General features: G+C 61.2%; 53 protein-coding genes (2 of these 53 running past the window's edge). 29 read left to right on the forward strand and 24 right to left on the reverse strand.

What is annotated here, in order from left to right:
• The 13 genes from AC5ZG5_RS04700 to AC5ZG5_RS04760 form a co-directional block, all read right to left on the reverse strand.
• Positions 1-3,511: the beginning of a filamentous hemagglutinin family protein gene (locus AC5ZG5_RS04700; protein WP_456641208.1), read on the reverse strand. The gene continues 7,553 nt to the left of window position 1, outside the view; 3,511 of the gene's 11,064 nt are visible here — the first part of the coding sequence; it begins with the start codon at positions 3,509-3,511; the stop codon falls past the left edge of the window.
• Between the two features lie 162 nt (positions 3,512-3,673).
• The gene (locus AC5ZG5_RS04705) at positions 3,674-4,642 is read right to left on the reverse strand and encodes a FecR family protein (protein ID WP_456641209.1); all 969 of its coding nucleotides are present in this window, start codon (positions 4,640-4,642) and stop codon (positions 3,674-3,676) included.
• The gene (locus AC5ZG5_RS04710) at positions 4,632-5,222 is read right to left on the reverse strand and encodes an RNA polymerase sigma factor (protein ID WP_456641210.1); all 591 of its coding nucleotides are present in this window, start codon (positions 5,220-5,222) and stop codon (positions 4,632-4,634) included. The genes AC5ZG5_RS04705 and AC5ZG5_RS04710 overlap by 11 nt, the downstream gene beginning before the upstream one ends.
• 69 nt (positions 5,223-5,291) lie before the next feature.
• Positions 5,292-6,020: an STN domain-containing protein gene (locus AC5ZG5_RS04715; RefSeq protein WP_456641211.1), complete on the reverse strand. Its 729-nt coding sequence runs from the start codon at positions 6,018-6,020 to the stop codon at positions 5,292-5,294.
• A gap of 746 nt (positions 6,021-6,766) precedes the next feature.
• Positions 6,767-7,459, reverse strand: coding sequence for a response regulator transcription factor (locus tag AC5ZG5_RS04720; protein WP_130222713.1), 693 nt, complete (start codon positions 7,457-7,459; stop codon positions 6,767-6,769).
• Between the two features lie 382 nt (positions 7,460-7,841).
• A complete protein-coding gene (locus tag AC5ZG5_RS04725; RefSeq protein ID WP_456641212.1) occupies positions 7,842-9,707 on the reverse strand; it encodes a tetratricopeptide repeat protein in 1,866 nt (621 codons plus the stop codon).
• Positions 9,704-11,110, reverse strand: a complete 1,407-nt coding sequence (locus tag AC5ZG5_RS04730; protein WP_456641213.1) for an HlyD family type I secretion periplasmic adaptor subunit — start codon at positions 11,108-11,110, stop codon at positions 9,704-9,706. The genes AC5ZG5_RS04725 and AC5ZG5_RS04730 overlap by 4 nt, the downstream gene beginning before the upstream one ends.
• On the reverse strand, positions 11,073-13,388 hold the full coding sequence (locus AC5ZG5_RS04735; RefSeq protein WP_456641214.1) for a peptidase domain-containing ABC transporter: 2,316 nt from the start codon (positions 13,386-13,388) through the stop codon (positions 11,073-11,075). Before AC5ZG5_RS04735 ends, AC5ZG5_RS04730 begins: the two co-directional genes overlap by 38 nt.
• Before the next feature lie 166 nt (positions 13,389-13,554).
• Positions 13,555-14,670, reverse strand: coding sequence for a TIGR03118 family protein (locus tag AC5ZG5_RS04740; protein ID WP_456641215.1), 1,116 nt, complete (start codon positions 14,668-14,670; stop codon positions 13,555-13,557).
• Between the two features lie 327 nt (positions 14,671-14,997).
• Positions 14,998-15,390: a RidA family protein gene (locus tag AC5ZG5_RS04745; protein WP_456641216.1), complete on the reverse strand. Its 393-nt coding sequence runs from the start codon at positions 15,388-15,390 to the stop codon at positions 14,998-15,000.
• A 136-nt stretch (positions 15,391-15,526) separates the two neighbouring features.
• Positions 15,527-15,763, reverse strand: a complete 237-nt coding sequence (locus tag AC5ZG5_RS04750) for a hypothetical protein (protein ID WP_456641217.1) — start codon at positions 15,761-15,763, stop codon at positions 15,527-15,529.
• A complete protein-coding gene (locus AC5ZG5_RS04755) occupies positions 15,754-16,368 on the reverse strand; it encodes an NAD(P)/FAD-dependent oxidoreductase (RefSeq protein WP_456641218.1) in 615 nt (204 codons plus the stop codon). Before AC5ZG5_RS04755 ends, AC5ZG5_RS04750 begins: the two co-directional genes overlap by 10 nt.
• A gap of 396 nt (positions 16,369-16,764) precedes the next feature.
• Positions 16,765-16,983: a hypothetical protein gene (locus AC5ZG5_RS04760; RefSeq protein WP_456641219.1), complete on the reverse strand. Its 219-nt coding sequence runs from the start codon at positions 16,981-16,983 to the stop codon at positions 16,765-16,767.
• A 206-nt stretch (positions 16,984-17,189) separates the two neighbouring features.
• Between AC5ZG5_RS04760 and AC5ZG5_RS04765 the strand changes: the two genes are divergently transcribed.
• Both AC5ZG5_RS04765 and AC5ZG5_RS04770 read left to right on the forward strand, forming a co-directional pair.
• Positions 17,190-17,855: a sensor histidine kinase gene (locus AC5ZG5_RS04765; RefSeq protein WP_456641220.1), complete on the forward strand. Its 666-nt coding sequence runs from the start codon at positions 17,190-17,192 to the stop codon at positions 17,853-17,855.
• Positions 17,837-18,613 carry a Crp/Fnr family transcriptional regulator gene (locus AC5ZG5_RS04770; protein ID WP_456641221.1) on the forward strand — a complete coding sequence of 259 codons (777 nt, stop codon included), beginning with the start codon at positions 17,837-17,839 and terminating at the stop codon, positions 18,611-18,613. Before AC5ZG5_RS04765 ends, AC5ZG5_RS04770 begins: the two co-directional genes overlap by 19 nt.
• A 540-nt stretch (positions 18,614-19,153) precedes the next feature.
• Here the strand turns inward: AC5ZG5_RS04770 and AC5ZG5_RS04775 are convergent.
• Together AC5ZG5_RS04775 and AC5ZG5_RS04780 are read right to left on the reverse strand one after the other, a co-directional pair.
• Complete coding sequence (locus AC5ZG5_RS04775) at positions 19,154-20,011, reverse strand: SDR family oxidoreductase (RefSeq protein ID WP_130222697.1); 858 nt, start codon at positions 20,009-20,011, stop codon at positions 19,154-19,156.
• Positions 20,012-20,107: 96 nt separating this feature from the next.
• Entirely contained in the window at positions 20,108-20,890 is a 783-nt protein-coding gene (locus AC5ZG5_RS04780) for an SDR family NAD(P)-dependent oxidoreductase (RefSeq protein ID WP_456641222.1), read from the reverse strand.
• Positions 20,891-21,056: 166 nt separating this feature from the next.
• On the opposite strand from AC5ZG5_RS04780, the gene AC5ZG5_RS04785 reads away from it, so the two are divergent.
• Genes AC5ZG5_RS04785 through AC5ZG5_RS04795 form a run of 3 tightly spaced genes read left to right on the forward strand, consistent with a single transcriptional unit; the run spans position 21,057 to position 23,574 of the window.
• Positions 21,057-22,232: a zinc-dependent alcohol dehydrogenase gene (locus AC5ZG5_RS04785; protein WP_456641223.1), complete on the forward strand. Its 1,176-nt coding sequence runs from the start codon at positions 21,057-21,059 to the stop codon at positions 22,230-22,232.
• Positions 22,233-22,250: 18 nt separating this feature from the next.
• Positions 22,251-22,793 (forward strand): hypothetical protein, encoded by a 543-nt coding sequence (locus AC5ZG5_RS04790; protein ID WP_456641224.1) that lies wholly within the window; start codon positions 22,251-22,253, stop codon positions 22,791-22,793.
• Positions 22,794-22,812: 19 nt separating this feature from the next.
• Positions 22,813-23,574 (forward strand): DUF305 domain-containing protein, encoded by a 762-nt coding sequence (locus AC5ZG5_RS04795; protein WP_456641225.1) that lies wholly within the window; start codon positions 22,813-22,815, stop codon positions 23,572-23,574.
• 43 nt (positions 23,575-23,617) lie between these two features.
• Here the strand turns inward: AC5ZG5_RS04795 and AC5ZG5_RS04800 are convergent, their stop codons facing one another.
• Positions 23,618-23,827 (reverse strand): hypothetical protein, encoded by a 210-nt coding sequence (locus tag AC5ZG5_RS04800; RefSeq protein WP_456641226.1) that lies wholly within the window; start codon positions 23,825-23,827, stop codon positions 23,618-23,620.
• An 11-nt stretch (positions 23,828-23,838) separates the two neighbouring features.
• Entirely contained in the window at positions 23,839-26,148 is a 2,310-nt protein-coding gene (locus AC5ZG5_RS04805; protein ID WP_456641227.1) for an FdhF/YdeP family oxidoreductase, read from the reverse strand.
• Between the two features lie 173 nt (positions 26,149-26,321).
• On the opposite strand from AC5ZG5_RS04805, the gene AC5ZG5_RS04810 reads away from it, so the two are divergent.
• The 6 genes from AC5ZG5_RS04810 (at position 26,322) to AC5ZG5_RS04835 (ending at position 32,017) form a co-directional block, all read left to right on the forward strand.
• Positions 26,322-26,885: a c-type cytochrome gene (locus AC5ZG5_RS04810; protein ID WP_028161940.1), complete on the forward strand. Its 564-nt coding sequence runs from the start codon at positions 26,322-26,324 to the stop codon at positions 26,883-26,885.
• Positions 26,882-27,895: a cytochrome c oxidase subunit II gene (coxB, locus tag AC5ZG5_RS04815; protein WP_456641228.1), complete on the forward strand. Its 1,014-nt coding sequence runs from the start codon at positions 26,882-26,884 to the stop codon at positions 27,893-27,895. Before AC5ZG5_RS04810 ends, coxB begins: the two co-directional genes overlap by 4 nt.
• On the forward strand, positions 27,892-29,805 hold the full coding sequence (gene ctaD, locus AC5ZG5_RS04820) for a cytochrome c oxidase subunit I (RefSeq protein WP_456641229.1): 1,914 nt from the start codon (positions 27,892-27,894) through the stop codon (positions 29,803-29,805). The genes coxB and ctaD overlap by 4 nt, the downstream gene beginning before the upstream one ends.
• The gene (locus AC5ZG5_RS04825) at positions 29,802-30,404 is read left to right on the forward strand and encodes a cytochrome c oxidase subunit 3 (RefSeq protein ID WP_456641230.1); all 603 of its coding nucleotides are present in this window, start codon (positions 29,802-29,804) and stop codon (positions 30,402-30,404) included. The genes ctaD and AC5ZG5_RS04825 overlap by 4 nt, the downstream gene beginning before the upstream one ends.
• 328 nt (positions 30,405-30,732) lie before the next feature.
• Positions 30,733-31,626, forward strand: coding sequence for a cytochrome c oxidase assembly protein (locus AC5ZG5_RS04830; protein WP_456641323.1), 894 nt, complete (start codon positions 30,733-30,735; stop codon positions 31,624-31,626).
• The gene (locus tag AC5ZG5_RS04835) at positions 31,610-32,017 is read left to right on the forward strand and encodes a c-type cytochrome (protein ID WP_456641231.1); all 408 of its coding nucleotides are present in this window, start codon (positions 31,610-31,612) and stop codon (positions 32,015-32,017) included. The genes AC5ZG5_RS04830 and AC5ZG5_RS04835 overlap by 17 nt, the downstream gene beginning before the upstream one ends.
• Before the next feature lie 14 nt (positions 32,018-32,031).
• Here AC5ZG5_RS04835 and AC5ZG5_RS04840 read toward each other — a convergent pair whose 3' ends face one another.
• Positions 32,032-32,949, reverse strand: a complete 918-nt coding sequence (locus AC5ZG5_RS04840; RefSeq protein WP_456641232.1) for a c-type cytochrome — start codon at positions 32,947-32,949, stop codon at positions 32,032-32,034.
• Between the two features lie 262 nt (positions 32,950-33,211).
• On the opposite strand from AC5ZG5_RS04840, the gene AC5ZG5_RS04845 reads away from it, so the two are divergent.
• Positions 33,212-33,544, forward strand: coding sequence for a DUF6894 family protein (locus AC5ZG5_RS04845; protein ID WP_456641233.1), 333 nt, complete (start codon positions 33,212-33,214; stop codon positions 33,542-33,544).
• Here AC5ZG5_RS04845 and AC5ZG5_RS04850 read toward each other — a convergent pair.
• Complete coding sequence (locus AC5ZG5_RS04850) at positions 33,541-34,269, reverse strand: Crp/Fnr family transcriptional regulator (protein ID WP_456641234.1); 729 nt, start codon at positions 34,267-34,269, stop codon at positions 33,541-33,543. The two genes, AC5ZG5_RS04845 and AC5ZG5_RS04850, sit on opposite strands and share 4 nt — an antisense overlap.
• Positions 34,270-34,549: 280 nt before the next feature.
• Positions 34,550-34,927: an NUDIX hydrolase gene (locus tag AC5ZG5_RS04855; protein WP_130222670.1), complete on the reverse strand. Its 378-nt coding sequence runs from the start codon at positions 34,925-34,927 to the stop codon at positions 34,550-34,552.
• Between the two features lie 788 nt (positions 34,928-35,715).
• Between AC5ZG5_RS04855 and AC5ZG5_RS04860 the strand changes: the two genes are divergently transcribed.
• Positions 35,716-36,612 (forward strand): Crp/Fnr family transcriptional regulator, encoded by an 897-nt coding sequence (locus AC5ZG5_RS04860; RefSeq protein WP_456641235.1) that lies wholly within the window; start codon positions 35,716-35,718, stop codon positions 36,610-36,612.
• Here the strand turns inward: AC5ZG5_RS04860 and AC5ZG5_RS04865 are convergent.
• Both AC5ZG5_RS04865 and AC5ZG5_RS04870 read right to left on the reverse strand, forming a co-directional pair.
• Entirely contained in the window at positions 36,609-37,532 is a 924-nt protein-coding gene (locus AC5ZG5_RS04865) for a hypothetical protein (RefSeq protein ID WP_456641236.1), read from the reverse strand. The two genes, AC5ZG5_RS04860 and AC5ZG5_RS04865, sit on opposite strands and share 4 nt — an antisense overlap.
• A gap of 77 nt (positions 37,533-37,609) precedes the next feature.
• The gene (locus tag AC5ZG5_RS04870) at positions 37,610-37,918 is read right to left on the reverse strand and encodes a hypothetical protein (protein WP_130222668.1); all 309 of its coding nucleotides are present in this window, start codon (positions 37,916-37,918) and stop codon (positions 37,610-37,612) included.
• 340 nt (positions 37,919-38,258) lie between these two features.
• Between AC5ZG5_RS04870 and AC5ZG5_RS04875 the strand changes: the two genes are divergently transcribed.
• The 16 genes from AC5ZG5_RS04875 (at position 38,259) to AC5ZG5_RS04950 (ending at position 55,180) form a co-directional block, all read left to right on the forward strand.
• Positions 38,259-39,353, forward strand: a complete 1,095-nt coding sequence (locus tag AC5ZG5_RS04875) for an inositol-3-phosphate synthase (protein ID WP_456641237.1) — start codon at positions 38,259-38,261, stop codon at positions 39,351-39,353.
• A 4-nt stretch (positions 39,354-39,357) separates the two neighbouring features.
• Positions 39,358-39,954 carry a histidine phosphatase family protein gene (locus AC5ZG5_RS04880; protein WP_456641238.1) on the forward strand — a complete coding sequence of 199 codons (597 nt, stop codon included), beginning with the start codon at positions 39,358-39,360 and terminating at the stop codon, positions 39,952-39,954.
• The gene (locus AC5ZG5_RS04885) at positions 39,951-41,054 is read left to right on the forward strand and encodes a CgeB family protein (RefSeq protein WP_456641239.1); all 1,104 of its coding nucleotides are present in this window, start codon (positions 39,951-39,953) and stop codon (positions 41,052-41,054) included. Before AC5ZG5_RS04880 ends, AC5ZG5_RS04885 begins: the two co-directional genes overlap by 4 nt.
• A 1-nt stretch (position 41,055) precedes the next feature.
• Positions 41,056-41,865 (forward strand): nucleotidyltransferase family protein, encoded by an 810-nt coding sequence (locus tag AC5ZG5_RS04890; protein ID WP_456641240.1) that lies wholly within the window; start codon positions 41,056-41,058, stop codon positions 41,863-41,865.
• Entirely contained in the window at positions 41,862-42,629 is a 768-nt protein-coding gene (locus tag AC5ZG5_RS04895; RefSeq protein ID WP_208819416.1) for a TIGR04290 family methyltransferase, read from the forward strand. The genes AC5ZG5_RS04890 and AC5ZG5_RS04895 overlap by 4 nt, the downstream gene beginning before the upstream one ends.
• Positions 42,626-43,585 carry a glycoside hydrolase 5 family protein gene (locus AC5ZG5_RS04900; protein ID WP_456641241.1) on the forward strand — a complete coding sequence of 320 codons (960 nt, stop codon included), beginning with the start codon at positions 42,626-42,628 and terminating at the stop codon, positions 43,583-43,585. Before AC5ZG5_RS04895 ends, AC5ZG5_RS04900 begins: the two co-directional genes overlap by 4 nt.
• On the forward strand, positions 43,573-44,781 hold the full coding sequence (locus tag AC5ZG5_RS04905) for a phosphopentomutase (protein WP_456641242.1): 1,209 nt from the start codon (positions 43,573-43,575) through the stop codon (positions 44,779-44,781). The genes AC5ZG5_RS04900 and AC5ZG5_RS04905 overlap by 13 nt, the downstream gene beginning before the upstream one ends.
• Positions 44,782-44,990: 209 nt before the next feature.
• Entirely contained in the window at positions 44,991-46,106 is a 1,116-nt protein-coding gene (locus AC5ZG5_RS04910; protein ID WP_456641243.1) for an NAD-dependent epimerase/dehydratase family protein, read from the forward strand.
• Complete coding sequence (locus tag AC5ZG5_RS04915; protein ID WP_456641244.1) at positions 46,103-47,167, forward strand: NAD-dependent epimerase/dehydratase family protein; 1,065 nt, start codon at positions 46,103-46,105, stop codon at positions 47,165-47,167. Before AC5ZG5_RS04910 ends, AC5ZG5_RS04915 begins: the two co-directional genes overlap by 4 nt.
• Positions 47,164-48,450 carry a TIGR04295 family B12-binding domain-containing radical SAM protein gene (locus AC5ZG5_RS04920; protein WP_456641245.1) on the forward strand — a complete coding sequence of 429 codons (1,287 nt, stop codon included), beginning with the start codon at positions 47,164-47,166 and terminating at the stop codon, positions 48,448-48,450. The genes AC5ZG5_RS04915 and AC5ZG5_RS04920 overlap by 4 nt, the downstream gene beginning before the upstream one ends.
• A 26-nt stretch (positions 48,451-48,476) precedes the next feature.
• Positions 48,477-49,559, forward strand: coding sequence for a glycosyltransferase family 4 protein (locus AC5ZG5_RS04925; protein ID WP_456641324.1), 1,083 nt, complete (start codon positions 48,477-48,479; stop codon positions 49,557-49,559).
• Positions 49,556-50,686, forward strand: a complete 1,131-nt coding sequence (locus AC5ZG5_RS04930; RefSeq protein ID WP_456641246.1) for a CgeB family protein — start codon at positions 49,556-49,558, stop codon at positions 50,684-50,686. Before AC5ZG5_RS04925 ends, AC5ZG5_RS04930 begins: the two co-directional genes overlap by 4 nt.
• On the forward strand, positions 50,683-51,771 hold the full coding sequence (locus tag AC5ZG5_RS04935) for a CgeB family protein (protein WP_456641247.1): 1,089 nt from the start codon (positions 50,683-50,685) through the stop codon (positions 51,769-51,771). The genes AC5ZG5_RS04930 and AC5ZG5_RS04935 overlap by 4 nt, the downstream gene beginning before the upstream one ends.
• Entirely contained in the window at positions 51,768-52,892 is a 1,125-nt protein-coding gene (locus AC5ZG5_RS04940; RefSeq protein WP_456641248.1) for a CgeB family protein, read from the forward strand. The genes AC5ZG5_RS04935 and AC5ZG5_RS04940 overlap by 4 nt, the downstream gene beginning before the upstream one ends.
• A 13-nt stretch (positions 52,893-52,905) precedes the next feature.
• Positions 52,906-53,970: a UDP-glucuronic acid decarboxylase family protein gene (locus AC5ZG5_RS04945; RefSeq protein ID WP_130222643.1), complete on the forward strand. Its 1,065-nt coding sequence runs from the start codon at positions 52,906-52,908 to the stop codon at positions 53,968-53,970.
• Between the two features lie 172 nt (positions 53,971-54,142).
• Positions 54,143-55,180 (forward strand): YihY/virulence factor BrkB family protein, encoded by a 1,038-nt coding sequence (locus tag AC5ZG5_RS04950; protein WP_456641249.1) that lies wholly within the window; start codon positions 54,143-54,145, stop codon positions 55,178-55,180.
• A gap of 157 nt (positions 55,181-55,337) precedes the next feature.
• Here the strand turns inward: AC5ZG5_RS04950 and AC5ZG5_RS04955 are convergent, their stop codons facing one another.
• Both AC5ZG5_RS04955 and AC5ZG5_RS04960 read right to left on the reverse strand, forming a co-directional pair.
• Positions 55,338-56,057, reverse strand: coding sequence for a hypothetical protein (locus AC5ZG5_RS04955; protein WP_456641250.1), 720 nt, complete (start codon positions 56,055-56,057; stop codon positions 55,338-55,340).
• Positions 56,054-56,261, reverse strand: partial view of a phage holin family protein gene (locus AC5ZG5_RS04960; protein WP_456641251.1) — the 3' portion only. 185 nt of this gene lie beyond the right edge of the window; 208 of the gene's 393 nt are visible here — the last part of the coding sequence; the start codon falls outside the window, past its right edge — the gene reads right to left on this strand; the stop codon is at positions 56,054-56,056. The genes AC5ZG5_RS04955 and AC5ZG5_RS04960 overlap by 4 nt, the downstream gene beginning before the upstream one ends.

The following is a 56,261-nucleotide window of genomic DNA, read 5'->3' on the forward strand; positions in this document are numbered from 1 at the left end:
CGCCACGCACGATCACGTCGCCGGGGATGGTGGTATCGGTAGCGGGATCCTTATGACCGATGGCAGTCAGCGTGACGGAGCCGCGGACATCGGTCCGCACCACGGAGCCGGCGCCGACCGCGACGCTGTCGCCGATCACTGACAGAGAAGTTGCCTTACGATCCAGCCGGTCCGCCGTCGGGAGCAACGCGAGCTTGCCAATTGCAGTAATCGGCGTGCCCGATGCAAAGGCGGAAACATCGACGCCGGCGAGATCGACATTCAACGGAAGCTGCGAGATCGTGGCGCCGTCCGCGACGGTAATGTTTCCCGTACTCGTCAACGACAAGGCGCGGAAGCCACGTTCGCTGTAGAGCGTCTCCGACAGCCGCAACACGGCGGGATCCGCCGGAGCGGTGCCGCCTACCTGGACCGATCCTGACGTAATAATCGTGAGTGAGCCACCCGAACCTGCCGCGTAGCCGCGCAGATCGAGTTCCGACAACTGATTGGCATCCGTGACCGACAGCGTGATGGCGCCGGCATCGCCGAGTTTCAACTTCTGCTTGGCGCCGCTCGTGTCGTACCAGCCGCCGCCGGACACGTCCAGCGTGATGCCCGGCGCGAAGTCGCCGGTGAGCTGGATCGTGCCGCCCTTGATCACGGGAAGCCGCGCGCCACCTGGGCCATTGATCCATTCACCACTGACATCGATCGCGGCGCCGCGACCGAAGGTCGCCGTCTCCGCGCCGGCAAACCAGACATTGCCGCCAGCAATGCGAATGCTGCCGTCAACTTGAAAGTTGGCCGGATTTACAGTGCCAACATTGGCAATCACGTTGAACGTCGTGCCCGGCGCGAGCTCGAGTTTCTCGTCCTTGTCCAGCGTGAAACTGTTGGCGACATAGAAGGCAAGCTTCGACATGCCGGCTTCGGCCAGCACATCGGAATCGAGGTAGGTTGTCTTATCGCGAACCGATGTATCTCTATCCTGGGTGCCGTGGTACCATTTCGCATCCAACGGGCTGCTCGCGGTAAAGTTGGCAGGCAGCGTCTCTGGCTCGGCAGCGATGATGAGATTGCCCAGCAGCCACTGGCGATGCTCGTCGGCGTTGCCCCCAATCGTGAACGTGCCGGCGGTGGCGAGCTGGCCGGACGCCGCCTGCCGTTCCCCCGTGATGACCCCGCCCCAGTAGCTACCCTCGAGCACCATGGCTTCCGCAGCGAAGAACTGGATCGAACCGGCATCGCGGCCTTCGGTATAGCCCCGTTCGAACCGCGTGCCGTTGCTGCGGTCCAACGGGTTGCGCCAGGTCTCGGTGATGCCGGCACGCTCATGCCTGCGAGTGAAGCCACCCGCGAGACCGACATAGAGACGATCGGGCGTCGCCGCACCGATATCGTAGACTCGACCGTCCGCCCCCAGAATCTTGGTCGTGGTGATCCAGCCGTCCGCATAGCGCACCGAGCCGCCAGAGACGTCGAGCAATGAACCTTCGCGGGTTATGATCGAGCCACTCGACTTGATGAAGATCGAACCTGCCTTGGTGGACAGCTCACCCAGCGTTGTCTTGCCAACCCCGATCCAGCCGGAGAAATCGCCTAGCGGCGTGCCAACCCATTTGCCGGGCGAACCTGCGATCCAGTTGACGTCGGCCATAGGCCCGTCCCCGAACAAGCCGCTGACGCGCTTGTCGACGCTGACTGTCAGTCCGCGCAGCCACGAGTCACGATACAAAGGCGAATCGCGCAGTTCGTTGATACGAAATTCACCGGTGACGACGTTGCTCTCCATGGTGAGCAAGACGTCCTGCAGACCCGCGACGCTGAGGTAGGCATCTTCGCCGATATACACGCGGCTGCCGTCGCGCTTCACCGGCTCCCCTGTGATAGGAACATCGCCAGACAGGGGCGATGTGCTGGCAACGATGCTGATGGTGCCGGCCGGCACGATGACGCTGGCCCGGGCCTCGATATCGATGAATTTTCCGCGCATCTCGATGCGACCGGGACTGTAACGCGTCGCCAGCGACGTCAGCTCGATGTCACTGGTATCAGTGAGGTCCGGCATGGCCGTGGTGACGCTGCCTGATCCCAGAATTAACGTACCAGTCGACCAGTAGCGCAGTGGCGATCCAACAGGCATCGAGCTGCCGTAGGACGTCATGCCCTCGCCCCAGGCGCGCAGCCGGATGGAGCCTTCGCGGTTGTTCAACGCGGTCGAGGCCTCGAGCGCGCCGTTCTGCACGATCTCGCGGGACATCAGGGTGATGTTGCCGTGGTCGGCCCGCACCATGCCATTATTGACGACGTTGTAACCGACAGAAGCGCCACGCGCCGCCATCTCCGGGAACACGATGTTCTTCAGGCCCAGCGTGTAGTCGTTGTCGCCGACCCAGTTTCCCTGACCGGTCACTGTCGCCATATGGTAGTAGTCGAACATCCAGCGCATCGGCGCCGAGACGGAGACGTCAAGACCGCGAACGCCAGACTGATCGGTCGTGAGGTAGATCTGTTCGCCCGCCGCCATGATGACCTGGCCGTCGGGCGCCGAGATGCGGCCGGAGTTGAGGACATGCGGCGCAAAGATCAGGGCCTTGCCGCCGCTCGCCATTGTGATCTGCGCACCGGCCTCGATCCGCACATCGCCTGGAGCGTCGCCGATGATCGCGCCTGCGACCTGGCTGGGATCGTTGAGCCCGACAAATTGGTTCGGGTTTTGTTGTCCGAGATAGCCGAACTGCGGCTTAGCAATACTGCTGCCCGATGGATCGTCGAAGACCATGAGCTGTTTGTTGATGCCGGCGCGGAACTGTTCATCCGACAGGCCCAACGATGAGGCCACGAAAGTGTTGACGTTGATCTGGCTCGATCCGCCGAAGATGATGCCGTTTTTGTTGATGACGTAGACTTGTCCTTCGGCCTTGATCGTGCCGAGGATCCGGCTTGGAGCCAGCGTCGGATCGGTGACACGATTGAGCGCAATCCAGTTGGCTGCGTCAGCACGACCGGCGGTCTGGTTGAAATACAGATCGGTCTCGCGGCCGACATTGAAGCTGGACCAGTTCAGGATTGCTTTTTGCTCGGTCTGCCTGACGGTCACCGTGGTGCGGCCTCCGCTCTGCGACTGCGTCGGCAGATCGGCGCCGGTCCAGACGCCCGGGACGGCTCCGGCCCCCGGCGCGGTCACCAGTCCTCCGGGCGTCAGTCCGTTCGGGACCGTGCTTTGTGCCGCCAGCGCCGCCGCACGCGCGGCGGCCTGACTGTCGCGCAGTGCCTGCAATGAAGCCGCCGCGCGCGCCATCGACGCCAGCGCCTGCTTGGCCGCGAGCGACGACTGCTGAGCGGCCAACTGCGCGGCCGTAGCAGTGGCTGCCGTAGCCGAACTCGAACCCGCGCTTGTGCTCCCCAGGCTGCGCGCCTGCGCCCCCGCAATGCTGCCGAGCAGCAGCGCAGCGGCACTAACCCCAACGAGCAAGTTGTTCTTGAGGGTAGCGCGGCGGGATCGGTCGGCGGCAGGCTGGACGGACATGGCTTGATCTCTCGGCAAAGACTTTGACGTGAAGCTGATTTCACGTGGATGACGTCACTCGAAGCGACGCTTTTCCTCTGCGTAGAGACATGCCGAAGCGCGGCACCGAAAAAAAATTAAGAAGTAGTTCGAGCTCAGGAATTCCCAAGCAATCGACGGCGTTTAGCTCAGCAGGACGATGCCGCCCGGCAAGGATGTGACGGTCGCACCAAACAGTTTCTCGACTTGCTCGAGGACCGCATCGACGTTGCGAACCCGGAAATTGGCGCTGAACAGCCGCGCGCCGAGCGCAGAATTCACGACGATGATTTTTCCGGAACGATAACGATTGATTTCGGTGATAACTTCACGTAGCGGCTTGGAGTGGAAGATCAACAGATCGTCTTGCCAGGCGGTCACGATCGCTGCATCGACGAACGCGGGCTTGCCCAAGCCTGATCGATCATAGGTGATCTGCTCGCGGGCGCGCAACGACGCTGTCGCCGCGCCGTACGAGACCTGAACGTTCCCCTCGACACAGGTCACGCAAACCGCGTGCCCATCATTTCGTATGTTGAATTTCGCTCCAATTCCGCTGGTTTGGCCTTGACTGGACGTCACGACAAAGGCCGGCCCCGCGCCGGATGGCGTCGCGACCAGCGCCTCGCCCGAGATCAGCTCGATCCCCGCGGCCTCCTTCGCAACCTGTCGCAGCGCAATGCTGGTTTGGGTATTCATCTCGACGAAGGTCGTGTCGGCCACCACAATACGCCGCCGCTCGCCGGTGTGCGTCCGATAGTCGGCCGCCAATTCCGACCAGGATGGCCAGAGGCCGAGCGGCGGCTGCACGACGAGATATGCTGCGCTCGCGGCGATGGCGGCGGCCCCGCCGCCGAGCACGGCACGACGTGACATCGAGATAGAGGAGAACGTCCGCGCGGCCGGGCGTTTCCCCTCAAACGCCTCTGGCCCCAAGGCCTCCCACATCCGCGCGGCCTTCATAAACGCGGTGCGATGCGCCGGATCACACTCGATCCACACCTTGCCGTCCCGCACGTCAGCAGGTCCTGCCTCCCCCGAGGTGAAACGGACCAGCCAATCGTGCGCTTCGCGCTCGATCCGCTCCAACTTTTCGCGTGGGCTATCGGTCATCCCTGTCATCAATACGCTTGCCGGCCCCCTGTCCATGCGATTGCTGAACGGGCTGAGGGCCGAATCTTTGCACGAGTTGCCGATCCAGACGAAGCGCGCAATGGGCTAACGCATGCTTCAACTCGATCTCAACCAGTCTTTGTGATATCTCCAACTGTACTGCAATTGCGTGCAGGGTTTTTCCTTCAACGCGCGCTGCATGCAGGATAGCGCGCCGTCGCGGGGTTAATTCCCGGATCGCCTGTTGAAAGGCTTCGAGCTCGATCTTCGCTTCCAGGCTTCGTTGGGGACCGGGCGTTTCATCGGCTATGTCGAAGGCAACCTTCGCGTCATCGAGCGAAACCGTGTATTTTTCCGAGCTCAGCTTCCTCAGGGCGATATTTTTGGCCATGCGCAACAAGTAAGAGCGCGGCCGCTGCACCGGCGGCAGATCCGCGCCCCGGCAAAGCTCCATATACGTGTCCTGCAAGGCGTCACCTGCAAGCTCCACCGAATTCAATCGACGGGCCAACCTGGCTCGCAAATCATCATAGCAGAGTGTCAAAAAACGGCGCAATTCGGCGCGGCTGCTGTGGGTCATGCGGGATCGCGACGCTGGACCCTTGTCCCGCAAGCGTCGTACGCGCCCCCTGCCTCGCGCACCGACATGCTAGCGCCCGGCCTTCTGGTCGACGGGTGATGCGCAGAGCCTCGCATCGGCCGCTGCTCCCGGCAGCGCAACCATGGTGATCGGCTGCGGCATCTGCGCCGGTGGCGGTTCGGTCATGCGTGACTTGCCAAGCGTCGCCAACAGCATCCGGTGACTTGCCTGTTCGCCGGCCGATCCGTCGAGCTCTGCGTGCTGCACCAATCCCGACGAACTGATCCACAGCTTGATCACCAGCCGATAACTCACGGGACGCGTGTCGGGATACCGGCACAGAATGCGCAGGATGTCGTCTTGCACCACGGCGAAATAGCGCTGATATTGGCCATCCCGGGCGATCCGTGCCGTGGCGAACGCATGCGCCGTATCGTCGCCGGGATGAATCAGCAGGTAGCTGTTTTCGCGCGCGCGCAGTGGGACGAGTTCTGTCCCTGCGAGCAGGTCTCTGAGAGCATCGTCACGCGTAAGGGCGCCGGTGACCGCAGAGGATCGCTGTCCGATGGCCGCTGCGCCGTCGTAATATACCTCGGTCCCGGTCGCCGCGCAGAACGCGTCTATGGCAGACGCCAGAGGTTGCGCGGGGATGTCGAAGGAAGTCGCTCCCGCCGGCGATGCATGCGACAGAGCCAGAACCATCATCAAATGCGCGACAACAACGGCAAGATCCCGTGTGATCACGCACTTCCACCTGCTGACGATGTTGATGAAATGCTGGTTCACCTTGGCAAACACGAGACTCACGGATGGCTGCGGATCGGTCCGTTACGAATTGAACCAGAGGCCGGTCAATCAGAAACTCTCCCCAACTTACGACGCTGCGCAAGACGGTATTGTGACACGCTTAGACTACGGACCTAGTGTCACCCAATGCGCCGTCGTTAACTCGAAAGGCGTCGTCTCATCCCGAACTAATCATCGATTTGGATGCTCGATGCGCGACGCAGTATCAGGCCTTGCAGCGGTAGATTTGCACCTCTTGTGCGAGATGTGCTGACATGATGCCGCCCGCAACGGGCCTCACTGACCCCTACATGGGGCGATTGTTTGGAGCACCTGAACGACATGGCGCTGTCGTCGAGGTCTTGAAGGTCGAGAGCTTCCGGCGGTACGGCGGAGGCGATCGGCGAGACTCACGAAGTCAAGTGTGATCCGGCCGCGCGGATCATCAGCCGCGCGAGGCTGTCGAAAGTTGAAAGAGGAAAGCCGAACTATTCCGATCGCGGGCAAGATTGCTCGCGGGCTCGGGCTAAGCCTTTCTTTGATCGTTGGAGGCGCTGAAGCATCCGGTGGCGCGATCCGGGTAGTGCCATCCAGCGCTCGATTGACGTTCGTAGACAAAGCAAACGGCTTTGAGCACGAGTTGCCTTCACCGCCTTCAGATATTCCAGGTATCGAGGTGCTGCGCCACGGGATCGCGCGTGAAAAGGCTGGTGTAGGTCGTACACCTCGACCTCGGTCCGAGACCCAACTGTGAAGTCTCAAGCAGAGGGCCGGACACAGAATCCCACACCGCGAACTGTATGAATGATTGGATAGGCTTGTTCGCTGTCGATCTTTCTTCGCAGACGTCCGACGTAGACATCAATAAGATTCGTCGCAGGATCGAAATGCAGACCCCAGACGTGCTGCAGCAGCAGACTTCGAGTGATGACTTCGCCGGTGTGGCGAGCAAGATACTCCAGGAGTCTGAATTCCCGGGGCCTTAGCCCGATCTGTCGGCCGGCCCGGGACGCGGTTCGAGCCACGAGATCCATCTCCAGATCGCCGACCCGCAGTACGGTTTCCTGGTGAACAGAAGTGCCACGCCGCGACAGCGCATCAACACGAGCAAGCATTTCTGCGCAGGCGAACGGCTTCACGAGGTAGTCGTCGGCGCCTGCACGCAGACCGTCCACGCGATCAGCAACTGCACCGAGCACACTGATGATCAATACGGGAGTCCCGATTCCGTCTTGCCTGAGACGGCGGATGACTTCGATCCCGTCGATGCCCGGCAAAATGCGATCGACGGTCATCACGACATATTCGGCGGCGCGACCAAAGCTTAGCCCCTTCTCGCCGTCGGACGCGATCGTGACGTCATAGCCAGCGGCACCCAGGCAGCTACCAAGCTCCCTGGCGGTCCACCAATCATCCTCGATGACGAGAACACGACGCGCGCAGTTCGGCATGACATCACCTCCACCGCGGGTTGCGGGCTTCGGGATTGTGTCGGTCGCATTGAGACGTCAATGCACTAACACCGCCGCTGGTGGACAATTCCGCAAGCACTTGGGAGACGACCAATCATTTAGGACATTGGTGGGATCGAGTGGGTACGAAGCCTGACCATTCGCAGTAGCCGCGGTTCGATTCACGCGTTCAGCCTTACAATTGGATCGAGTGTGCCGGCGTGGCTTTGCTCGATAGGCGAACTGCTAGTGCTAGACGCTTGGCCGGCCGCTCAGTCGATCAGTGGTGGCGCGGTGCACTCGGTGAATTGCCGCGGCAATGGTATAATAATACCTACAATACGTATAGCGATTTTTCACGCGCAGACTGTTTAAGGCTGCATCAGTGATCCGCGAGATCCGTGACATGACGTGCCCGTTCGCATGGTTGCGTCGGCAGCATGGGGCGAATGGATGCGAGATCGAGCTCTGCGTCCGCCAGCCCCTGAGCTGCCGCACGCCCTAGCCATAGACGTGCCGCTTCCGGATCGCGCTCGCCGGCCAGCCCGCGCGCTAAATATCGACCCAGCATTTTCTGAGCTTCCGCATGCCCCCGCTCAGCGGCCGCTCGGAACCAGTGCTGCGCGACCGTACGGTCGGTCGGCACGTCATATCCACCGCCATTCAGCAAGCCTAGCGCGAACATGGCGCCAACATGACCCTTGCCGGCAGCCTTCTCGAACAACACCGTTGCCGCGAGAGGATCGCGCGGTCCACCCCGGCCGTTCACCATCATTTCCGCCAGGGCCGCTTCGGCGTCGGCGATGCCGACCGCGGCGGCGCGCGAAATCCAGGCGCGGCCCGCTTCGGCGTTTGCCTCGATGCCACGTCCATCGACAAGCATGCGGCCATACCAGTACTGCGCGTTCGCGACTTCGTCAGCCGCTCGGCGCAGATACTGCGTCGCCTGCCACTCGTCGCGCTCAACGCCAACGCCATCCGCCAGACAGAGCCCGTAGTTGAGTGCCGCCACCAGATCGCCGGCCGCGGCTGCCTGCTCGAGCCAATGGCGCGCCTTAGCCAGATCTTCGGGGTTCCCATCAGCGACACCTCGCAGAAGAAGGTTCGCGAGATCCACCCGGGCCTGCAGATCGCCGGCGTCAGCGGACATCCGGAGCCAGCTCGCCGCCTCTCTCGGATCGCGCGCCACCCCGGCGCCGGTCAGATAAAGCAAGCCAAGCGCCCGCGCCGCCGTGTGGTGGCCGGCCTCTGCCGCACGGCGGAACCAGATCGCCGCCTCTGCGTAGTTGGGCGGCAGCGAGCCGCCCCTGACGTATAAGTCGCCGACAAGCGCCGCCGCATCCGGATCACCAGCTAACGCCGCCCTGCGCAGCCACGACTCGCCTTCTGCCGCGTTTGGCTTGACTCCAAGCCCGCACATCAGTGCGCGTCCCCAGCTTGCCTGGCCGGAGCGATGGCCCTTGACGGCCGCCTGCCGGTAGAGCTCGGCCGCGACCGCGAGGTCGCGTTCCGTTCCGACCCCGCGTTCGGTCATCACACCAAGCAGATAAATCGCCGGTAGCAACCCTGCCTGTGCCGCACGCCGGAGATTTTCGACTACCTTGCGCCGCCCTTCGTCATCGGTGACCGACCGCGCCAGCGACTGTGCGTATCCCAGCGCGCCCTGAGGACAACCGGCTTCGGCAGCGCGCTGATACCACCCGCGCGCCTCCTCCAGGTTGCGCATCGATTCCGGGCCGGAGCTCAAAACGTAAGCAAGCACAGCCTGTCCGTCTGCGGAGCCATGCTCGGCTGCCCGCCGCGCCCATTTTTCCGCCGCCACAAAGTCGGGTTCTAGCGCCACCTCGCCTGAGAACAGGCCTGCTACGGAGGAGCTGCCTGCAACGGCTTGCCGGTTCGCTGCGGTGCCAGAGCCGTGGATGTGCAGCACGGCGAGCAACCACTCGGCCTCAACATGATCCTGAGCCGCGGCGCGCGCGAGCCAGCGCACGCTCTCCGTGACGCTGGCCGGGACGCCCGAACCGTCCAGATAGCAGCGGCCGATCCGGTATTCGGCCTCTGCGCTGCCAGCGACGGCGGCACGGGCGAACAGCATGAAGGCCCGCGTCATGCGGGACTGTTGGTTCAGGTGAATTGCGCGCCGCACTGCCGCCGATGACGACAGCAGGCTGATGACACGATCGAGAACACTCAACCGCGTTGTACGCGCGTTCTTGCGTCTCGTGGCGTCTTTGTCGGCGCGTCTCATGGCTCGCGCATCCCCTCCGACATCACTGGTAGAATTCGGCCAAGGAGGTAAGCCATGACGGTGCGCTTGCCGACCTTGATGTCGGCGGCAACCGGCATGCCCGGCATAATGTGAAAGCCAGCCGGCAAGTCGTGAAGCATCAACCGGTCGAGGGTGATGCGCGAACGGTAGAAGGGCTCGGTGTTGGCAGGGTTCACAGGAACCGAGCCAGAGCGAGCCTTCGTGTTGTCTTGCGTGGTAAAACTGTCGGCGCTGATAGTGCGAACCGTTCCATACGCCAAGCCGTACTGTGTCGACGGAAGGGTGTCGAATTTGACCGCTACCGCGGCACCGATGTGGACGAAGCCGTTATCACGCCCTGCAATGTTCGCTTCGATCTCGAGCGGAGCATCGACGGGCACCAGCGTGATCAGTTGCTCGCCCGTTTGCAGCACGGAGCCTTCCGAAACCTTGGCAACCGTCAGCACCGTGGCGTCTCGTTCGGCGTGCAGTTCGATCAATTGGCGCCGCAACAGCGCCTTGTTCAGCGATTCCCGGGCATCGCTCAGTTTTCGAGATCCTTCCGACAGCGCCTGGGCGATCTGGACGCGCCAATTCTGCAAATAGGCGTCACGCTCGGCAATCATGGCGGCGAGTTCGGCCTTGGCACTCTCGCCCGTCTTGACGGCGGTGGACAGACTGCGCTCGATCTCGAGCCTGTTGTCGGTCGCGATCAAGGCGTTGAGCTGACTGCCGACTTGCAGTGCCTCCAATTTCTTGCGCATGGATTCCACCATTTGCGCGACGGCCAACCGCTCGCGGAAAGCCGTCGCATCCGCGGCCGACCGCGCCGCTGTGGCTGCCTGGGCATCGATCCTTTGACGATACGACTCCAGCTTTGACTTCCGTTCCGACTCGCGCTGCGCATAGATCGCAGCCTGCAGCAACATCGGCGCATCAACTCCGGAATATTGGAAGGACCGGTCCTCCACCTCCGCCTGCATGCGCGCCACCTCGGCTTGCAGGCTAAAGACCTGGGCTTGCGTCGCGCCGACATCGGCGCCGGCGAAGGTAGGATCAAGCCGAGCAAGCATGTCGCCCCGATGAACGCTTTGCCCTTCCGTCACGTCGATCGAGCGAACAATCGATGTTTCCAGCGGTTGCACGACCATCATCGGCGCCTTGGAGACAACCTTTCCTTGCGCCGTGACGACCCTGTCGATCGGGATCAGCCCCATCGCCACGATGCACGCGGCGAACATGCTGCCGATCATCCAGATCGTCCCGCGCGCCGCGACTGGCACAGGGGCGGCGATGATGGCCTTGGTCGGCGATTGGAATTCCAGGAGCGCCGGAAGCGTCGAATCCTCCAGTCGGCTCGTGAGACTAGCTGCGCCGGACTGGCGAGTGGGCAAGAGCGACATGACATGGCCCTCGACTGTCGAGATGGCGGCTCTGTTGCATCCAGAGCTGGCGGTAGATGGCGCAGCGTTCGAGGAGCAAGCGGTGCGGCGCGATGTCAACCATCTTGCCTCTTTCCAGGACAAGGATCTGATCACAGTCGATCAACGACGACAGGCGATGCGAGATGATCACCATGGTCCGGCCGCGCGCGATGCGAAGCAGACTGGCGTTCAGGAGCGCCTCGCTCTCCGGGTCCAGCGCGCTGGTCGCCTCGTCCAGGATCAGGATTCGCGGATCATTGATCAGTGCGCGTGCAATTGCAATCCGCTGTCGCTGTCCGCCTGAAACGTTCGGCGAGCCTTCCTCGATCTGCGTCTCGTAGCCATTCGGCATACGCTCGATGAATTCCTCGGCGCCGGCGAGGCGCGCGGCGAGCACAGCGTCGTCCAACGTCAATCCGGGCCGTCCGGCGATGATATTGTCGCGTATCGAGCCGCGGAACAGAAAGTTCTCCTGCAGCACGACACCGAAGCTCTGGCGCAGGTGACGCAGATTGATCTCGCGCACGTCGTTGCCGTCGATCTTCAGGAAGCCGCTGTAGTCGCGGTTGATCCCTTGCAACAGCCGCGCCAGCGTCGATTTGCCGGATCCGCTGCGCCCAACGATGCCAAGCATCGTGCCGGCCGGTACCTCGAAGGTGACGCGGTCGAGCGCGGGAATCTTCGTGCCTTCATAGGTGAAGCTGACATCCTCGAACGAGATGGCGCCGGCAAATCGCGGCAGGAGCCCGCCAAATACTGCCTCCGCCTCCGGCGGCCGATTCAGCACGGACGCGACTTCGCCGATCGCGGCTGAAACCCCTTGGTAATCCTCAATCAGACGCGCCAGCCCGACGAGCGGCTGGGCGACGCGCATGCTGAGCATCATGAAGGCGAACAGCGCACCGACCGCATAGCCGGTATTGTCCGTCAGGGCCATGTAGGCGCCCACCAGCACGATGCCGACTGACATGAAGCGTTCGATCGGGGCGACGATCGTCTGTGGCCAGTTCGTCAGCTTGCCGAAGGCGAGGCGCCACGCCGCGGCATCTGCGACACGCGCGTCCCACAGCGCCTTGCGCTGCGGCTCCAGGGCGAGCGATTTTATCGTCTTGATGCCGAAAACGGTCTCGCCTAGCGCCGATGCCTTCTCGGTCTCGGCGCGAACTACCCTGCCGAACACGTGTCGCAGCGGCCGCAAGAATGAAAGAATAACCAGCATGATCGACGCCGCGCAGGCCAGAACCATCGATGCGAGGAAGGTGTTGAGATAGAATAGGAATGGCAGCAATACGATGAGCGTCGTCAAATCGAGGAACGTGCTCAGCAGCTTGCCGGTGAGGAATTCGCGGACCTTGTACACCTCCACAATCTTGTGCATCGTTTCGCCGGCGGGGTGCCGCTCGAAATAGTCAAGCGGCAGCCGCAGCACGCGGTTGAAGACATGCAGGTTCAGTTTTGCGTCAAGTCGCATGCCAACGACGAGAACGATCAGCCGACGAGCGTAGCCGAGGAGGGCCTCGAACACGGCCGCAATTGCGAGCAGCGCACTGAGCAGCGCGAGCGTCGAGTAGCTATTGTGGGTCAGAACCTTGTCCACCACGTTCATGACCAGCAATGGCGGAAAGATCGTCAGAAAGCTCAGCGTCAGCGATGCAAGCCCCACATCGCGCAGCGATCGCCTCTCCTGCAGCACCAGGCCGGCGAGCCAGCTCAGGCCAAACGCCCTGTCAATCTCCGGCTGCCCCCGCCGCGCGCGCAGCAGGACCGCCTCGCCTGACCAGACCCGCTCCAGCCGCAGCCTGTCCACGGCAATGCCGCACTCGCTCGCGCCAGCGCGAGGATCCCTGAGGATGACCACATTGTGCTCGGCATTCACGCCGACCAACAGTCCGGCGCCACCATCGGTGAACAACAGCACCACCGGCCCGGCGTCCTGCAACCGCATCAGTTGACGCCATCGCAGCCGTACCGCTCGTGCCCACATGCCGGCGTTCTGCAGCCAGGCCGAAAGCGCTGCAGCGGACGGCATTTGTTCACCATGGATGCAGGGAAACTCGCGCGGATCGAGCTCCATGCCATGGAATCTGGCCGCATTGATCGCGGCCGCCAGGCGCGGGTGAATCTCGTCGCCGCCGGCACTGCCATGGCGTGCCGCGCCATTCCTCACCGCACGACATCCCTCGCCGGGACTGGCTGCGGATACCAGCCCCGCGCTATGGGTGCCCAAGCCGAAAGTCTGCCCGCTCAAGAGCTCCACGAGCGGCCCCTTCCAATCCATCTTCAACCCAACGGGCGAGGCATTCGCCTCGGCGAAGCACGCGTTGTCGCCGCTTCAAGCTTCGGCGGAAGCGTGCGTCGTCCTCGTTTGAGTCACCCGTGCAGCGCGCAAAGCCAAGCGCTATCGCTAAGCGCTGGCCCGGCCCTCAGCCGTGCGGATGCGAGCCCGGCATCGACATGGTGGATCGATCCGGTTCGGGGATCGCCGCCAAGCTGCCAAACAGGCCATGCGCTTCGTTCTCCACGCCGGCCGTAAAGTAGATCTTGTTGGGATCGCTGTTGGCACTGCCGTTGCCGGGAACGAGGGCCCAGAGATCGCCAATGGTGATTGGCGCACCCTTGGCGTCGAGCAACTTGCCCTCAAAATGATCGTTCTTCAAATCGAACGCATTGATCGTGCCGTCACCAAAATTCCCGACAAGAAGATCGTTGGCGAATTCTCCAAAGGTAGAGGGCGCGATCGCAAGGCCCCACGGAGAATCGAGCGGCCCGCGCGACGCCACCCTGTCGAGCAGGTGCCCTTCCAGATCGAACTCGTCGACAAAGCCGTGGCCAGCACCAGCAACGTCATCATGCTTATCCGCATTCTGCAGCGCGAACGTAACGAACAAGTGGCCGTCAAGAACCTGGACGTTGAAGGGCGCATAGCCGTGCGGCAGATGCCGATCGGTGAAGCTGTTCACCTGCTTGAAGTTCTGGTCGAAGACATCGACCGTTCCGTTGTGGAAGTTGGCGGCGAAAAGGAAGGTGCCATCATCGTTGCTGCCGATCGCAAGGCCCTTGTAGACGGCGCCATTGCTCGAATTATCGACCGCGATGACCGAGCTTGTGGGGTCCACCTTGGGATTCCAGCCGGATATGGTGCCGCTCTCGGTTGCGAAGATGAACAGCGAGGACGCCGTCGTTGCATTGCCGTTGATGTCGAGGCCGCTGATGTCGAAACCGCCTCCGCCGTTGAACACCTGCCCAGTGGGATCGGAATGGTCCTGGCCGGGGAGCGCCGCGACCGTTACAAGCTTAGGCCCGGCCGGCATTCCAGCGCCATCATAAATTGTCGTCACACCCGTCCCGTTGTCCGAGACCCAAAAAGGACTGGTCGCGCTGTGGGCAACGCCCCAGGGATTGATGAGGTTTGGATCGATCGTCGGCGCGGCGCCAGGAGTATCCGAGACCAGATTGGTCTGCGTGAAGGCGACCTCCTCCTGCTCTTTGTGATGGTGATGATGGTTATGATGGTCGTGATCCAGACTCATTGCGTCCATGGTTTCCTCCAGTTTCGTAACGCGCGTGTCTTCCGCCCCGGTCAACGGCGCGTTGATCTGAAGCCATCCCCTTTCGGAGGTGACAGCGCTTCTGGAAATGGGAAATTCTGAACGCCCGTGGGGCACGAGCGACAACTTATAATCTGTTCGGACGTCGCGCCGACTCAAATGACCTTTTTGTTAGTTTTTTCACGATCGGGTGACAGTTGGCAGATGCGGGTGGTTGATCCTGCTTTGGTGGGGGCGCATTACGGCTCGAACCTGGGACCCGCTGATTAAGAGTCTGCGGCTTGGTCATTTGACCAAGCCGCTCCATGACACCCGACACTATTTCTTCAGTGGCGCATAGAACGTTCCATCGACCTCGGCGATGTCATCCTGATCGAGCTTTCGAACCTCGAGAACAGTACGTGGCGGATAGGGTCCTTTACCCCAAAGATCTTCCTGCACCTTATTCACCACAGGACGTAAACGCACGACATCAGATACATAGATGGTCAAGCGTACCGCATCTCTTAGTGACGCACCTTCGGCAGCGGCGACCTGCTGCATATTGACGAACATCTGGCGGATACGTGCCTCCTCGCCATCAACGAGCTTGTTGGTGGCAGGATCGATACCGCGCATGCCGCCGACAAACACAAAATCGCCAGCGCGTGCACCTGCGCTCCACGATCCGGTCGGCTTCACACCTCCGTTGACGGACGGGATGATCTTCACTCCGTCAGCACAAGCCGGACTTCCTATGAGAACACAAGCCAGAACGGTGGCGAGCAAGCGTGAATCAAAGTCATATATATCCTCCAGGTGAAAAAAGAAAACTTGGCTTTCGCGCCTCAGCGAATGACTGCATCGATCAATTTTCCAACCACGGACCTCGTCGTCGCTGCCAGAATGGCGCGTCGATAAAGCGGTGCTCGGAGGCATACATCGCCGTTTGTGCAGCAAGGTGCGATGCGATGCCTTGCAGGAACTGCTGCTGATACCGAACCGCTTTCGTCCCGTCGTTTTGCGTAATAAATCCGACAACGCTTTCGGCTGCCTGAATTCCGCTCCACAGGGCGGTAGCAAGTCCGTTCGCGCCTACCACCATCCTATCGCCACAGCCTCAACAAGCGTAACCGAGATGGCCTCAACGTCCTCATCAAGCGTGAAGACGCTGTAGCAGGCCACGAGCTTGTCGAGGCGACGGAGCGTCACTGCCGGACCTGCGGTCACAGCGGAGCGGCCTGAACAATCGACCAACAGCCGCGTATTCACCGATGATCCGTCAGCAAGCTCAACGGCGATTCCGGTTTCAGATCTCGAGAACTGCCGGGCTTCACAAAAAACGCGACTTACGCCATCGACTTCAAGTGTTTCCGCCATCCGAGCCTCAAGCCGATAACGATCGATGTGCCAGCCCGACATTTCTTCCTGGTGGAACAGACCACGACGCAGCGCTTTATTACCCCACACGGAATAGCTGCCTTGACTGACTAATGCCGTCTCTGCATCAAGCAGGCCATGCCATCCAAGTGTTTCCAGATGGGGGCCTGCGCGAAACGACAGCGTTTCGCCGTATCGATGAGCGCTGAGATCGAAGCAACCGCTACGCTGGACATCACGAACCCGCACATGAAATGGAGCGGCTATCGCACTGGTCCAAAGCCGACGATCCGCGTCGAGCCTTACAGGACCAGCGAGATCGTCGATCATCCACTCGAAGATGGCGACGGTCGATCGCGAAGCGTTCCTTTAAAGAGAACCTCTGGCGGAGCATCACCAGAGGTCTTGGAGATTTACGTGAATAGAAAAGTGCCTCCTTCTCGCTGGTCAAGACTTATAGGCGTCGCCGCCGACGCTAGAAGTTGCGCCGTGCCTGGAAATGAAGTGACACGGTATTCTGCCCGGCGAAGGTGTATGGTTGCGGTATTGGTGCTGCGGGAGCAAAGACAGAACTGCCCGTCATCGACGTATTGACGTGGGCCCACAACACTTCACTCGAGAACGTCAGGTTCTTCACTGGCGTCCAGCGCGCGAAACCAAACGGGGGCAACTGCAACCGGGCTTTGGGCCCTTAAGCGCCGCATGAATATTGGGCTAAGGCCAGAGCTACTCGGCAGCTTTATTTGGCATAACGGAAAAATCCTTCGACCTCTGGCCGTCTACGGCTTCCGCAAATCCTTCGGCGGCCAAGCCCCGTTTGAGCAACTCTCGGATTGCGGCGGCCCTACTCGGCATCCGCTTTGCGAATCGCCACGTATCGATGATCCGCAGTTCCGCTCCCGTCAGCATAATTTGGAGCCGCTCGGCCCTGTTGAGCTCACCCATCTGACTTTCCCCGTCAGCCGCGTACTCCTTCAACCCATGAAGCCTAAAATAAGTTCCTAGCTAATTCTACTCACTTAATGCCGAGCGGGGATTAAACAGTCATAGCTACAAAGACTTTCTTTGAAAAAATAACATATTGAACTTACTACAGTTTTGTTGATTTCCAACGTCCTCAGGCGCACGCTATCGTTTGGAGGACGAGAAAGATGTCAATTCTGATTCAACATGAGTTTGTCGGGCTGGCTGAGGCCGATCACCGGATAGGCAACAACTTAGCTAGCTTGAGCGGGGTTATTCGCCTTCAGCGCAACACTATCTCAAAGGGCGGCAAGACCTTTACGACTCCGCAAGTCTGCATGTTGCTCGATGACATCAGTGCGCGCATTGAGGTCATGGCGAAACTCCACAAATGCTTGGCTGTGACCATAAACAGCAACGGAGTAAGACTCGGCGATTTCTTGCGAGAAATTTCCGAAACGATCAGCACGCTTGGCTCGGAAGGAAGAATGGACCTAACGGTCGAAAACGCTTGCGACGGCGACATCGACCCGCGTCATGCGCTTCATGTCGGACTGATCACCGCAGAGCTCCTGACAAATGCCAGCAAGTATGCGCATCCGTCGGGTCTAGTGGTTAAGGTCAATGTACGCTGCGAAACGAGAAACGATGGCTCATTGATCGTAGAAGTGACGGACGACGGGGTCGGTTTCCCGGAGAATTTCGATCCGTCCACCGATGGAGGACTTGGATTTAAGCTAATGCGATCTTTAGCAAACGGGCTCAATGCGGAACTTCAATTTGAACACGACAGCCTTGGTGTTCGTGCGCGGCTGGTAAAGCCGAAGCAAATGCAATGCCAGCCCAAAAACTGATCGAGCGACTGCAAGCTTCGATCGGTTTGTCCGAGCACGACCGAAGCAAGCTAGTGAACATGCCGGAGACGGTGAAGACGTTCGCTGATGGCGAGTATGTCTTGCGCGAAGGCAAAAGAGCATTCCACTGTGCAGTCGTGATGAACGGATTTCTTGTTGGTCAAAAGATTGTGGGGACTCGAAACCAGATACTGTCAGTTTACGTGCCGGGCGATATGCCCGACTTACATACGTTGCATCTATCGCGCATGGACCATGACCTATGTAGTGCCGGCCAATCTACGATTGCCTTTGTACAGCACGATTTTCTCAGCGACCTGCTGATGAATTCTCCCACGCTGACGCATGCTTTCTGGCGTGAGACATTGGTCGATGCCGCAGTCTGCCGCGAATGGGTCGCCAACTTGGGATCGCGCGACGCGTTATCCAGAGTGGCGCATGTTTTCTGCGAGCTTGCGACCCGGCTCGAAGTCGTAGGGCTTTTGCAGGAGGATCAGTTTCGTCTTCCGTTCACTCAGCAGAATCTCGCTGATATTTGCGGCCTTTCGACTGTGCACATCAACCGCACCATACAGGAGCTTAGGCGTGGCGGCTTGATCGAATGGAAAGGCCGCGTCGTGACCCTGTGCCGGCGCAAGGAGCTTGAGCTCGTGGCCGAGTTCCTGCCGGACTACCTTCACCTGTCGGAGGCCAAACAACCTGAGAGTCGCATGCGACATGCGCATTCTAAGACGGGGCCAAAGCGGGCAATGCTCTGATCGAGCAGAACGTTCTGCATATCGCGGATAGCGAGGATCGGAAGTATAAGCGCGCCCTTTTCCGCATGCATAAAGGAAAGCCCCGTAAATGAACGGGGCTTCCTCGGTTCTCATTGCTTGTCGGTGGCTCCAGGCTTCGAGCCGCCGCTCTGGGAAGAGCCAGTGCCACTCAATGACGTAGGCCCGCCGGAAGTACCGTTTGCTCCGCCGGGCCCGGTGGACGAGCCTGCGGTGCCCGTTCCTTGTGAGCTGCCCGTGGTGCGGCCAGCGGAGCCAGCCGTACCGCCCGTTCCAGAAGACGAGCCGGCGGATGCACCAGCGGAGCCGCCACCCGCACCCCCACCACCGCCTCCGCCTCCCTGAGCGAACGCAATCGACGTTGAAAGCGCGAAAGCGGCAGCCAAACCAATTGTAGCCAACTTCATGTCGATGTCCTTTCCAGTTGATGTCCTTTCCAGTTAGAGGCGCGTCAACTGCTTGCGCATGACAGCGTTCCTAAGCGCAGCGGTCGCTAATGGTACCGCCGGCCGTTCCCCAAGATCAGATGAACGGTTTGCCGCCTGTGACTGCGATGGTGGTGCCGGAGGTGTAGCTCGACAGGGGATCGGCCAGCATTACATAGGCGGTAGCGAGTTCAGCCGGCTGCCCTGCCCGCTGCATCGGCACCTGCTTGCCGAAGTTCTTCACCGCCTCTTCCGGCATGGTGGATGGGATCAGGGGAGTCCAAATCGGACCGGGAGCAACCGCGTTCACGCGGATGCCCTTTTCAGCGAGCATCTGCGCCAGTCCGCCAGTGAAATTCTGAATTGCTCCCTTGGTCGTCGCATAGGCCAACAGCATGGGATTCGGCATGTCAGAATTCACCGACGCCGTGTTGATGATTGCACTGCCGGCCTTCATGAGCGGCACCGCTGCCTTCGCGAGATAGAACATCGCGTGAATATTCACTTCAAAGGTGAGCCGCCACTCCTCGTCACTGATATCGCCAATATCGTTGAACGTCGCCTGGTGCGCGGCGTTGTTGACGAGGATATCGACGCCGCCGAGTTCGCTTGCCGCGCGGCTGACCACTTGCCTGCAGTGCTCCGCATTTCGGAGATCGCCTTCGACAAGGACCGCCTTGCGCCCCTCCTTCTCGATGAGTTGTTTTACTTCTTGAGCGTCTTCCTTCTCGTTGAGATAAGCGATCAGGATATCTGCCCCCTCGCGCGCGAACGCGATGGCTACCGCGCGACCAATACCGCTGTCGCCGCCGGTTACGATGGCCTTCTTTCCCTGCAACCGGCCTGACCCTTTGTAGGTGGCCTCGCCGTGGTCCGGAGGAGGCTTCATAGCCTGCGTGGACCCCGGCATGGATTGCTTCTGGATGGGATATGGCGGCTTTGGATAGTCGATCATGTGTATCTCCGGTCGAGGCGTGCTTGGTTCCTGAATCCAACCAGGACGATCTGTGGCGCGCTAAACTGTGGCCGCGAAATTCCGCCTTACGCGTCGCTACGATTTCGCCGTGCCCGGCTCGGCCATCTTGCGATGTTGCCGCGCCAGCACGCCAGCGGGCAGCACGTTGGCAACGGCCGATTGGATCTTGTTCTTGATGCCTGTGACGATGTCGCCCTTGCCGCTCATCATCGCCTCGAAGCCGGCCTTCGCGACTCCAGCCGCATCGTCCTTCTTGGCTGTGCCGACGCTGGTATCCATCATATCGGCGCGGCGGAAGAACTCGGTTTCGGTCGCACCCGGCATCAGGCAGGTCACGGTGACGCCGGTGCCGCGCAGCTCCTCGCGCAGCGCAAATGAGAATGAATCCAGAAATGCCTTACTGCCATTGTACACCGCCTGGAAACTGCCCGGCATGAAACCCGCGATCGAGCCGGTGATCAGGATGCATCCAGCGTTGCTGCGGCGCATATCATTGCCAACGCGGTGGATGAGATAGACGGTCCCGGTGATGTTAGTATCGATCACCCGTCTGACCCGGTTGAAATCCTGATCGAGGAACGCATGGCCGAGCCCGACGCCGGCATTCGCAAGCAAGGCATCGACCCGACGCCCCTTGGTCGCTGCATAGAGCCGGTCGACGCCCTCTGTGGTCGACAGATCGGCGTCGACCGCATCCACCTTTCCACCATGGCCGCGAAGCTCTTCGGCCGCGGTCTCGATGGCGGGCTCGTCAGCCGCGATCAGGAGATCGAAGCCTGCGCGGGCGCAGCACCTGGCAAGTTCCAGACCGATGCCGGTGGAAGCGCCGGTGACGACGGCAAATTGTCCCTGAGACATGTGAACTTCCTCAACTTGTGCGTTTGCCAATCAACCACCATCGCGAACCGCCGTTCCTATTACCTCCGCAGTGCGCTCAGCCGGCTCAGCAAAAAACTGAAAGGCAGCTAGCAACCATCGTCGGTGATCCGACTTTGGAATTTCGTTCGGATACCGGAGGCAAGGCATGAGAGCGCTGGTCTGGCACGGCAAGGAAGATATTCGTTGCGACACCGTCACCGATCCCGAGATCGAGGATCCGCGCGATGCCATCGTCAAGGTCACGAGCTGCGCGATCTGCGGCTCCGATCTTCACCTGTTTCACAACTTCATCCCGGGCATGCTGCCGGGCGACATCATGGGACACGAAATGATGGGCGAAGTCGTGGAGGTCGGCCACGGTATGGATGGAAAGCTGAAGAAGGGCGACCGGATCGTGGTGCCCTTCACTATCGTTTGCGGACAGTGCGAGCAGTGCAGACGCGGCAATTTCTCGGTATGCGAGACCACCAACCGCAAGCGGCATCTGGCCAACAAGGTATTCGGTCACACGACTGCCGGCCTGTTCGGCTACACTCATCTGACCGGCGGCTATCCCGGCGGCCAGGCCGAGTATCTGCGCGTTCCCTTCGCCGACACCACGCACATCAAGATCCCCGACGCCGTTTCCGACGAGCAGGCACTTTTTCTGGGCGATATCTTCCCCACCGGCTGGCAGGCCGCCGCTCAATGCCACATCGAACCTACCGATACGGTGGCGATCTGGGGATGCGGCCCGGTCGGTCAGATGGCGATCCGCAGCGCGCTTCTACTCGGCGCGAACCAGGTGATCGCAATCGATTGCGTCCCCGAGCGGCTGAGCATGGCGGAAGCAGGCGGCGCGACCACCATCAATTTCGAATCCGAAAGCGTGGCCGAGCGCCTCAACGAACTCACCGACGGCAAAGGTCCGGAGAAATGCATCGACGCGACCGGCATGGAAGCGCATGTGATGGCCTCGCAGCCGGATACGCTGCTCGACCGCGCCAAGCAGATGCTGATGCTGGAGAGCGACCGCCCGCACGTGCTGCGCGAAATGATCTATGTCTGCCGGCCCTGCGGGGTGATTTCGATTCCGGGCGTCTACAGCGGTCTTTCCGACCACGTGCCGATGGGCGCCCTGATGAACAAGGGACTAACGGTCCGGTCCGGCCAGACTCACGTCAACCGCTGGACCGACGACCTGCTGCGGCGGATCGAGGAAGGTCAGGTCGATCCGTCCTTCGTGATCACCCACACCGTCGATTTGGCGCAAGGGCCCGAGATGTACAAGGTATTCCGCGACAAGCGGGACAGCTGCGTCAAGGTCGTGCTGAAGCCCTGAATATAGCGAGGCGAGAACATGTATTACGTTGCCAACATCATGCGATCCAAGGGTGACCCGAAGATCGTGCGCAGCGGCCCGAGCTCGATCGAGCCGGCCGACCGCCTCGCGCGAAGGCTTGGCTGGTTCAGCATCGGTCTTGGTGCGATGGAAGTGCTCGCGTCGCGGCGGATCACGCGCGCATTGGGGATGCGGGGAAGCGAAGGCCTCGTCCGCGCCTACGGCTTCCGCGAGCTGTTCAGCGGCGTCATGTCGCTTTCCGTGGACAAGCGTGCCGGCATGTGGAGCCGCGTTGCCGGCGACGGGTTGGACGCCGCTACACTGCTGTCCGGGTTCAGATATGACAACCCGAAGAAGCACAATGTCGCGCTCGCGCTCCTGATGGTCGGAGGGATCGCCTTCCTCGATTACAAGGCTGTTCAGCAGACGGTGGCGCGCTCACCGAGGCGTGGCGGGGGACGGCGCCTCTATGCCGACCGGAGTGGCTTCCCGAAGGGGTTAGAGGCCGCACGAAGTTCCGCGAAGAACCTCTTTGGCCGGGCAGCCGTCCGAGCGTCGTAGATGAAATGGGCGTGACGCCTTGCGGCAACACCCGGACGCGAACGGCACGCAGAACGAAATCGCACTGGCTCGCGGCGGCCGAACTTGGCTCGTTCATGGCGCTTCCGCCTTCATGTATCCGCTGTTTGCTTGGCTGCGCTGGCCGCCGGGCGAAGCCCCCGAGAGCGACGCTCGGTTCGGCAAAGTATGGCTGAGCGCATCACTGGCGATCGTCATCGTGCTCGCCGGCATAACACTATTGTCCAGCCTCGGCCGCGAGCTGCCTTGGATCGGCCGCGACAAGGTGTCGGATCAAACCTACATCCGCCACATGACCGCCCATCACGCACAGGGCATCGAGCTGGCCCGCTTGGGCATCAAGCGCGCCCAGGACCCAGATCTGCGGTCGCTTGCCATGCTGATGGTCGCGAGCCAAACCGGCGAGAACAGGATTTTCGACAATTGGTGGCGAAGCTGGTTCGACACGGCCATGCCGGGCTGCTCGGCCGAGGAGCGCTCCGAAATGCCGGGCTACCTCACCTCCGTGCAGATGCAGCAGGTCAGCGCCGCTTCACCGGACCAGTTCGATGCACTGTTCGTTGAAATGATGACCCTGCATCACAAGGGCGCGGTGAAGATGGCCGATCAGCAATGGCGCAGCGACGGCGACCCGCGCCTGCGCATCATGGCGCATGCGATCCGCCACGAGCAGCAAGGCGAGATCGCGCTGATGCAGGGCGCAGCCGGCGTCGCGGCCGTCACTGCAGCGTTTCGAAACATGTTCGCCGACAACGTGAACTAGAGCATTTTCTGTTCTGACTGAATCAGAACCGAAGCTCTAGATTCTAGTTTGACGCGTTTTCTTCACGCGAACCGATGTCCACTTCACTCGAAAACGCTCTAGCGTAAGGCTCCGGCTTGCGGCGCGACGGCTTGATGACCTTGTCAGTGTTGCGGTCGGTATCGTCGAGCGGCGGGCCGTCATCGGGCCTTGGCGGCATATGGTGGCCGCCCTGCTTCTCCTGGATGCGCTTCTGCTCCTCTTTGTCGGACATGATCACCCTCCTCACGCCGCACGCACATCGGCCCTGACCCGCACTGGAATCGACTTCGCCGCCGGCGTCTTGGCCTTCTTCTCGTGATGCCAAAGCGGCAATAGCGGATTGCATTCGGGATAGTAGCCCGCAATACACCCTTCCGGGATGTTGTAGGCGACAACCCGAAGCCCGCCGACCTCCCGCTTGACGCCGTCGTTCGCGGCCGTGGCGAGCGTGACAACGCTTCCCTCCTTCAACGCAAAGCGATCGATGTCGTTGGGATGCATCAGCACGACATAGCGCGATCCGTGGATACCGCGGAAGCGGTCGTCGTAGTTATAGATGGTGGTGTTGAACTGGCCGTTGCTGCGCAGCGTGATGAGCTGGACGATGTCGCGATCCTCAGGCCGCATGTCGATATCGGTTGCAAGCGAATCCGGCGTGATGAAGTTCGCCTTGCCGGTCTTCGTGTTCCATCGGCGCTCGCGAGCGCCGAGCGGGCGATGGAAGCCGCCGGGTTTCCAGAGCCGCGCGTTGAAATCGTGGAAGATGTCGGGATAGGTCGCCGCGATCGCATCGCGGATCCGGCTATAGTCCGCCACCCATGCATCCCATGGAATGGTCGAGCGTGTGGGTGCCGCAGCCTTCGCCAATTCGGCGATGATTCTTGGCTCGGACAGCAAGTCGGAGCTCGCCGGCCTCACCTGCCCCCAGGAGCCATGCATGCAGCCGGTGGAATCCTCCATCGAGACCGCCTGCCGCCCACTCTCCTGCTCGTCGATCTCGATGCGGCCGAGGCATGGCAGGATGTAGGATATCTCGCCATGCACCAGCGCCGTGCGGTTGAGCTTGGTCAGGATGTTCACCGTCAGGCGCAGCCTGCGCCAGGCAGGCTCGACCCGTCGGTGGTCGGGAACGGAACGAACCAGGTTGCCGCCGAGCAGCACCACAGCGCGCACAGAACCATCGATGATCTTCTCGCAAGCTTCGACTGTCGTCGCACCTTTCTGTGCGGGCACATTGATGCCGAACAATTCCCTGATCTTGTCCTTCGGCACCATGTCCGGCTTCTCGGTGATCCCGACGGTGCGCTGCCCCTGGACGTTGGAATGCCCGCGTACCGGGCAGATGCCGGCGCCAGGACGTCCGATATTGCCGCGCATCAGCGCGAGGTTGACCATGGTCTGGACAGTTTCAACGCCCCGTTCGTGCTGGGTCAGGCCCATGCCGTAGATGAACATCACTGATTTGGCATGCACGTAGACTGTGGCGGCAGCTTCCAGTGCATTGCGTGTCAAGCCAGAGCGGCGCTCGATCTCTACCCACTCGCAATCCTTCACGGCGGCGGCGAATTCGTCCCAGCCATGCGTATGCTCGCGGATGAAATTCCAATCAATGACCGGATCGGAAGGGCCGGCCTTCTCGTCGAGCGCCAGCAGCACCTTGGCAATGCCGATGATTGCCGCTGTGTCGCCGCCGGTCTTGACTTGATGATATTGCGAGGTGATGCGGGTTGGCGATCCCATCAGCATTTCGCCGGGCGCCTGAGGGTTGACGAACTCCTCCAGACCCCGTTCTCGCAGCGGATTGAACGTCACGATCGGCACGCCACGACGCGACGCCTCCTGCAGCTCGTGCAGCATCCGCGGGCTGGAGGTGCCGACATTCTGTCCGAAGAAGAAAATGCAGTCGGTCTTGCTGAAGTCGTCAAGCGTACAGGTGCCGACCGGTACACCAATGCTCTCCGGCAATGCCACCGACGTCGTCTCGTGACACATGTTGGAACTATCGGGCAGGTTGTTGGTGCCGTAGGCACGCGCGAACAGCCCGTACATGAAGGACGCCTCCAGTGAGGCTCGGCCGGAGGTGTAGAACACCACGCTATCGGGCTGCAGCGCCTTCAGTTCGCGGCCAATCTCGCGGAACGCCTCCTCCCAGCCGACCGGCACATATTTGTCGCGCGCAGCATCCCAGCGCATCGGGTGGGTCAAGCGGCCGGCAGCCTCGAGGTGGTGATCGTCCCAGGCCTCGAGCTCAGCGAGCGGCTTGTCGGCGAAGAATTCCGGTGTCACGCGTTTGTGCGTGATCTCCCACGTGGTCGCCTTGGCGCCGTTCTCGCAGAACTCGAACACGCGCGGATCGGCCGGCTTCGCCCAGGCACAACTGACACACATGAAGCCGTCGGGTTTGTTCTGGCGGAGCAGAACGCGCGGGCCCGTGAACGGCACGTGATCGCGCGCGAGACTCCGAGCAAGGGATCGTACCGACCCCCATCCGCCAGATGGGTGCTCATACGGCTCGACTTCGAGGTCTGCGCTCAGTTTGCGTTTGGTGGACATGGCTGTTCCTTGGCAGAAGCTTGTCTCGCGAATTTTCCCATTCAAGCTCCATCGGCGAGGTTCGTTCCTAACCTCTTCACTCCCTTGGCATTTCCCGGCGTCGTTTACAGGAACTTTGCTCCACGACATCGATTACGAGTCCGAGGTTTCCTGTATTCTCAGCAGATTGAACCATGCGGATGGCCACGCTCCTGATCGGCATCGCGATAGCTGTGGCCGGATGTCAACGGGAGGAACGACAACTCCGGCTCGATCCACCGGTCGCGGAGGCGCTCGACAAAGTAGCGCTGATGCCGAACGGCATCAGCGGTGCGCCACCCAATGTATATTTTGCGCTGGAGAAACCTTACGAGGCCAATGCCTACAATCTCAGCCAGGGCAAGCGGCTTTATTCATGGTTCGGCTGCAAGGCCTGCCACCGCAATGGCGAAGGCGGCATCGGCCCGGGCTTCCTCGACGGCTGGTGGTACTACGGCCCCGAGATGGTCTCGATCTTTGCCTCGATCCGCGATGGCCGGCCACACGGCATGCCGGCCTATCGCGACAAGATGACCACCGATCAGATCTGGCAGCTCGCGGGCTACGTGCAGACGATCGGCTCTTATGCCGGCAAGACTGCCGCCCCGAGCCGCAACGACGAGAAGCATACGCGGCCTGCGGAAAACCGCGCGCCGGCGAAAATCCTGTTCGACCCGGGACCGACGCCGCTCCATCCGGATCAAGGGCCGACGCCGTGATACGACACGCGACCAGGCTTGTATGTGTCGTTACACCTGCGCTCCTGCTGGCCGGCTGCAGTGGCTGGCAGTCGGCGCTGGATGCGCATGGCGCACCAGCGATGAGCCTGAAGCAATTGATCATCTTGGTCGTAGCGGTGTGCTCCGTGGTCTGGATGCTGGTGATGATCGTGCTGATCATCACCTTGTCGCGCAATCGCCCGGAACGTCCGTTGCCGATCGCACCGCAGCCTTCGACGCAGCGGCGCATGACAATCACCATCGTCGCCGCGGTCGCGGCCACGACCGTCGTCATCAGCGGATTCACCGTCATGAGTTTCTTTGCGACGCGCGCGCTGGGCGTTACCGCCAACGACGAGTTGACGATCAAGGTGCGCGGCCTGCAGTGGTGGTGGAGCGTCGAATATTTTGGCGCGAGCCCGGAGGAACGGTTCGAAACCGCCAATGAGATTCACATTCCCGTCGGTCGCAACGTACGTCTCCGGCTCGAGGGGCTCGACGTCATCCACTCCTTCTGGGTGCCTAGCCTAGCCGGCAAGCAGGACCTTGTCCCGGGCCGCGCCAACGAGCTGCTCATTCGCGCCGAAAACCCTGGCATCTATCGCGGGCAGTGCGCGGAATTCTGCGGAATGCAGCATGCGCACATGGCGTTCCTGGTCATTGCGGAAGGCGAGGCTGAATTCGACAGGTGGACAAGCGCACAGCGGCAGCCGGCCATCCAGCCATCCGAAGAAGAGCTCGCTGCAGGCCAGCACGCGTTTCTCGCGAAGCCATGTGCAGCTTGCCACACGGTTCGCGGCACGGCGGCATCGGGCACGACCGGTCCCGACCTGACCCATATCGGCGGCCGCAAATACATCGCTGCTGGCCTGTTCGAGACAACACGCGGATCGCTCGCGGCGTGGATCGCCGACCCGCAAACGATCAAGCCAGGCAATAATATGCCCACGGTGCCGCTCACGCCCGAGGAGCTGCGCGCGGTGTCGGCCTATCTGGCGAGCCTGAAATGAAGGCGAACATAAGCGGACCGGATACGCGCGACACCGATCTCGAGCGAAGCCAGCTGAAGGCCGAGCTCGCGGAAACCTGGAAGACGCCTTGCGGATTGTGGGGTGCGCTTGCAACGGTCGACCACAAGATCATCGGCCGACGCTACATCCTGACGGCCTTCGTGTTTCTCGCGCTTGGGGGCATTCTCGCCGCGCTGATGCGGATCCAGCTCGCACAGCCGGAAGCGCGCTTGATGGGGCCAGACCGCTATAACCAGATCTTCACGATGCACGGTGCGAACATGATGTTCCTGTTTGCTGTGCCCGTGATGGAAGCGATGGCGGTGTATCTGGTGCCGCTGATGGTCGGCACGCGCAACATCGCCTTTCCTCGGCTGAATGCGTTCTCCTACTGGATCTATCTCGCCGGAGGTGCGCTGCTCTGGCTCTCCTTTGCGCTCGACATGGCTCCCGACGTCGGCTGGTTCGCCTATGTGCCACTCTCCGGCCCGCAATACGGCGCCGGCAAGCGTGCCGACATCTGGGCACAGATGATCACGTTCACCGAGCTCTCGGCGCTAGCCGTGGCCGTCGAGCTCGTCGTGACGATCTTCAAGCAGCGCGCGCCGGGCATGACGCTCGACCGCATTCCCGTGTTCGTCTGGGCAATGCTGGTAACCGCGTTCCTTGTCATCATGGCGATGCCGGCGATCATGGTCGCGAGCACCAGCCTGATTCTCGACCGGCTCGTCGGCACGCACTTCTACAATCCCGCTGAAGGCGGTGACGTGCTGTTGTGGCAGCATCTGTTCTGGTTCTTCGGCCACCCCGAGGTTTACATCATCTTCCTGCCGGCGGCCGGCATGGTCTCCACGATGATCGAGCCGTTCGCCCGTCGTCCGGCATTCGGTTATCTCGCGTTGGTGATGGCCCTGATCGCAACCGGCATCCTGTCGTTCGGGCTATGGGTACACCACATGTTCGTCGCTGGATTGCCGAGGCTGGGCAACAGCTTCTTCACAGCTTCCAGCATGGCCATCGCGATCCCGGCCGGCATCCAGATCTTTTGCTGGCTCGGGACATTGTGGGATGGCAAGCCCCTGTTCGCGACGCCGTTGCTGTTCATCATCGGATTCATCGTCACCTTCGTCATCGGCGGACTGACCGGCGTGATGGTGGCCTCCGTGCCCTTCGACACCCAGGTCCACGACACTTATTTCGTCGTGGCGCATTTCCATTATGTGCTGATCGGCGGCGCCGTCTTCCCGCTGCTCGGCGCCGTCCACTATTGGTTTCCCAAGATCACGGGACGGATGATGAGCGAGACACTCGGGAAATGGTCGTTCTGGCTGATCTTCATCGGATTCAACCTCACGTTCTTTCCCATGCATATCCTTGGCCTGCAGGGCATGCCGCGCCGGATCTATACCTACCAGCCGGACATGCCATGGCATGGCATGAACCTGTTTGCCAGCCTGAGCGCAATTATCCTGGTCGCCGGTTTCCTGCTTTTCTTTCTCAATGCCATTGGCAGCGCCCGCTCCGGGGCGGCAGCTCGCGACAATCCGTGGGACGCGCCGACGCTGGAATGGGCGACGGCTTCGCCGCCGCCGAGCTACAATTTTGCGCGCATACCGGCCGTGAGCAGCTCCCATCCGCTCTGGGATCGCAGCGACATCCTTGCCGTCGCGAGCGGCTTGCGCACCGATCGGCGCGAACTGGTCGTCACCTCGCTGGTCACCGCCGAGCCGCAGGCGCGTGAGGCTTCGCCGCGGAATTCGATCTGGCCATTGTGGGCGGCGATCGCAACGACGGTGATGCTGATCTGGTCGATCTTCTCACCTTGGGCGGTGGTCTGGGGTTCGATCCCGATCGCGATCACCCTCATCGGCTGGTTCTGGCCGAAGGGCACGCCGGAGGACGAGTCATGAAGGAGAGAGTTACACTCGACCTCTCAAAGCTCCCCCTGCACGGCATGGGCAGCGCCAGTGTCACTTGGTGGGGCACGCTCGCCTTCATGCTGATCGAGGGCACCGGCTTTGGGCTCGTCCTCGCGGTCTATCTCTATCTCATGAGCCTGGCTGCGACCTGGCCGATCGATGCGCCGAAGCCCGACCTGCTGCCGGGCACGCTGGTGACGCTGATCCTGCTGGCAAGCCTCGTCCCGAACGTCTTGATGTCACGCTTGGCGGAGCAACAGGACCTCCGCAAGATCAGGATCGGAATGGTTGTGATGTCGCTCTTCGGCGTTGCGCCGCTGATCGTGCGTATCTTCGAATTTCCCGCACTTGGGATTAGCTGGGATACCAACGCCTATGGCTCGATCGTCTGGACGCTGCTGGGCCTGCACACGACCCACATCGTGACCGATCTCGTCGATACGCTAGTGCTCGCCGCGTTGATGTTCACCCGCCACGGCAACAATGCAAGGCGGTTCGGCGACGTCCAGGACAACGCGATGTATTGGAACTTTGTCGTCGCCACCTGGCTTCCGATCTACGGCTGCATCTACTGGATCCCGCGGCTATGAGCACGTCAAGGATTGTATCCCATCTTCTGCTCTGGGCCGGCCTCTGGCTCGCGCCGCTCGTCTGGGCCGTGAACATGCAACTCGGACAAATCCTGCCCTATGCTGACTGCCGCTCGCAACTGCATGCGTCCGCCATTGCCTCGTTCATAGGTTCCATGATCGCTGCCCTTGCGGGGCTTGCCTCATGGCGATCAGCGAGACCAGCATCTGCGCAGACTGCGGCATCCGACGAGACGGCTTCCTTTGTCGGCGTGCTCAGCAGCCTTGCCGCGCTTGTCTTCACTTTTGCCCTGCTTATGCAGGGCATTGCTTCGACGGTGCTGACCGGATGCGAAAGATAGCCTCTTCCCTGCTCATATTGCTGTTGGCAACCCCGGCGGATGCCCATGGCGTCGAGCAGTCTCTCGACGGCGCGAGCTGGACCTTCGACTGTTGGATCATTGTCCCTCTTCTCGCATTCGGCGGAATGTACGCCATTGGTGCGCTTACGCTGTCGCAGCGGCGAGGATGGAACGGCGGCGCCCGGAACTGGCGCGATATCGCCTGCCTCGTCGGCTGGCTTTCCCTTGCTGCCGCCCTGATTTCTCCGCTGCACTGGCTCGGCGAACGTCTTTTCACGTTTCACATGGTGGAGCACGAGATCATCATGGCCGTGGCGGCACCGCTGATTGCCATCGCCCGGCCGGTTGGGACATTGTTGTGGTCGCTGCCGCGACGGACACGTCTGAATATGGGTCGCCTGATGCGGCATCCAGTCACCCGTACGACATGGAACTGGCTGAGCGCTGGACGCAACGCCACCTTGCTGCATGGCGTTGCGATCTGGGCATGGCATGCCCCGGTGCTGTTCGACGCCGCGGTCGACAACCTGCTGCTGCATCGACTACAGCATCTCAGCTTCTTTGTGACGGCGGTGTTGTTCTGGTGGTCAGTATTTCGCCGCAGCGAGACAGGCGCGGCGGCCTGGCACGTGTTCGTTACCATGCTGCACACTAGCTTGCTCGGCGCGCTGATGGCGCTGGCACCGCGCGTGCTCTATCAGCAGCAGACGGCCGCGTCCGCGGCTTGGGGCCTGACGCCGCTGGAGGATCAGCAACTCGCCGGGATTATCATGTGGGTGCCGGCAGGCACGATCTACGCTGGCGCCGCGCTGGCGCTGATCGCGATCTGGATCAAGGGAGCGGGAAAGACTGCAGGACAAGCCGATGTCGTCGCTCCCTAGACCTCGCGTGTGGGTACTCGTACTTACAGCAATCTGCGTCGCTGCAGCTATCGCGGCGCAGCTTGCGTGGAACTCCCAACATCAGACGGAGAGGGTTGCCCGTGCGATGACCGGTGGCGATCCTTCGCACGCGCCGGAGATCATGCGCCGTTACGGCTGCACGGGATGCCACACGATCCCGGGTGTTGCCGGCGCCGACGGCCAAGTCGGCACGCCGCTCGCAGGTCTGCGCGGCCGTGTTTACATTGCCGGCGTCGCGGCGAACTCGCCCGACAACCTGGTTCGGTGGATCGTGGCGCCGCAGGCCTTTTCGCCGCGCACGGCAATGCCGGCCACCGGAATCACCGAGGTTGAGGCGCGCGACGTCGCCGCCTATCTCTACGCCCGGTAACATGAGGAATAGAGTCAGGGGGTCGGCGTCGGCCGTGGCGGCAGCGATTTGATGTAGAACGCGATCGCCTCGCGATCGTTCTCGGGCAACATCGCTGTGTTGGTGACGACATCGGCCATCGACGACCCGACGCGGCCATGGTCAGGCGTTTTCCCGGTTCGGAGCATCTCGATCAGATCCTGTTCCGGCCAATGGTCGAGGCCCTCTGGCGTGATGTTCGGGTAATAACCCGCTCCCTCCGGATCCTGACCGCCGGCATAGCGTGTCTTTGTCTTGATGCCGCCGAACATGTCGCGCGAGGAGTGGCACTCGGCACAATGTGCGAGTGCTTCCACGAGATATCGGCCCCGATTCCATTTCTCGTCGCGAGCAGGATCAGGCGCGAGCGGACCGGGCCTGAAATAAAGAATTTTCCAGAATCCGATGAAGCGGCGAACGCTAAACAGCGAGACCAGATCGTGCGGAGGCGGCCGCCCTTTGACCGCCGGCAACGTCCGCAGATACGCCATCAGGTCCGCGACATCTTGCGGGTGCATATGCGTAAAGCTGGTATAGGGAAATACTGGATAATAGTGCGTTCCGCCCGGGGAAACGCCGTTGAGCAGCGCGTTAGCCAAGTCCTTCGTTTGCCAATCGCCGATGCCGTCCACCGGATCCATTGAGATGTTGGGCGCACGAAACGTCCCATAGGGCGAGGCGAGAGCGAGTCCTCCGCCCAGGTGCAGTCGATCAGCCTGACCCGGTGATGCGTGGCACGAGGCGCAATCGCCTGCAGCAAAAACCATCTTACCGCGGACGGCATCCCCAGCTTTATCCTGAAAACGGGCAAGGTCCGGGGAAGCGAAACGCTGTGGCGCGGTGATCAACCAGGCACCAACAGCGAGAACCGCTGCGGTCGCAATTCCTGCGCTAAACCATATGCGCGCGCGCATCTAACCCTTACATGATTGTCTTCCCGGCTGCACTAACGCGCCCGATTTCCTCGCCGTTCCCTGGCCTCTCGATCTGCCACTATGGCGGCACCGAAGCGATAGCCCGTGTAGGGGGTAAATTGGATGTAGGGGTAAATCGGAACTTCGGGTTTCGTCGAAGCGCCCGATGTTGCGAACCTCCTGTCGATGGATTTCGTCGATCTCCTGGTTCGGGAAAACCTGGCCGCCGGTCGCCTGATTGACGTGCGAGGGCCGCCGCCCCTTGGCGGCGCTGCACGATGGTCGCAGTTCAGGCCTGGACCTGTACGGCTCACCGGAAGAAAGGGAACGGCAGGTCCATATGCGCGTTCACGCTCTCGTCATGCCGCACTACTTCTTTCATATTTCGAATGGTCATCCATTCAAAGACACATCAGGCGAAGAGCTGCCGGACGACAATGCCGCTTGGCAAGAAGCGCTGAGGACCGTGCGGGATATCGAGGTGAATTTGGATCTCGATGGCGCGAACGTCTGGTCCGTTGAAGTCAAGCGCGAAGACAGGTCGATCTTTCAGATCCATGTATCCGCGCGCAGGACTGATCTTGATCCAAGTTAAAGATCGGGGTGTTGATGCAGATAGGTTGGGTCGAACCCAGCGAGCTGCTCCAATTTCTTCCGCTCTAGGAGATGGAAATTGGCCCGGTTGACAGTGAGAAGCCCCTCTTTCCGCAGATCCTGAAGCACCCGGTTGACATGCACGGTCGAGATGCCGAGGCAATCGGCCAGCTCTACCTGCGTAATCGGAAGCTCAAATCCTCCGTCTCGGGTCCGGCCTACAGCCTCGAGGCGCCGGAAAAGCTCAATAAAGAAGTGCGCCATTCTGGCAGTCGCCGATCTGCGCCCGACGTTGACGATCCATTCCCGGAAGATCGCCGCGTCGATCAATGTTTCCCGCCAAAGCGCCGATACCACGTTCGGGCGCTCTCGGTTCAATTGCCTCAAAGCATCATGCGGAATGAAGCCGAGCTCACAAGGCGTGAGCGTTACGAGATCATGGTCCATGACCTTGAGGTGGAGGCTCTGGAGATCGGGAATCTCACCGGGAACATGCAATGACAGGATCTGCCGTAGCCCGTCGAAAGTCATTTTCGAGCGAAACGTAAAACCTTCAGCGAGCAGGCAGCATTCTGCCGGGCGCTCGCCATCGGCGACGATGATCTGACGAGCATCAAGCTCACGGAAACGAATCGGCAATCTCTGAATCGCCTGGATGTCCTCCCCATCCAACACGTTGGAGGCTGTCAACTTCGTGAGGAGCGCGGTCGCTAGTGGTGCCATCATCAATCTGTCCAGCGAAAAGGACGTCAAACCGGGTGCACGCCAAACCTATCTCTGGGCGGTGCCTGAGCGCAGCTGCCACGGCAGCGGTCCCGGCCGATCCCCGACTAACGCTGGTTATGAAAGCGAGTCTTTAACTTATCATCGTTCTTTCAATCGCGAGCTCCGGGGAACTGCATCAATCTTAACATGAGTTGAAATCCGAAGGTTCCGAATGGGGCCGGGAAGGATTTGGCCGGTCCAAAGATGCCATGGGATTGAGCAACTCGCCCGACTATTCGATCTACTTCGGAAAAAGTATGTCGCGAACATAGCGCGAGGTCGGCGTCAAGCGGGCGGCTCCCGGCTTGAGCCACGCCACTCGATCGATTTCCTTCTTGTCGCCGATCGTCAGCTTGCCTTTCGCGTTCTTGGCAATAAAGATTGCGTCGCTCATCCTCCGGCCAGACCGCTTGTTCTTGGCCTTCAGTTCTTTCCAGAGCCGCAATCTGCCGACTTTGAGACCCGGAAGCTCCTCCTTGATCTCCCGGCGCAGGCATCCTCTTTCGGTTTCGCGCGGCCGCTTACGCCCACCGGGAAACATCCACAAACCATCGGACCGACGCCTGACCAGGAGAACGCGGCCGCGCCTGGTCGCAACAAGTTTGGATGACTTCGCCATTCCCAGCTATCCCGCTCCTGCTGCGAACCGTCAATCAATTCTAGCGGGAACGCTGCCCTGGAGGGAACAAGCAAAGACGAGAGCGCGAGACTTTGCGAGCGACGGCATCGACAGCCTCGACAATCGGGCACGAAAGGCCCCAGCTCAGGAGCTGGGGCCCAACACGGCGCTCTCGTGTGCCTAGCCTTGGGTAAGACCAGACCGAGCAACCTGGCCTGCTCCGCTAAGCCACGCATTATCATTTGTTGCGTGATGAAACATTGATCCCGCGATCGAGCCGCATTCCACAGCTTTTGCTGAAGAAAAAAGCCCCCGCGGCGCGGCGGAGGCTCTTCAGAGCTTGGAGTGGAGGTGGCTCTAAATCCCTATTGAGGCGGCTGGAGTCCCGGGACGAAGCCCACTCATCGATGTAGGCCGCGTGTCGGCCCGGCGGGCTCTTTTCAGCAGCTCGTCCCGCTTCTGGCGGGCATCTGGGCTGCCTGTTTCATGACCTCGTCTGCGGTACGTTAGCGCTCCGAGCGTCGTCTTGCCGCCGCGCAGCCTGGATAAGCTGCTCGGCGATATATTTCCGGCTGGTGTGGTCGCCGCCATTCGGCAGTTCGGCGCAAGTAATCTGTTTTGCGCGATTGCGCCTGCGCTCGACCTGCCTATAGCGAAACCATTCGCCGAGGCGGCAAGGTACATTCAACTATGTAAATACCCCTTAGGCGCGAAGATGTGCCACCTGGGCTGATCAGCGAAGGGCGCGGCGCGTCCGATGTCGTTGGTCTCGATGGAAAATAGGAACTTTGATCTTCATCACGAGTCGCTTTGCAACGGACTCGTTGTTCACCTTCGGGCATCACAGGTTATCCAGTCAGCCACGAGCCGGTGCGGAACGCGGTAGTCATATGCAAACCGGATTTTCATTTTCGAAATTAGTCGACCGCCTTGCGAGCATTGTCGAACTGTCACCCGATGATCTCGACTTGCTCGCGAGAATGCCGAGCAGCATTAGCCATCTTGGACCCCGCCATCATCTGGTCCACAGGGACTGTCAGCCCGACCACTGCCATCTGCTTCTGCAAGGCTATCTTTGCTGGCGGGATCTCGAGAGCCCCGATGGCCAGATCACGTCGATCTACGTGCCCGGTGACGTACCTGACCTTCACACCATCTATGATGGCCGGGTCGATCGCGAGCTGCTCACGCTTGGCCCGGCCGTTGTCGCATCCGTGTCTCACAGGTATTTTCGAGAGATATCTGCGCTATCATCGTCGCTGTCGCGGGCGCTGCTACGTCTGCTGCTCACTGATGCTTCTTGTTTGCGGAACTGGATCGTCAATCTGGGCAGCCGTGACGCACTGACGCGGGTCGCGCACCTGCTTTGCGAGATCACAATCCGCCTCCGCGCGGTCGGTCTGGCAAAAGACTTCCGAATTCCTTCGCCCTTCACGCAATCGGATCTGGCCACAGCCTGCGGCATTTCCGCCGTTCATGCCAACCGGACCGTTCAAGAATTGCGCCGAAGCAATCTCCTGCAATGGCATTCCAAGACGATCACGGTCACTGACTGGAACGGCCTCGTTCGTCTTGCCAGCTTCGATCCGGATTATCTACGGCTACGCGACTACGACAGCATCGAGCAGCAGTCGGCACCGACCGTTGCCATGGACCGCTTCGGGGCCGACACGTTAATGACCTAAGCTCGGGGATTGGCCAAGTACGGCCGGTTTCGTTCCTTCGCGCTTGCCAGATCGGCGAGCGCGAGTCCGACCTCTTCGATGACGCCGGACCATTCTCCGGGAGCCGACTGGTGAAACAACCGCAGGCTCGGATACCAGAACGTCTTTTTGCCGAAGGCAGGCCATCGCCAGTCGCAATCGCGGTGCAGCAGCACCCAGGCGTCGCAGCCAAGCGCCCCCGCGAGGTGAGCAATCATGGTGTCGACGCAGACGACCAGGTCCAATTGCTCGATCGTTCGGCCAAGCATGCCGATATCCGGTGTACCGATGTCCACTGCACCGATGCCCGCGGCCTGCGCGGCCGCCGGACCTTGCTGCAGCGAATAGAGGTTCACGCCGTTCCCATTGAGACGCTGTAGCAAGGTGGCCGGGATCGCACGCCGCTTGTCCCACTCGCCAACTTCCCAGACCAAGCCAACCGCCAGTCGGTCGCCGGTCCGGGATATCGCTCGGCTATCACGGCCATCCGACGTCAGATAGGGCCTCCGCATCGCGATCGAGTCATATTCAGCCCTGATGGCATGGGGCACTTCCATGATCTCGATGTCGACGTCGAACTCGGCATCGGGTGTTCCATCATTGAGCGGCATGGCGCGGTCGACGCCGTCCATGCGCTCCAACAGTGCCAGCAGCTCGGGCTGGCACCAGAGCGTCACTTCACGCGCAATGGCGCGAAGCGCCGGCATGAAGCGAACGAACTGGATGGTATCGCCGAGACCGTGGTAGCAGCGAACCAGCACCCGCTTGCCGCACAGCGGCTCGCCGCGCCAGATCCGTTGCAGATGGCGCGGCCCCGTATGCTTCTCGGGCCAGATCTGGCAGAAGCGCGCCAGGTCGCGATCGTTGATCGCCCAGGCACGTTTGAAATCGGCCGCCCGCATCGCCTCGATCCAGCTGCCTTGCGCCACGTCCGCGGGCAATGAACCGGCCGGATCAATTGACGCTGCGGATGCAGAACTCATCCGGCGGAGGAGCGCCGCACGAATTTATGAAACCGGCTCGGCTTGCCGTCGCTGGTCTCGTCCTGGTACAGGAACGCCAGTTCGGACTCGTCGAACTTGCGGAAGAACTCGTCCCAGCTGATCTCGTCGAGCCCCTCATCCTTAGGGGCGAAATCGATGCGCAAGATGCCGGCGTGCCCGTCCTCTTCGGTCGCCTTGACCGTCGCCGGATGGCCACCTCGCTCTTCCGCCCAGTCCCGGATCACCTCGTGATCTGTGGTCGTATGCGCTTTTCCTTCCGCCGTCCTGGTATGGCTTGCAGTCATTGGCAGCTCCTCATTTGTCGAACCTGGCGGACAGCGCCAGCTTCCGCATCAGGCTCTTCGCCATGAACTCTCCGATCGCGGATTGGTTCTTCCGAGTACGCGACTGCGGCTCATCGCGGACGATGTCTCAGGATCATCATCTTCTTCATCTTCATCCAGGATACGCTTCGTTCCTGCGCGATCCTAATCTGGGTTAAGCTTTCTCGATTTTGTTTGACCGAAACCGTGCTCGTGTCGCACCGACAGCTTTGCGGCGGGAACGAACATACCTTATCACACGTTCGCCGACCTGCTTACGTCCGCACCACGTAGCGGCTTGCTCCCCGGAGGATCGCGATCCATGCATTCACGTCTTCAAGACAGGCGGCGCGTTCGCGTCGGTCTCGTGGGAGTTGGAAATTGCGCAAGTTCCTTCGTCCAGGGTCTGAACTACTATCGGCATGCCAAGTCGAACGAGCCGGTCCCCGGACTGATGAACGCAGATGTCGGCGGCTATCACGTCAGCGATATCGAGATTTCTTCAGCCTTCGATGTCAACGCTAACAAAGTCGGACGCGATGTGTCAGACGCCATCTTGGCAATGCCAAACAACACGCACCACTTTTCGGATGTTGCAAGAACCGGCGTTATCGTGCAGCGCGGTCCCGTGCTCGACGGCGTCGGCCGCTACCTGGAAGATGATATTCCGATCGCCGACACGCCTGTGGCCGATGTCGCCGACGTTCTCGCGAGATCGCGCACGGATGTTCTGGTCTCCTATCTACCGGTCGGCTCGCAAGCGGCGAGCGAGTGGTACGCGGAGCGCGCTATCAATGCCGGCTGCGGTTTCGTCAACTGCATTCCCGTCTTCATCGCCTCCGACAGCATCTGGCAGCGCCGCTTCGAGGAAGCGGGTCTGCCGATCATTGGTGACGACATCAAGAGCCAGGTCGGCGCCACGATCCTACATCGCGTGCTGGCCAACCTGTTCCGGGAACGCGGCGTGCGGCTGGATCGCACCTATCAGCTTAACGTCGGCGGCAATACTGATTTCAAGAACATGCTCGAGCGGGAACGCCTGACCTCGAAGAAGATCTCGAAGACACAGGCGGTCACCAGCCAGTTCGAGGTGCCAATGGATGCCGACAATGTGCATGTGGGGCCAAGCGATCATGTTCCCTGGCTCACGGATCGCAAGCTCGCTTTTATCCGCCTGGAAGGCACGACTTTTGGCGGAGTTCCGTTGACCGCCGAGGTCAAGCTTGAAGTCTGGGACTCGCCCAACTCCGCTGGAGTTGTGATCGACGCCGTCCGCTGCGTCAAACTCGCAATGGACCGCGGCCTCTCGGGAGCACTGACCGGTCCGTCGAGCTATTTCATGAAATCTCCCCCCTGCCAGTTCACCGACGAGGAAGCACGCCGCAAGACGCGTACTTTCATCGATGACAAGGCGTGAGCCAATGGTGCAGACCATTCACCTTGTTCGCCACGGTCATCATGCGCTGCTCGGGCAAATGCTTTGTGGCCGGATGGCCGGCGTTGAGCTCGATGACTTCGGCTGTCGGCAGATGGCGTGCTGCGCCGAGCTGATCCGGCACGCCCCTTCCGCGGTTCAGGCGAGCCCGCAGCCGCGCGCGCGACAATCAGCGGCCATTCTAGCCTGGCGTTTCCGCCTGCCGGTCGAGATCGTACCGGCGGTCGACGAGATCGACTGTGGCGACTGGACCGGTCGGCCATTCGCGGCGCTCAAAAACGATCCGGCCTGGGCGCGGTGGAATGAGGAACGAGGCGCAAGCTGTCCGCCAAACGGCGAAAGCATGCATATCCTGCAGCAGCGGGTCGTCGAGCATGTGGAACAGCTCGGTCGCGACCGGACCGAGGGCACGGTCGTCATCGTCAGCCACGCCGAACCGATCCGAGCCGCACTGCTGCATTATTCGGGAACTCCGCTCGACAACTTTCTCTCGATCGAGGTCGATCCTGCCAGCGTCAGCACTCTGGTCGTCGACAAGGCGGGGATCCGCATCGCGCAAATCAATCAACGGGTGCCGGCGTGAAGATCGTGATTTTCGGTCTGACGATCTCATCGTCCTGGGGCAATGGCCATGCCACGCTGTGGCGTGGCCTTTGCAAGCATCTTGTGCGATCCGGCCACACGATCGTGTTCTTCGAGCGCGATGTCCCTTATTATGCCGGCGCAAGAGACATGTTCGAGTTGCCGGGCGGGCGCCTGGAGCTGTTCTCGGCGTGGGACGATATCCGCGCCAAGGCGCGTGACCATATCCTTTGCGCCGATGCGGCGATCGTCACCTCCTATTGCCCCGATGCCATCTCGGCGACCGAGCTGATCCTGGATCAGAGCCACGCCATTTCGGTGTTCTATGATCTCGATACGCCCGTCACGCTCTCCAAGCTGCAGGCCGGAGAGGCGGTACCTTATATCGGTCGGGGTGATCTCGGTAGATTTGACCTTGTCCTGAGCTTCACGGGCGGCCCCCGTGTATTGGAGGAGTTCCGCCACAAGCTAGGCGCGCGCAATGTACAACCGCTCTATGGGCACGTCGACGCCGACGTGCATCGGCCAGTGCCGCCGCAACCGCATTATCGCGCCGCGCTCTCCTATCTCGGGACCTATTCGGAAGATCGCCAGCTCGCGCTAGAAACCCTGTTCGTCGAACCGGCGCGCGCAAGGCAGGACCTTCGATTCCTGATTGGCGGCGCGCAATATCCGGACAGTTTTCCGTGGTCCCCCAACATCTATTTCGTTCGGCACCTACCGCCGTCCGAGCACGCGCCGTTCTTTGCCTCGTCTCGGCTGACGCTCAACATCACGCGCCGCGCAATGGCTGAAATGGGCTGGTGTCCGTCAGGCCGCTTGTTCGAAGCGGCGGCGTGTGGCGTACCTCTGCTCAGCGATAGCTGGGACGGTTTCGAGGCATTCTTCGCTCCAGGCGAGGAAATCCTGATAGCGCATGATGAACGCGACACTCTTGCCGCGCTCGAGGCGGACGACGCGGAACTCCTGCGCATCGCCAAGCGCGCACGCGAGCGGGCGTTGGACCAGCATAGCTCCGGGAAACGCGCCAGCGAACTCATTGCGCTACTGGAGCAAACGGGGCGCCGAGGCGCACGCCAAACGGAAGCCGAGGAGATCTGAGATGTGGGGCATCGTTCCGGCCGCCGGCCGCGGCAGTCGCATTCAGCCACTGGCGTTTTCGAAGGAGTTGCTGCCGGTCGGGAGCCGGCGCGACAACGGCGCCGACCGCCCCTGCGCCGTCTCCGAATATCTCATCGAGCGCCTGATCCTCGGCGGGGCCGACAAGATCTGCTTCGTCATCTCCCCCGGCAAATCCGACATCCTTGAATATTTCGGCGACCATTACGACACCGCTCAGCTCGCCTATGTCGTGCAGCCGGAAGCTTCGGGACTTTGCGACGCGGTGTTCAGGGCGAGCACCGTCATCGGACATCATGACAGTGTCATGGTCGGGCTGCCCGACACCGTGTGGTTTCCGAAAGGGGCGCTGAAGACGCTGCCGGATGTCGATCTGTCCTTCCTGCTGTTCCCCGTCGAATGTCCCGAATTCTTCGACGCGGTGGTGCTCGACGGCGACAACGTACGGCAGATTCAGGTCAAGCAAGCCGACGCGACTTCGAACTGGATCTGGGGTGCATTCAAGATGTCCGCTACCGGATTTCGCGATCTTCGGCTGCTCTGGAAGCAGCGGAGCTGCCGCGACGAATATTTTGGGACACTGGTGAACGCCTACCTCGATGCCGGCGGGCACGGCATCGGCGTTAAATCGGGAGAGTCCTACGTCGATGTCGGCACTGTGAACGGCTACCGCGCCGCGATGGCATTGCTGGCAAACGGCGACGGGGGCGACGGCCGATCGAAACTATCGGCCGGTTCACCGAACGATGCCGTTCGATCATACGTAAACGCGAACAGTGAAGGGGTCTTATGACCAGCGACACGCTCTCTCAAGAGGAAATCCGGCGCCGCGTCGACGCGCTTGGCCCGTGGTTTCACAACCTTGACCTAAGGGGCATCAGCACGGCTCCGGCGCATTTCCTCGGCGATTACCCTGCTGTGAAATGGCGACGGTTCTCCCGCATCATACCGGAAAACCTCGAAGGAAAGACCGTACTCGATATCGGCTGTAACGCCGGCTTCTATGCCATGGAAATGAAGCGACGCGGCGCCGATCGCGTGCTCGGGCTCGATACCGACGAGGAATATCTGGCGCAAGCCCGGTTTGCCGCGGAAGTGAATGGGCTCAAGATCGAGTTTCGCCAACTATCTGCCTATGACGTCGGCCTGCTCCGGGAGAGATTCGACCTCGTGATTTTCATGGGCGTGCTCTATCACCTTCGCCATCCGCTGCTCGCGCTGGATCTGATCCATGAGCATGTCGCTAAGGATCTTATGCTGTTCCAATCGATGCTGCGCGGCGACAATCGCATCGATCCCGTCGACAAGAACTACGATTTCTGGACAGCGGACCAGTTCGATCGTTCGGGGTATCCGAAATTGCACTTCATCGAGAACAACTACGCTGATGATCCAACCAATTGGTGGGTGCCGAACCGCGCTTGTGTCGAGGCGATGCTGCGCAGCGCCGGGTTCGTCATTGTAGCCCATCCCGAAGATGAGGTCTATTTCTGCCGGAGGGCGACACGGCCCCAGGACGAGGGTCCAGTCTATCCATCGCAGGGCGCAATCCGATGATTGAAGCGGCGAAGATCTGGAACGAGCCGAATAACAAGTCGCATTGGGATATCCTGATCGATCCAGACTGGGTGAAGTTCGCCGAGCTCGCTGTCGCTGCGGGTAAGGCGATCCGCGCCGTTCATCCGGTACTGCCGCGGGTGCTCGGCGGCATTTCGCCGATAGACCCCTCCTTTATGCGCAACATGCAGACGCGCGGCGTACTTGAGCATTTCGAGGCGGTCGCCGTACACGGCTTTCCGCTTGACTGGAACCTGTGGCAGATCGACGAATGGCCGAATAAGCTTGCGGAAATCAAGGCAATCGTCTCGCTGCCAGTGTGGGTGACGGAAGTCGGCGTCTCCACGTTTGGAGCCGAGGAGGTGCAAGCCTGGGGGCTCAAGCGCACCGCGGAACTACTGATCGGCCGCGCGCCGCGAATCCACTGGTACAGCCTCTACGATCTGCCCTCCACCTGGGAGGCGACCACGCGGCACAAGGAAGCCGAAGGCTCTTCTTATTACCGGCATTTCCACATGGGGCTGCTGCGCGAGGACGGCACGCCGAAGGCAGGACTGGAGCTGTTCGCCGACTATTCGCATGCGATGGGACTATGCCAATGGTTTCACTTCGACGATCATCGCCTCCATGACGCGGTGCGCTGGATGCGCCGGCTCGGCGTCAGGCATCTGCGGACCGGCCTGTCCTGGGCTGACAGCTTTCGGCCCAACGCGACTGACTGGTTCGATCGCCAGATGGACGCGCTAGCAGAGTTTGACGTCACCCTTACCTTCTGCTTCACGCCGGAACACCGCGGCATCGCCCCGCACCATACGAGCCCGCCACTTGACCCAAACGAATTTGCCGACTTCTGCGCTGGAATGGTCGAGCGCTATGCGGCCAAGACGGGGCTCAAGACAGGGCTCATGGCTTCTCCGGCACTCATCGAAGCAAGAGAGCAGACATGCGTGCCCTGATCCTCGTGATGGACTCCGTCGGGATCGGTGCCGCTCCGGATGCGAGCCTTTACGGAGACGAAGGAGCCGATACGGTCGGCCATATCGCACACGCCTGTGCACTTGGTCACGCCGATAACGACCGACGCGAAGGCCCCCTTCGCATACCCAACCTCGTCGACCTCGGGCTCGGGGAGGCCTGCCGCCTTGCGACCGGCCGTGTGCCGCCTGGGCTCGATGGCATCGACGCCTCTCCTCGGCAGTTTGGCTGCGCCAGCGAACTGTCCAAGGGCAAGGACACGCCCTCCGGCCACTGGGAGATCGCCGGCGTACCGGTGCCGTTCGACTGGGGATATTTCCCAAGGACCATCCCCTGCTTTCCTTCAGATCTCGTCGAACGTCTGTGCGAGGAAGCGGCCCTGCCCGGCATCATTGGAAACCGACACGCCTCCGGGACCGAGATCATCGATTCGTTCGGCGTGCAGCACATGCAGACCGGCGAAGCGATCTGCTACACTTCCGGCGACAGCGTCTTCCAGATCGCAGCCCATGAAGGATGCTTTGGACTCCAGCGGCTCTACGAGGTGTGCGCGATTGCGCGTCGGCTGCTCGATCCCCTGAACATCGGCCGCGTGATCGCGCGCCCCTTTGTCGGCGCGTCGAAAGGCGACTTCAGGCGAACGCCGCATCGGCGGGATTTCTCGGTTCCCCCACCCGAACCGACCCTTCTCGATGCCTGTGTAGCAGATGGCCGTGATATCGTCTCGATCGGCAAGATCGACGACATCTTTGCCCACCGCGGCACCGGCCGGAATAAACGCGGCGACAACAACGACGCGCTGTTCTCTTGCACGTTGGACAGCTTGAACAGCCTTGCGGACGGCGGGCTTCTGTTTGCCAATTTTGTCGATTTCGACACCGTCTACGGGCACCGACGCGATGTCGCCGGCTACGCGGCGGCGCTCGAGGCATTCGATGCCCGGCTGCCCGAGCTGACGGCGCGGCTGAAGAGCGACGACCTGCTCGTGATCACCGCGGACCATGGCTGCGATCCAACCTGGAGCGGCACCGATCACACGCGTGAGCAGGTGCCTATCCTGCTCCGCAGCAGCACCCAAAGATCACCGATCGGCAAGCGCGTCGCCTTTTCCGATATCGGCGCAACGGTCGCGGCGCATCTCGGGCTAGCTCCGCTTCGGCATGGCCTTCCGTTTTGAGCAATCCGCCCACGATTTTCACTCATGTTATTGATCGAAGTTAGAGAAAACATTGTTTGTACATTTTTGAGGAACGAACATTCGTTGCACCGCTTCTGACTCCAAATGTGACTGGCGCGTCGGTCGATCGGCCATCGGAGCGCGCACCCACTTTCATCCCTGGCTGGTCGCAAGACCCAGTCTGACATTTGGCAAGGAAGCGAAGGCGAATGACACGAGTATTGATTACCGGTGGCGCTGGCTTCATCGGCTCCCACGCGGCGGACGCGCTGCTTGTCGCTGGTTACGAAGTCAGGCTGTTCGACAACCTCTCGCCCCAGATTCATGGTGCGCAACGCGAGCGTCCCTCCTATCTCGATCGGGAGGCTGAACTTGTCATCGGAGACATCACCGACGCGCTTGCCGTCGAACGTGCCTTGCGCGGCGCCGATATAGTCCTGCACCTGGCCTCGGCAGTCGGTGTTGGCCAGAGCATGTATGACATCGACTCCTATGTGCGGACCAACGAACTCGGCACCGCGACCTTGCTGCAAGCCTTGACGAGACGTCCGGTCGAACGTCTCGTCGTCGCCTCCTCCATGAGCATCTATGGCGAAGGCCTTTACCGCGCCGTACATCATCATGCCGAGCTGGCGCCGGATGAACGGCCGATTGACCAGCTCCGAAACGGTGAATGGGAATTACGCGACGCCGCAGGCCACATCCTCGATCCCGTGCCGACGCCCGAAACCAAGCCGCCCTCCTTGAGCTCGATCTATGCGCTGAACAAATATGCGCAGGAACGCATGTGCCTTATTACAGGCAATGCCTATGGCATCCCGACCATCGCTCTGCGCTTCTTCAATGTGTTCGGCCCGCGCCAGGCGTTGTCGAATCCCTATACAGGCGTGCTGGCGATCTTTGCCGCACGCCTGCTCAATGGCCGCCGTCCGCTGGTGTTCGAGGATGGTTTGCAACGGCGCGATTTTGTTCATGTGAAGGATGTCGCCCGCGCCTGCCGGGTCGCGATCGAGACCGATCGGATGAATGACGTGTTCAACGTCGGCTCGGGCCAAAGCCGCACGATCGTCTCGGTCGCGCGCGATCTCGCCCGGGTCATGGAACGCTCGGACATTGCGCCAGAGATCACCGGCAAATATCGCGCCGGCGATATCCGGCACTGCTTTGCAGATATAGCCAAGAGCCGCGCTCTGCTCGGCTTTGAGCCAAGCGTCAGATTTGAAGACGGCCTTGCGGAGTTGGCTGATTATCTGGTGGACCAGATTGCCGATGACCAAGCCGAGCAAGCCGCGGCGGAACTGTCGCGACGAGGATTGGTCGCATGACGAACAGAGACAACAGGCCTGTGCTGATCACCGGCGGGTGCGGCTTTATCGGCTGCAATCTCGTCGACCGGCTCGCCGACCGCGGTAATAGTGTCCTCATCCTGGACAATCTCGCCCGCGCCGGCGTCCGCGAGAATGCGCAGTGGCTCAAGTCCAGACACGGCGACCGGGTCAACATCGTTGTCGCCGATGTCCGCGATCCTATTCCTGTCATCGATGCCGTGAGGGAAGCTCGTGCCGTGCTTCACCTTGCGGCACAGGTCGCCGTCACCGACAGCGTGGCGGATCCGGTCGGAGATTTCGAGATCAACGCCCGCGGCACCATCAATGTGCTCGAGGCCGTGCGCCTTCACAACAAATCCGCGCCGATGCTCTTTGCGTCGACGAACAAGGTGTATGGCCGGCTGATCGACGACACACAGATCATGCGAACCGGCGCCCGCTATGCGCCCGTCAGCAAAACGCTCTCGGACGGAATATCCGAAAACGCTCCGCTCGACTTTTATAGCCCCTATGGTTGCTCCAAGGGAACGGCCGATCAATATGTCCGCGACTATGCCCGCGTGTTCGGCCTGCAGGCTGTCGTCATACGCATGAGCTGCATCTACGGACCGCGACAGTTCGGGACCGAGGACCAGGGCTGGATCGCGCATTTCCTCCTGAGCGCCATCCGCGGCACCCCGCTGACAATCTATGGCGATGGCCTTCAGGTCCGCGACGCGCTGCACGTCTCGGATGCCGCCGATGCGTGGCTGACTGCGCTGGACCGGATCGCACTGGTGCGCGGCCGCGTGTTTAATCTGGGGGGAGGCCCGTGCAACTCGGTGAGCCTGCTTGAGCTGATCGATCGCATCACGCAACTGACCGGTCGCAAGACGAAATACACATTTGCGGATTGGCGACCTGGCGACCAGCCCTGGTACGTCACCGATACGCGAGCACTCTCCACCGCGCTTGGCTGGATGCCGAAGATCTCCCTACAGCAAGGGCTGTACACCCTGCACGCATGGCTTGACAGCCGTTTTGGACAATCGATGCCGAACAGGGAGGCCTCAGCATGAGGCGTGTCGCCCTCATCAATCCAAACTGGAATTTCGACGGCAGCATCTATTTCGGTTGCCGCTCTCCGCACCTGCCCCTGGAACTCGGGATATCCGAGCACTATCTGCGCGAAGCCGGGCATCCGACGCTATTGCTCGATGCGCACATGTTCAGCCTTTCGCTCACGGGAATCGAGGCGGAACTCCACGCGTTCAAGCCGGATATAGTCGTGGTCACCACGGCGCCAACGTATCTGTTCTGGCGCTGCGCGCCGCCCGAACTGCGCGTTCCGCAGGAGCTTACACTTTCACTGCGGGGACTTGCACCGAAGTTGGTCGCCGTCGGGCCGCACGGGTCGACCACGCCGAGGGCGGCGCTGAAGAAGCTTGGCGTCGACGTCGTCGTGATGGGCGAGTGCGAGCACTCGCTTCTGCGGCTCGCCAATGGTGAGCGCGATTTCGCTGGGCTGTGCTTCACTGACGGCACTTCAATTCGCATCAACGGCGGACCTCAGGCGGTCAACTTCAAGGACCAGCCGTCGCTGCGCTGGCCGACCGAAATGATCCGACGGCATCATCATCACCATCATCGCTTCGAGGCGGAGCCGACCGGCCCCGGCGCCGAGATAGAGGCATCGCGCGGCTGTCCGTATAACTGCACGTTCTGCGCCAAGGAAAATTTCCGCAACGCCTATCGCAAGCGCCCTGCCGCCGTCGTTCTGGAAGAGATCGACCGCTTGCGAAGCCAGGGCATCGAGTATCTCTATTTCATCGACGAGATCTTCCTGCCGAATGCCGAATTACTGCAGGGCCTGACTAGCCGCGGGCTCAAATTCGGCGTGCAAACACGGATCGATCTGTGGCGTCCCGAAATGCTGGAGCTGCTCGGCCGTGCCGGCTGCGTATCGATCGAGGCGGGCGTCGAGAGCCTGACGCCGGAAGGACGGGCAGCGCTGGCAAAGAACTGCAAGATGACCACCGACCAGCTTGCCGATCAGCTGGTCGAAGCGCGCCGGCATGTGCCGTTCGTGCAAGCCAACCTGATCGAGATGCCGGAGGATGAGGATCCCGTCGTCCAGCGCTGGCGCCGCCGGATGCAGGATGCCGGCGTGTGGGCCAACGATCCGGTGCCGCTCTATCCATATCCCGGTTCGCCGGATTACCGGAAGCTTTGGGGCGAGCCTGATGATTTCGCCTGGGAGCGTGCCCACCAGCACTACCTCGCGATGTTCGACCAATTCAGCGACGTCCAGGAGGAACGTCCCGTTCCACTCGCCGCGCTCGAGCTGCAGGTTGCATCATGAGCCGATCCGCGAATCTCAGGATTCTGATGACGTCGGATACCGTCGGCGGCGTGTGGACCTATGCTTCCGCGCTTGCGACAGCGCTCGCCGCTTCCGGCGCCGAGGTTCATCTTGTGACGATGGGGCCGCGCGCGAGAGTGGACCAGCGCGCAATGCTGAAGGATGATCGCGTGCACCTGATCGAGACCGACCTTGCACTCGAATGGCAGGATCCGGAAGACAGCGATCGACCGGTCGCCCAGCGCGCCTTTGCCGAGCTGGAGGAAGAGGTCCGGCCTGACGTCGTTCATCTCAACAGCTTCCGTGAGGCGGCGTTTGAGTGGCATGCGCCGGTGCTCGTGGTGGCGCACTCCTGCGTCAAGTCATGGGGTCTCGCCTGTCACGATACCGCATGGCTCGATAGGCCGGCCTGGCGACGTTACACGGCCGCTATCGTCGCGGGCCTGAGCCGGGCGCAAGCGTGGGTCAGCCCGAGCTGTGCGTTCTACGACGTCATTTCCGATCTGTACCACCCCAGCGCGCCCGGCTTGGTGATTCGGAACGGCATCGCACCTGCTTCTCCACCACACAAGAAGGAAGACTACATCCTTGCGGCGGGCCGGCTATGGGATCGCGCCAAGAACATCGCAACACTGACCGACGCAGCGAAAGGCGTCCGTTGGCCGCTACACATCGCGGGCCCCGCCGATGATGCCGCCTCAGCCAGCGTTTCTTGGCTAGGCCATCTTTCCCACGACGAGTTGCGCGCCCGCATGCAACGTGCGGCGATCTTCGCAAGTCCGGCGCTCTACGAGCCGTTCGGCCTTTCGGTCCTGGAAGCTGCCTCCGCAGGATGTGCACTGATCCTATCCGACATTCCGACATTCCGCGAGCTATGGAGCGGCGCTGCCGTATTCGTTGATCCGACGAGCAGAAAAGGCCTACGTCGCGCCCTCGATGCGTTATGCGCGGACGACGACAAGAGAGCACAATTGCAACGCGACGCCTGGGCGCGCTCGCGGCGCTACCCCCTGGCGAGGACGGCGAGCGCCTATCTGCAACTGTACACGAATCTGGTGGCCACCGCGCGGCGGCCCGTTTCAAGGCATGAGCTGGAGATGCACGCATGAAATGCATCCTCTTCTGTCATGCGTTCACATCCTGCTGGAACAATGGCAATGCCCATTTCCTCCGCGGCATCGCCCGCGAGCTCGGCGCGCTCGGTCACGAGGTCGTAGTCTATGAACCTGCTGACGGCTGGAGCCGGACGAATGCGATCCGTGACAGTGGTTCGAATACCCTTCGCGAGGTAGCGGATCTTTTTCCCAGCGTCGATATCCGCCAATATGACGCCTCACTCGACCTCGACGAGGCGCTGGATGGCGCTGGGCTTGTGATCGTCCATGAATGGAATCCGCCGGAGCTGATCGAAGCGATCGGCCGCCGCCGCGCGCTCGGCGCACCCTACGCGCTTCTGTTCCATGACACCCATCATCGCGCCGTCACCGCCCCCGACGAGCTTGCGCGGTTCGACCTCAATGGATTCGACGGCGTACTCGCCTTCGGCGAAGCACTTCGTCAGATCTATCTGCGGCTCGGATGGGCCGAGCGTGCATTCACCTGGCACGAAGCGGCTGATACAAAGCTCTATCGCCCGCTGCCGCATATCACGCGAACCCATGACGTGGTCTGGATCGGCAATTGGGGCGATGGCGAGCGCGCTGCCGAACTCAACGAGTTTCTGGTTCGGCCAGTATTGGAGTTGAGCGCCCAGACACGCATCTACGGCGTCCGCTATTCGGAAGCCGCGCACCGCGCGATTGAGCAAGCCGGCATCGAATACCGCGGCTGGCTTCCGGCGCATCGCGCGGCTGCGGCCTTTGCTACCGCGCGTTGCACTGTGCATGTGCCGCGTGGCCCCTATGCACGATCGCTGCCAGGCATTCCAACGATACGGATGTTCGAGGCCATGGCCTGCGGCATTCCCATCGTCTCGGCCCCTTGGGACGATATTGAGAATATGTTCCCGCAGAACGCCTATCTGCGAGCCGAGAACGGAACGCAGATGACCCGCGTGCTGGCGACGCTTCTGAACGACCAGGCGTTCGCGGCTGAAACCGCCGAAATCGGTCTCCGAGTGATCCAAAGCCGTCACACCTGCGGCCATCGCGCTATGCAGCTTCTCAACATCGTCGATGAGATTCAAGGCGCGCGTCCGTCATCGCAGCCCGCCGAACACGAGGGAGCCATCGCATGAAGATCTGCTTCTTCGGTTCGAGCCTCGTCTCGTCCTACTGGAACGGCGCCGCGACCTACTACCGCGGCATGCTGAAGGAAATCGCAGCGCTCGGGCATGACATCACCTTCTTCGAGCCCGATGCATTCGAGCGACAGGCTCATCGCGATATCGACGATCCATCGTGGGCCAAGGTAGTCGTCTATCCGGCGACGCTGGAGGGATGGCAGCGCTCCCTGGAGGTCGCCGCTCGTTCCGCGGACCTGCTGATCAAGGCGAGTGGCGTCGGCGTGTTTGACGTCGAATTGGAAAAGGCGATTGTTGAAATTCCATCAAGCGCGATCCGCATCTACTGGGATGTCGACGCGCCAGCCACGCTGGATGCGATGTCGAGCCATCCACGCCATCATCTGCGCAAAGCGATCCCGCGTTATGACATCGTACTCACCTACGGCGGCGGGGATTGCGTCGCGGCAGCTTATCGCGCGATGGGCGCCCGGGACTGCGTTCCTATCTACAATGCGCTGGATCCGGCGACGCATTTTCCGGCGCCGGCCGACACCAAATTCGAATGCGATCTCGGTCTGCTTGCCAACCGCCTGCCCGACCGCGAGCAGCGCATCGATCAATTTTTCCTCGATGTCGCGACCCGGACGCCCGGCAAGACCTTTACTCTGGGGGGATCCGGCTGGGAGAGCAAGGAGGCACCGTCCAATGTTCGCAAGGTCGGGCACGTCGGCACCAGCGATCACAACGCGTTCTTCGGCTCTGCTCTTGCGACGCTGAACGTCAACCGCAACAGCATGGCCCGTTACGGGTTCTCGCCGCCGACCCGTGTGTTCGAAGCGATCGGCGCTGGCGCGTGCCTGATCACCGACGACTGGGAAGGCATCGACCATTTCCTCGAACCGAATCGTGAAGTGCTGGTGGCAGCCAACGGAGCCGAGGTGGCAGAGCACCTGAATTCACTGAGCCCGGAGCGCGCACATGCGATCGCGGAGCGCGCAAGGGCACGCATTCTCAGCCTTCACACCTACCGCCACCGAGCGCGCCAATTCGATGACCTTTTCGCGGGAATGGACAAGAGAATCGAGGCAGCAGAATGAATCTCAACATTGTGGTCATCGGGCTCTCGGTCACGTCTTCCTGGGGCAACGGTCATGCCACCACCTACCGTGCCTTAATCGACGCCATCGCGAAGCGCGGCCACCGCGTCACGTTCCTCGAGCGGGACGCTCCATGGTACCGCGATCATCGAGACCTTGCAAAGCCGTCGACATGGACCGTCAAGCTCTACCAGTCGCTGCCGGAGCTTGCCCGACGGTTCGGCAAGCTGATCCGCGATGCCAATCTGGTGATCATCGGCTCCTACGTGCCGGACGGAATCGCGATCTCCGAATGGGTGACGACGCATGCGCGGGGAATAACGGCCTTTTACGACATCGATACGCCGGTCACGCTCGCTGGACTCGATCGAGGACTAGGCTACATCTCCGGCGCCATGATCCCGCGCTTTGATCTCTATTTGTCCTTTAGCGGTGGACCGGTGCCGAAAATGATCGAGGATGACTTTGGCAGTCCGCTCGCCCGCGTCCTCTATTGCAGCGCCGATACGAGCCTCTACCGCCCGCGGGAGGCGCAAATCAAGTGGTCGCTGGGTTACCTTGGCACCTATAGCGAAGACCGGCAGCCGCTGCTGGAGCGACTGCTGCTTGCGCCTGCCGGAATACTGCCGGATCAACGATTCGCAGTCGCGGGATCGCAATATCCAGAGCATCTCGCCTGGCGCGAAAATGTCGAACGGATCGAGCATCTCGCGCCGACCCTGCACGCACAATTCTATTCGGAGCAGCGCTTCGCCTTGAACGCCACCCGCGCCGACATGCGCACGCTCGGCTTTTCACCGAGCGTGCGGCTGTTCGAAGCCGCCGCCTGCGGAACGCCGGTTATCTCCGATCGATGGCCCGGGATCGAAACGATTTTCATGCCATCGATGGAGATCCTCCTGGTCTCCGAAACGCGCGAGGTGGTCCAGATCCTTCGCGAGATGCCTGAGGAACGCCGGCGGACGATCGCCGAAAACGCGCGCAGGCGCATCCTGGCCGATCACACGCCCGAACATCGCGCCCGGCAGTTGGATGCCCATTATCTCGAGGCAACTGCGCGGCGCTGCCGCAAATCCACCCGGCCGTCGATCAGCCCGCAGATGCAGGTCACCGAGATATGAGAGAGGAGATTCCATGACGTTTCAGGTCCGCCTTCGGCCTTCCCGCCGCACCAAAACCGTGCTGATCGCCGGGGGCGCCGGCTTCATCGGTTCGCATCTCTGCGATTCGCTGCTGCAGCGGGGCGCGACTGTGATCTGCGTCGACAATCTGTTCACCGGCACGGTCGACAATATCCGCCCATTGCTCAATCATCCGAACTTTCGGTTCGTCGAATGTGACGTGCGCGATCCGCTTAGTATCAATGACGACATCGATCAGATCTATAGCCTTGCCTGTCCGGCTTCACCGCGTCACTATCAGGCGGATCCGATCGGTACGATGAAGACCTGCGTCGTCGGCACCATGAACTTGCTGGAACTCGCGCGGAAGAAATCGGCCCGCGTCCTGCAGGCCTCGACCAGCGAGGTCTATGGCGATCCCGAGGTGCACCCGCAACCCGAATCCTATGTCGGCCATGTCAACACGATCGGTCCGCGTGCCTGCTATGATGAGGGAAAGCGCGCTGCGGAGACATTGATGTTCGACTATCACCGAACCCATGGCCTCGAGGTGAAAGTCGCGCGCATCTTCAACACCTATGGGCCGCGTATGCTGGAGAACGACGGGCGCGTGGTGTCGAATTTCATCGTGCAGGCGCTGCGCGGCGAACCGATCACGATCTATGGAAAGGGAACGCAGACACGAAGCTTCTGCTTTGTCGACGATCTCATTCGCGGGCTCGAATTGCTGATGGAGAGCCCGTCCTCCATCAGCGGGCCTTGCAACCTCGGCAACCCGCAGGAAATCACCATCGAGTCCGTGGCGCGTGAAGTTCTCGCCTATACCAATTCGGCCTCGCCGCTGCGTTTTGAGCCGCTGCCGAAGGATGACCCAAAACGGCGCAAGCCGGTGATCGACACTGCCGAGCGGTCGCTAGGCTGGCGTCCGCGTATCGCGCTGAAAGAAGGCCTGCAGGCAACCATCGCCTATTTCGCGTTGCGTGTTGCGACCGCGATGCCAGTGCTGGTGCCAGCGCACGCCTCGCGGAACCCCCCACATGCAGCGCGCGCTCGATTGACCATCGCCAGCCAGCAGTGACGCCGACGGCGGCTTGAACAGGTTGAGCGCGAGGTGCAACGCAGCGGATCGATGGCAACAGACGGGGATGCTCTCCTGGCGCCATCCTGTGGCGAATCTTCCTTCCACCAGAATAGGCGTTCAGGAACGATGTCCGTCCGCCAGGATTGAATCGGAAACGTTTCGATGCGCCATGTCCAGTATTCGCTTTCCAGATCCGCCGAGAGACAAGGCAGGTCAAGCACGTGAAGCCCGCGATCGGCTCGGAGAGCCGGCGGAACAGGATCATCGTGGCCGCGGCGCGACGTCTCCCTGGCAAATTCCATGGGCGGGATGGAAGGACATCCTGCTCAGGACCTACGAACAGATCAACAAGGACAGGGTTCTGGCCGTCGCGGCGGGTGTCGTGTTCTACGGACTGCTTGCGCTCTTCCCCGCGATCACAGCAATCGTATCCTGCTATGCGCTGTTTTCTTCGCCAACGGCCATCAATGACCATCTGGCCGCGTTGGCCGGCCTCCTACCGCAGGGCGCCTTGGACATCGTGCGAGATCAGGTCGATCGCGTAGTTGCGAAGGGGAATACCAAGCTTGGGTTTGCCTTTGCGTTCAGCTTCTTTCTCGCGGTGTGGAGTGCAAACGGGGGCATGAAGGCAGTCATCGATGCGCTCAACGTCGTGTATGAGGAGGACGAGAAGCGCGGCTTCTTCAAGCTGAACGCCGTCTCGTTGGCGTTCACCTTCGGCGGCATCATCGCCGCACTTGTTGCCATCAGCGGGGTGGTAGCTCTGCCCGTCATCCTTGGGACATTCGGGGCGAGCTCGCTTGCCGATAACCTACTACGCATTGGCCGCTGGCCTGTCCTCGTCCTGGCCATGCTGTTCGGACTGGCTGTACTATATCGATATGGGCCAAGCCGACGTTCCCCACAATGGCGGTGGCTGACGGTCGGAAGCGTCTTCGCGACGTTGAGCTGGCTGGCCGGATCTGCGGCCTTCTCCTTCTATCTTGCAAATTACGCCAACTACGACGCGACCTACGGCTCGCTGGGGGCAGCGATTGGCTTGATGATGTGGATGTGGATGTCGACCATCGTCATACTGGTGAGCGCAGAACTCAACGCTGAAGTCGAACATCAGACGGCACGAGACAGCACCGATGGTTCAGGCAAGCCGCTCGGCGCGCGAAGCGCACGCATGGCGGACACGGTAGGAGAACAAAAGACGAGCTGACATCCGCGTAGCAACGGACGCCTCGTTGCTAGGAACCTGCGACCTATCGCTGGCAATCTCCTAGTCGGTTACGGTCTCGGCGCCCCATGTACGGGCGAGTTCTGTAGATAATTGGGTCAGCGACCACCCGCTCTCGGCCACTCGCGTCTCCTCGATCCTAGCGCATCGCGTCAGCCTTCGCGGATGCCCCCTGCTCCGCTGCGTCGACCACGCGCTCGAACTTCGCGGCCATCTCGTTTGCAGCCGACTTGGCTCCCTCGATCGTAAGACCCTGTTTGCGCGCCTCGTCAGCCGCAGCGTGAACTGCCTTTCCGGCTGCTTCACCCGCTCGAGCTACCTGCTCGGCCGTGAACTCGTGAGCTTTTTCCTTCACCGCCTCGCTCGCTTCGCCGAGGTACTCCGCTTCGGCCTTCGTTGTCGGGAACGCTGAAGCGATGCACGCGCCCGCGGCAATACCGACAGCACCAAGCGCAAGTGGTTGTCTTCGAAACAGATCAGCCAGGGCGGACCCCAGGCTTTCGATTGTCCCAGCCGCCCCATCAGGAACCGTCTTCGCATATCCGGAAAGCGTGTCGGCCTGCCGGCGGCCCAGGTGCGCGGTGCGATCGATCACTCCGGCAGCACTGTCCTGAAGCGTTTCGGCGGCCGAGCCGACGCTGGACCTAACGGTCGACCCGGCGCCTTCCAGGACACCTTGTGCAGTATCCGTGGCACGATCAAAACCCGAACGCACTGCGTCCGTCGTACGACCCAGTTCACCGCGGCTGAATAGCCATACCACCCCCATGCCGATCAGCGCAGCCGAGAGCGGGTTCCGGCTCGCCGCGTCGCCGAGGCCGCGCAGAAAATCCGATCGTGTCTCTGAAACGTCCCTCATCGCATCATCTCCTTCGCTGCCGCCTTGTCACGTTGAACCTGCTCTATCGTGACCGTTGGCTTGAGGGCATCACCCGAGAGCCTGCTCAGCCCAATCCAGACTAGCCCCGCCGAGACTAAAGCTGAGACACCCCCGACGAGGAGATAGGCAATCGGGTCGGAAAGCCCGGCATGCATCAGGCCAGCAGCTGCTGACATCAGCAGC

This window comes from Bradyrhizobium sp. Ses1 (assembly GCF_059512365.1).

Bases quoted from the DNA above. Each gene is read 5' to 3' on its own strand.
- AC5ZG5_RS04705 (WP_456641209.1), bottom strand. From the start codon at position 4,642: ATGACCGATAGCCCACGCGAAAAGTTGGAGCGGATCGAGCGCGAAGCG.
- AC5ZG5_RS04710 (WP_456641210.1), bottom strand. From the start codon at position 5,222: ATGACCCACAGCAGCCGCGCCGAATTGCGCCGTTTTTTGACACTCTGC.
- AC5ZG5_RS04720 (WP_130222713.1), bottom strand. From the start codon at position 7,459: ATGCCGAACTGCGCGCGTCGTGTTCTCGTCATCGAGGATGATTGGTGG.
- AC5ZG5_RS04725 (WP_456641212.1), bottom strand. From the start codon at position 9,707: ATGAGACGCGCCGACAAAGACGCCACGAGACGCAAGAACGCGCGTACA.
- AC5ZG5_RS04730 (WP_456641213.1), bottom strand. From the start codon at position 11,110: ATGTCGCTCTTGCCCACTCGCCAGTCCGGCGCAGCTAGTCTCACGAGC.
- AC5ZG5_RS04740 (WP_456641215.1), bottom strand. From the start codon at position 14,670: ATGGACGCAATGAGTCTGGATCACGACCATCATAACCATCATCACCAT.
- AC5ZG5_RS04750 (WP_456641217.1), bottom strand. From the start codon at position 15,763: ATGGTGGTAGGCGCGAACGGACTTGCTACCGCCCTGTGGAGCGGAATT.
- AC5ZG5_RS04755 (WP_456641218.1), bottom strand. From the start codon at position 16,368: ATGATCGACGATCTCGCTGGTCCTGTAAGGCTCGACGCGGATCGTCGG.
- AC5ZG5_RS04760 (WP_456641219.1), bottom strand. From the start codon at position 16,983: ATGGGTGAGCTCAACAGGGCCGAGCGGCTCCAAATTATGCTGACGGGA.
- AC5ZG5_RS04765 (WP_456641220.1), top strand. From the start codon at position 17,190: ATGTCAATTCTGATTCAACATGAGTTTGTCGGGCTGGCTGAGGCCGAT.
- AC5ZG5_RS04770 (WP_456641221.1), top strand. From the start codon at position 17,837: ATGCCAGCCCAAAAACTGATCGAGCGACTGCAAGCTTCGATCGGTTTG.
- AC5ZG5_RS04775 (WP_130222697.1), bottom strand. From the start codon at position 20,011: ATGATCGACTATCCAAAGCCGCCATATCCCATCCAGAAGCAATCCATG.
- AC5ZG5_RS04780 (WP_456641222.1), bottom strand. From the start codon at position 20,890: ATGTCTCAGGGACAATTTGCCGTCGTCACCGGCGCTTCCACCGGCATC.
- AC5ZG5_RS04785 (WP_456641223.1), top strand. From the start codon at position 21,057: ATGAGAGCGCTGGTCTGGCACGGCAAGGAAGATATTCGTTGCGACACC.
- AC5ZG5_RS04790 (WP_456641224.1), top strand. From the start codon at position 22,251: ATGTATTACGTTGCCAACATCATGCGATCCAAGGGTGACCCGAAGATC.
- AC5ZG5_RS04800 (WP_456641226.1), bottom strand. From the start codon at position 23,827: ATGTCCGACAAAGAGGAGCAGAAGCGCATCCAGGAGAAGCAGGGCGGC.
- AC5ZG5_RS04805 (WP_456641227.1), bottom strand. From the start codon at position 26,148: ATGTCCACCAAACGCAAACTGAGCGCAGACCTCGAAGTCGAGCCGTAT.
- AC5ZG5_RS04810 (WP_028161940.1), top strand. From the start codon at position 26,322: ATGCGGATGGCCACGCTCCTGATCGGCATCGCGATAGCTGTGGCCGGA.
- ctaD (WP_456641229.1), top strand. From the start codon at position 27,892: ATGAAGGCGAACATAAGCGGACCGGATACGCGCGACACCGATCTCGAG.
- AC5ZG5_RS04825 (WP_456641230.1), top strand. From the start codon at position 29,802: ATGAAGGAGAGAGTTACACTCGACCTCTCAAAGCTCCCCCTGCACGGC.
- AC5ZG5_RS04830 (WP_456641323.1), top strand. From the start codon at position 30,733: ATGCGAAAGATAGCCTCTTCCCTGCTCATATTGCTGTTGGCAACCCCG.
- AC5ZG5_RS04835 (WP_456641231.1), top strand. From the start codon at position 31,610: ATGTCGTCGCTCCCTAGACCTCGCGTGTGGGTACTCGTACTTACAGCA.
- AC5ZG5_RS04840 (WP_456641232.1), bottom strand. From the start codon at position 32,949: ATGCGCGCGCGCATATGGTTTAGCGCAGGAATTGCGACCGCAGCGGTT.
- AC5ZG5_RS04850 (WP_456641234.1), bottom strand. From the start codon at position 34,269: ATGATGGCACCACTAGCGACCGCGCTCCTCACGAAGTTGACAGCCTCC.
- AC5ZG5_RS04855 (WP_130222670.1), bottom strand. From the start codon at position 34,927: ATGGCGAAGTCATCCAAACTTGTTGCGACCAGGCGCGGCCGCGTTCTC.
- AC5ZG5_RS04865 (WP_456641236.1), bottom strand. From the start codon at position 37,532: ATGCGGGCGGCCGATTTCAAACGTGCCTGGGCGATCAACGATCGCGAC.
- AC5ZG5_RS04870 (WP_130222668.1), bottom strand. From the start codon at position 37,918: ATGACTGCAAGCCATACCAGGACGGCGGAAGGAAAAGCGCATACGACC.
- AC5ZG5_RS04875 (WP_456641237.1), top strand. From the start codon at position 38,259: ATGCATTCACGTCTTCAAGACAGGCGGCGCGTTCGCGTCGGTCTCGTG.
- AC5ZG5_RS04880 (WP_456641238.1), top strand. From the start codon at position 39,358: ATGGTGCAGACCATTCACCTTGTTCGCCACGGTCATCATGCGCTGCTC.
- AC5ZG5_RS04890 (WP_456641240.1), top strand. From the start codon at position 41,056: ATGTGGGGCATCGTTCCGGCCGCCGGCCGCGGCAGTCGCATTCAGCCA.
- AC5ZG5_RS04895 (WP_208819416.1), top strand. From the start codon at position 41,862: ATGACCAGCGACACGCTCTCTCAAGAGGAAATCCGGCGCCGCGTCGAC.
- AC5ZG5_RS04900 (WP_456641241.1), top strand. From the start codon at position 42,626: ATGATTGAAGCGGCGAAGATCTGGAACGAGCCGAATAACAAGTCGCAT.
- AC5ZG5_RS04905 (WP_456641242.1), top strand. From the start codon at position 43,573: ATGCGTGCCCTGATCCTCGTGATGGACTCCGTCGGGATCGGTGCCGCT.
- AC5ZG5_RS04910 (WP_456641243.1), top strand. From the start codon at position 44,991: ATGACACGAGTATTGATTACCGGTGGCGCTGGCTTCATCGGCTCCCAC.
- AC5ZG5_RS04915 (WP_456641244.1), top strand. From the start codon at position 46,103: ATGACGAACAGAGACAACAGGCCTGTGCTGATCACCGGCGGGTGCGGC.
- AC5ZG5_RS04920 (WP_456641245.1), top strand. From the start codon at position 47,164: ATGAGGCGTGTCGCCCTCATCAATCCAAACTGGAATTTCGACGGCAGC.
- AC5ZG5_RS04925 (WP_456641324.1), top strand. From the start codon at position 48,477: ATGACGTCGGATACCGTCGGCGGCGTGTGGACCTATGCTTCCGCGCTT.
- AC5ZG5_RS04930 (WP_456641246.1), top strand. From the start codon at position 49,556: ATGAAATGCATCCTCTTCTGTCATGCGTTCACATCCTGCTGGAACAAT.
- AC5ZG5_RS04935 (WP_456641247.1), top strand. From the start codon at position 50,683: ATGAAGATCTGCTTCTTCGGTTCGAGCCTCGTCTCGTCCTACTGGAAC.
- AC5ZG5_RS04940 (WP_456641248.1), top strand. From the start codon at position 51,768: ATGAATCTCAACATTGTGGTCATCGGGCTCTCGGTCACGTCTTCCTGG.
- AC5ZG5_RS04945 (WP_130222643.1), top strand. From the start codon at position 52,906: ATGACGTTTCAGGTCCGCCTTCGGCCTTCCCGCCGCACCAAAACCGTG.
- AC5ZG5_RS04950 (WP_456641249.1), top strand. From the start codon at position 54,143: ATGTCCAGTATTCGCTTTCCAGATCCGCCGAGAGACAAGGCAGGTCAA.
- AC5ZG5_RS04955 (WP_456641250.1), bottom strand. From the start codon at position 56,057: ATGAGGGACGTTTCAGAGACACGATCGGATTTTCTGCGCGGCCTCGGC.